The following is a 54,110-nucleotide window of genomic DNA, read 5'->3' on the forward strand; positions in this document are numbered from 1 at the left end:
GTGAAGGGTTCGGTGAACGGCTCTGTGAACGGTTCGGTGAACGGGTTGGCGCCCAGCGCCTCCGTGAACGGCTCCGTGAAGGGCTCGGTGAACGGCTCCGTGAACGGCTCCGTGAACGGCTCCGTGAACGGCTCCGTGAAGGGCTCCGTGAACGGGTTGGCGCCGAGTGCCTCGGTGAAGGGCTCCGTGAAGGGTTCGGTGAACGGCTCCGTGAACGGCTCCGTGAACGGCTCCGTGAAGGGCTCGGTGAACGGGTTGACGCCGAGTGCCTCGGTGAACGGTTCCGTGAAGGGCTCGGTGAACGGCTGGGCCGCTGCGCCGGCCGGTCGGGATGCCCCCTGCGCACCCCGACCAGCCGACTGAGCGGACCCTGCGCCGAGCCCCGTCGGCCGCCCGTTCGTCGCGCCCGGCTCGTGCCCGTCAGCACGGGCCGCGTTGCGCAGCCCGTCCCGCCAGGTGGGCGTCGCCGCGACGACCGCGACCCCGAGCGTGTCGAGCACGACGTCGATCGGGTTGGCGACGGAGAAGCTCCCGTCGTCCTCGCCGGCCCACAGCAGGCCGACGACGGCGCCGGTCGCGTCGACCACGACCGACCCGGAGTCCCCGCCTGCCGAGAAGCGCTCGTGGCCCTCGACGGGCTCGACCCGGATCTGGTCGCGCAGCGTCCGCAGCCCGACCCCGGGGCCGAAGTCCACGGCGGTCGTGTAGTCGGTCGACGCGACGGTGCCGACGGTGACGCCGGTCGTGCGGCCGGACTTGCGGACGGTGGACCCGACGACCGCGCGCTGCGTCCCGGTGACAGGCCCGATCCCCAGGATCCCGGGCAGCCACGGAGCGCCGGGCGCGAGCGCGACCACGGCGGCGTCGATCCGATCCGTCACCGCGCCGCGCACGAGCGCGCCGAACCGGTCGGAGCCGGGCTTGCCGCCGTCGGCGAGCGCGGGCTGGATCCAGCGGCTGCCGACGTCCTCGCGGCCGTCACCGGCGGCGACGTGCCAGTTGGTGAGGGCGAAGGCGCGCCCCGTGTGCCGCTCGCGCACGACGACGCCGAGCGTGCCGTTGACGCTGCGGAGCTGGGCCTGGCCGTCCACGGGGATGGTGACGGCGTCCGAGGGGCCGATGCTGAGCCCGCCGACCAGGGGCCGGAGCCGACCGGGCTGGACCGCGGTGCCGACCGCCGTGGCGAGGCTCAACGGCGAGACGCGGCCTGCGACGACGTCGGTCGGCACGCCGTCGATCGTCTCGGGGATGCGGTCGGCGTCGGTCAGCTCGTCGAGCGGACGCTTGCGCTCGACGTGCACGACGATCGCCTGCTGGCCGGTCGGGCGGCCGTGCGACCACTTCTCGGCGATGTCGACGCCGACGACGCCCGCGCGGGCCAGGAGCACGTCCTCGATGCCGCGCTTCGTCGGGCGGATACGGGCGCGCGCGTCGGCACCGGCCTGTGCTGTGCCGGGCGTCGCGGCGCCGGAGGCTGCGGTGTCAGGGGAGGACTCGGGCGCGGGGCCGGAGTCGGAGCGGGGGTCCTGCTCGGACATGGGGCTGACACTCCTCGTGGGTACGGGCGGTGGGCCGGGCGTCTCTCGGCTGGGCCGAGCCGCAGGTCAGGAGCAGGCGGCGGCGGCCCAGATACATCCGGCGACGACTGCTGCGACGAGAGCGTCGCCGTCAGTACCTTCGGGGCGCGCGCGCTGCGCCGTCGCCGACTCGGGTGTCCTTCGTTCGGGTGAACCTGGCGCGCGCGGACGGGTGGCGTATCTGGCGCCTCGCCACGTGCTCCTCGTCGTCGACCCGTGAGGTGCGTGCCGCAGATGCCTTGTCGGGTTTGTCCTGGCCGTCCTAGTGTCAGAAGGCGGTCGTCCGACGACCGGTCGAGTGAGGGGTCTGATGATGAGTGACGACCTGGTGGAGCCGGTGGACACCGCGCTCCGCGGCCAGGGGGAGGGGCTCGCCGACCAGGCGGCCCGTGCTGTGGTGGCGTACCGGGAGGGTGACCGTGCACCGATGGCGGCCCTCGTGCAGGTCATGACGCCCTTGCTCTGGCACACGGTGCGAGCGCAGGGCGCCGGGACCGAGCAGGCGCAGGACATCGTGCAGAACGTCTGGCTCGCGCTGGTGCGCGAGATCGACACGATCCGGGACCCGCGGGCGACGTTGCAGTGGACCCTGGTGACCGCGAAGCGGGCCGCGTGGCGGGCAGTGCGGCGCTCGCGCGAGGAGGCCGCGCGGACCGACTCCGACGAGGCCGCCACGACCTGGCTGACGGCTCCCGCCGACGAGCTCCCCGACGCACGCGCGCTGCGCGACGAGCGTGACCGTGTCCTGTGGGACCACGTGCGGGCTCTGCCCGAGCGGTGCCGCCGGCTCCTCGGGCTCGTCGCGATGGTCGACCGACCGGACTACACCGTGGTCTCGCAAGCCCTGGGCATGCCGGTCGGCAGCATCGGTCCCACCCGCGGACGGTGCCTCGCGAAGCTGCGCGTCTCCCTCTCCTCCGACCCTTCCTGGAGCATGTCATGACTGACGACGCGACCCTCGCGCTCGTCGCAGCCGCGGGCGTCGACGACCTGGACCTCGAGATCCTGGGCCGCCTCGCGGCCCTGGTCGACGCGGCCGACCCCGTGCCCGAGGGGCTCATCGACAGCATCGGCCTCGCGCTGACGATGGAGCTGCTCAACGCGGAGCTCGCCGAGCTGCACCTCGTCGGTGAGCCCGCACTCGCGGTGCGCGCCGACGAGACGAGCATCGAGGCGGGGACCATCACGTTCACGACCGACGTGCTCACGGTGATGATCTCGGTGCACCACGAGAACGACCGCGTGCGGGTCGACGGGTGGGCGGCGCCGGCGGGTGAGCTCGTCGTCGAGCTGCACCACGCGGGTCATGTCGAGACCACGACGTCCGACGAGGACGGCAGGTTCGCCTTCGTGGAGCTCGAGCGTGGTCCCGCGCGGCTCGTGCTGCGCCGGGCGTCGGACCCGACGATGCCTGTCGTGACACCACAGATCGAGCTCTAGCCGAGACCATGACCGAGAGCACCGGACCGGTCGACGCCGGGCCGTTGCCGGGTGACGATCCCCACCGCGCCGCCCTGGAGCGCGTCGCGGTCGACGTCGCGCTCGCGGAGGCGGACAACGCCGAGGGGCACCCCGGCATGGCCAGGCGCCGGCTGGTGGCGGCGCTCGCCCAGCTGGACCGCACGGGTGCGCCTGAGGGCGGCGAGCTGACCGACCCGCTGCGCGTGCGGGTGCGAGCGCGCGCGCTCATGGAGCTCGCGAAGTGCGAGTTCGAGACGCGCGGCGGGCCGCAGGCGGCGCTCGCCCAGCTCGACGGTCTCGTCGCGGCGGGTGCCGCGCACGCCTGGCCGGGGATCGTGCCGGCGGCGGCGGGGGTCCGCGGCCTGCTCGCGCTGCGTGCGGGCCGGCAGGAGGAGGCCCTGGTGGCGCTCGACGCCGCGGTCGAGCAGATCGAGGTCGCGGACCCGGTCGACGGCTGCCGGGCCCTGCTGAACCGCGGCACCCTGCACAGCGAGCGGCGCGACGTCGTGGCGGCCCGGGCGGACTACGAGGAGTGCGCTCGGCGTGCGCAGGCGGCCGGGTTCTCCCTGCTGGTGTTCAAGGCCGAGCACAACCTCGGCTACCTGCACTTCCACGAGGGGCGCCTGCCGGAGGCCCTCGCGTCGATGGAGGCCGCGGCGCGCAGCCTGCCCGGGCCCGTTCGGCCCACCGCGTTGCGGGACCGCAGCGAGGTGCTGCTCGAGGCGGGGCTCGTCGGCGTGGCGGACGAGATCCTCGCGCAGGCGGCGCAGATGTTCGCCGACGAGAGGCTGCCGCGCGAGGTGGCCGAGTGCGAGCTGGGCCGCGCGGAGTGCGCGCTCCTGCGGGGCGACCCGGTCGCGGCTCGGCACTGGGCGACGAGTGCGCGTCGGCGCTTCCAGCGTCGTGGCGACGAGGCGTGGGTGGTCCGCTCGGCGCTCCTGGCACTGCAGGCGGACGCCGCGGTCTTCGCGCAGCAGCCCGAGGGCAGGGCGTCGCGCTCGGGGTGGGCGGGGGTCGCTCGTCGGGCCGCGGAGGTCGAGGAGCTGTGCCGGACGACGGGACGCCCGACGTGGCAGCGCGCGGCCACGTACCTGCGGATCGAGGCGGACCTCGCGCGCGGCGCGGGTCCGGACCCGGCACGTGTGCTCGACGGGCTCGGTGCGGTCAGCACGGACGAGCCTCTGACGCTCCGGCTGCACGGGCGCCGGCTGCGCGCGCTCCTGGCGGCCGCGGCGGGGCAGCCCCAGCGCGCGTCCCACCACGTGCGGGCGGGCCAGCGCGACCTGGCGCTGCACCGCAGCCGGTTCGGGTCGCTCGACCTGCGGACGGCGGGCGCGGTGCACGGCACGGCGCTGTCGGTGCTCGACATGCGCCTCGCGCTCGCCACGGGGCGACCGGAACCGGTGCTGGAGTGCGTCGAGCGCGTGCGCGCGGTGATGGGAGGCGCGCCGCGCGTCAACCCGCCGACGGACCCGGACGCCGCTGAGCTGCTCGCGCAGCTGCGCAGGCTCGTCGAGGGCAGCCGACCGGTCACGGGGCGTCCCGCGGCGGACCCCGAGCGGATCCGGCTGTTCGCCGAGGCGCAGCGCCTCAAGCACGAGATCCTCGCGCGCTCGTGGCACGAGCCGGGAAGCGCGCGCGACGAGCGCGAGGGCCGGGCGCACGAGGTGCGCGCCGTGCTCGACAACCAGCCCCGCACCACTCTCCTGGACGTGATCGACCACCAGGGTCGCCTCCTGGCCGTGCGCATGGACAAGAGCGGCGCGCGCCTCACGGAGCTCGGCGAGGCGGCCGACGCGGCCGAGCTGGTGCGGCGCGTGCACGCGGACCTCGAGGTCGTCGCGAACCCCCTGGTGCCCGCGGAGCTGCGGGCGGTCGCGAACCGGTCGCTGCGCGCCGGGCTGGACCGGCTCGACGGCACGCTGGCCCCGGTGCTCGACGACGCCGACGAGCTCGTCGTCGTCGCGGGCGGGTGGCTGGGCGTGCTGCCGTGGTCGATGCTGCCGTCGCGGCGCGGGACCCCGACCGTCGTCGCGCCGTCCGTGCACCACTGGATGCGGTACTCGGGTGCCGGGCTGCCGGGCGCGCCGGTGACCGCCGCCGCGGGCCCGGGGCTGGTGCACGCCGCCGACGAGGCGAGGCGCGTCGCCGACCTGTGGCCGGGGGCGCGCGCCCTCGTCGACGACGACGCCTCGGTCGCGACCGTGGCCGAGGCGCTCTCGTCACCCGGGATCGTCCACCTCGCCGCCCACGGCCGGCACGAGCCCGACAACCCGCTGTTCTCGTCGCTGCGGCTCGCGGACGGCCCGCTGTTCGCCCACGAGCTCGACGCCGGCGGCGAGGTGCCCGACCTCGTGCTCCTGTCGTCGTGCGAGGTGGGCCGCGCGACGATCCGGCACGGGGGAGAGGCGCTCGGGCTCGCGAGCGTGCTGCTGCGCACGGGCGTGGGGTGCGTGGTCGCGGCGATCGCGCCGCTGCCGGACGAGACCGCGATGCGCGTCATGACGAGCGTGCACGAGAGGCTCGCGGCCGGGGTCCCGGTCGCGGAGGCTGTCGCGGCGGCGTGCGACGAGCACGAGCGCTCGCAGGGCGACCTGGTGCCGCTCGTGTGCCTGGGTGCCCCGGTCTGACCAGCGCGATTTGGTCGCTCGTCGGGCGTGACGTAGTCTCGTCGTGCCCAAGACCGCCGGTCGTCGGTCCGCTCGTCGGACCAACCGAAGTCCCGCAGCTCGCGGAGGCCAGCGCAGGTGAGAGTTCTACACGATGGTGCGGTTCGTCCGCGCCGGTCTGTCGAGCCCCGCGCCTGCGCGGGGCTCTTCGTCGTTCTGGGGGACGGGGACCGGCACCACCATCGGAAGGATTGCCATGGCGAGGCCGGACAAGGCAGCCGCCGTCGCGGAGATCGCGGACAAGTTCCGCGAGTCCAACGCGGCCGTGCTGACCGAGTACCGCGGGCTCACCGTGGCGCAGCTCAAGACGCTGCGTCGCGCGCTCGGCGGCAACGCAACCTACGCCGTGGTGAAGAACACGCTGACCGCGATCGCGGCCAAGGAAGCCGGCCTGACGGGCCTCGACGACGAGCTCGCGGGCCCGTCGGCGATCGCCTTCGTCACCGGCGACCCGGTCGAGGCCGCCAAGGGTCTGCGTGACTTCGCCAAGGCGAACCCTGCACTGGTCATCAAGGGGGGCGTCCTCGACGGCCGCGCCCTGACCGCTGCAGAGGTCACCAAGCTCGCGGACCTCGAGTCCCGTGAGGTCCTGCTGGCCAAGGCGGCCGGTGCGATGAAGGCCAAGCTCTACCAGGCTGCCTACGTCTTCACCGCGAACACCGCCCAGGCCGCTCGCGTCATCGATGCCCTGCGTCAGAAGCAGGAGTCGGAAGGTGCGGCTGCCTGATCCGGCTCACGCCTGATCTCGCACCGCGCATCACCCCACATCCCGCTTCGGACGCGTGCGCGTCCCGGAGCACCGAAGAAAGGAACGCCTCTCATGGCGAAGCTCACCACTGAGGAGCTCATCGAGCAGTTCAAGGGTCTGACCCTGATCGAGCTGTCCGAGTTCGTGAAGGCCTTCGAGGAGGTCTTCGAGGTCACCGCTGCTGCCCCCGTCGCCGTCGCCGCCGCGCCGGCCGCCGGTGGTGCTGGTGCCGACGCCGCCGCCGAGGAGGAGAAGGACTCGTTCGACGTCGTCCTGACCGCCGCCGGTGACAAGAAGATCCAGGTCATCAAGGAGGTGCGCGCGCTCACGTCGCTCGGCCTCAAGGAGGCCAAGGACCTCGTCGACGAGGCGCCGAAGCCGGTGCTCGAGGGCGTCAACAAGGAGACGGCTGAGAAGGCGAAGGCGCAGCTCGAGGGCGCCGGCGCTTCGGTCGAGCTCAAGTGATCTGACTCCGCGCGGGGCTCGTCCCCGTCGCGGAGACGCTCACGCACGAAGGCCCGCCACCCCGTCCGGGGCGGCGGGCCTTCGTCGTGCGTGCGGCGGCCGGCAACTTCCCGTCGGGGTGTGGTCTGTGCCACCATGGCCGCGGCGACAACGAGGTCGCCCGCCTGGCCGAAGGGCCGGGCGCGGACGCGGATCCGTCGGTCCGGCTGGAGCGAGCACCGGGTGGGTGCGCCGTCGAGGTGCACCACGGGGGTGCGGCGCTCGCCGACCGGGTGGACTTCCGTCAGGGGGCCGAGTATGCTAGCGCTTTGCGCTGGCCTGTGCCCGCGATCTCAGATATCCCGAGCCGGATCTTGACGTATGTGCGCGTCGAGATCCGCCGTCGAGGCTGGGGGTCGCGCCTTGCCAGGCGGCGCAGCGTGCCTCTCGACCGCAGGGAAGGACCCCTCTTGGCTGCCTCGCGCACCCCTTCTGCACCGTCCGCCGACGCCATCGCGAACCGCACCGCATCCCGCCGCATCTCCTTCGCCAAGATCCACGAGCCGCTCGAGGTCCCTGACCTGCTCGGCCTGCAGACCGAGAGCATGGACTGGCTGCTGGGCAACGAGCGGTGGCAGGCGCGCGTGGCCGCGGCTCTCGAGGACGGTCGCAACGACGTCCCGCAGACCGCCGGCCTCGAGGAGATCTTCGAGGAGATCTCCCCGATCGAGGACTTCGGCGGCACCATGTCGCTCTCCTTCCGCGAGCACCGCTTCGAGCCGGCGAAGTACACGGCCGAGGAGTGCAAGGAGAAGGACTTCACCTTCGCCGCCCCGCTGTTCGTGACGGCCGAGTTCGTCAACTACACGACCGGTGAGATCAAGAGCCAGACGGTCTTCATGGGCGACTTCCCGCTCATGACCGAGCGCGGCACGTTCATCATCAACGGCACCGAGCGCGTGGTCGTCTCGCAGCTCGTCCGTTCGCCCGGCGTGTACTTCGAGCGCACCGCCGACAAGACGTCCGACAAGGACGTCCTGACGGCCAAGGTCATCCCGAGCCGTGGCGCGTGGCTCGAGTTCGAGATCGACAAGCGCGACAACGTCGGCGTGCGCGTCGACCGCAAGCGCAAGCAGAACGCCACGGTGCTGCTCAAGGCGCTCGGCATGACCGAGGGCGAGATCCGTGAGGAGTTCGCGGCGTACCCGGCGGTCATCGACACGCTCGAGAAGGACCACGTCCAGACGCAGGACGAGGCGCTGCTGGACCTGTACCGCAAGATCCGCCCGGGCGAGCCGCCCACGGTCGAGGCCGGTCGCGCGCTCATCGAGAACTTCTACTTCAACCCGAAGCGCTACGACCTCGCGAAGGTCGGCCGCTACAAGGTCAACAAGAAGCTCGGCCAGGACGCGCCGCTGTCGGACTCGGTGCTCTCGCGCGAGGACGTCGTCGCGACGATCAAGTACCTCGCCGCGCTGCACATCGACCAGACCTCGCTGCCGGGCACGCGCAACGGTGAGTCGATCGAGATCCGCGTCGAGACGGACGACATCGACCACTTCGGCAACCGCCGCATCCGCGCGGTCGGCGAGCTCATCCAGAACCAGGTCCGCACGGGCCTGTCCCGGATGGAGCGCGTCGTGCGCGAGCGCATGACGACGCAGGACGTCGAGGCCATCACGCCGCAGACCTTGATCAACATCCGCCCGGTCGTGGCGTCGATCAAGGAGTTCTTCGGCACCTCGCAGCTCTCGCAGTTCATGGACCAGAACAACCCGCTCGCGGGGCTGACGCACAAGCGGCGTCTGTCGGCCCTCGGCCCGGGTGGTCTGTCCCGTGACCGCGCCGGCATGGAGGTCCGTGACGTCCACCCGTCGCACTACGGCCGCATGTGCCCGATCGAGACCCCTGAGGGTCCGAACATCGGTCTGATCGGCTCGCTCGCGTCGTTCGGTCGGATCAACCCGTTCGGCTTCGTCGAGACGCCGTACCGCCGGGTCGTCAAGGGTCGCGTCACGGACGAGGTGCACTACCTCACGGCCGACGACGAGGACCGTCACGTCATCGCCCAGGCGAACGCGCCCCTCAAGGAGAACGGCGAGTTCGAGGAGGACCGTGTCCTGGTCCGCACCAAGGGCGGGGAGATCGACTACATCCCCGGCGAGCTCATCGACTACATGGACGTCTCGCCGCGCCAGATGGTGTCGGTCGCGACGGCCCTGATCCCGTTCCTCGAGCACGACGACGCGAACCGCGCGCTCATGGGCGCCAACATGCAGCGCCAGGCCGTGCCGCTGGTCCGCTCCGAGGCGCCGCTGGTCGGCACCGGCATGGAGCGTCGTGCGGCCGTCGACGCCGGCGACGTGATCGTCGCGACGAAGCCCGGTGTCGTCACGGAGGTCTCGGCCGACCTCATCACGGTGGCGAACGACGACGCGACCTCCTCGACGTACCGCGTCGCGAAGTTCCGCCGCTCGAACCAGGGCACGTCCTACAACCAGCGCGTGCTGGTCGACGCCGGTCAGCGCGTCGAGGTGGGCTCGGTCCTCGCCGACGGCCCGGCCACGGACGAGGGCGAGCTCGCGCTCGGCCGCAACCTGCTGGTCGCGTTCATGTCGTGGGAGGGCCACAACTACGAGGACGCGATCATCCTGTCGCAGCGCCTCGTGCAGGACGACGTGCTGTCCTCGATCCACATCGAGGAGCACGAGGTCGACGCTCGTGACACCAAGCTCGGCCCCGAGGAGATCACGCGGGACATCCCGAACGTCTCCGAGGAGGTCCTCGCGGACCTCGACGAGCGCGGCATCATCCGCATCGGTGCCGAGGTCGCGGCCGGCGACGTGCTCGTCGGGAAGGTCACGCCCAAGGGCGAGACCGAGCTGACCCCGGAGGAGCGCCTGCTGCGTGCGATCTTCGGCGAGAAGGCGCGCGAGGTGCGCGACACCTCGCTCAAGGTCCCGCACGGCGAGTCCGGCACGGTCATCGAGGTGCGCACGTTCTCGCGCGAGGACGGCGACGAGCTGCCCGCGGGCGTCAACGAGCTGGTCCGCGTGTACATCGCGCAGCGCCGCAAGATCACGGACGGCGACAAGCTCGCCGGCCGTCACGGCAACAAGGGCGTCATCTCGAAGATCCTGCCGGTCGAGGACATGCCGTTCCTCGCCGACGGGACCGCCGTGGACGTCGTCCTCAACCCGCTCGGTGTGCCCGGCCGTATGAACGTCGGCCAGGTCCTCGAGACGCACCTGGGCTGGGTCGCCAAGCAGGGCTGGGACATCCAGCTCGCCGAGGGCGACGTGGCGTGGCGTGACGGTGTCCCGGCGATCGCCGCCTCGTCGCAGCCTGGCAACCCGGTCGCGACGCCCGTGTTCGACGGTGTCCCGGAGCAGACCCTGACGGGGCTGCTCGGCTCGACGCTGCCGAACCGTGACGGCGAGCGCATGGTCGGCTCGGACGGCAAGGCGCGTCTGTTCGACGGCCGCTCCGGCGAGCCGTTCCCGGACGCGGTGTCGGTCGGCTACATGTACATCCTGAAGCTGCACCACCTGGTGGACGACAAGATCCACGCGCGTTCGACCGGCCCGTACTCGATGATCACGCAGCAGCCGCTGGGTGGTAAGGCGCAGTTCGGCGGCCAGCGCTTCGGCGAGATGGAGGTGTGGGCCCTCGAGGCGTACGGCGCGGCCTACACGCTGCAGGAGCTCCTGACCATCAAGTCGGACGACGTCCCGGGCCGCGTGAAGGTGTACGAGGCCATCGTCAAGGGCGAGAACATCCCCGACTCGGGCATCCCGGAGTCGTTCAAGGTCCTGCTCAAGGAGATGCAGTCGCTCTGCCTGAACGTCGAGGTGCTGTCGTCCGACGGCGTCTCGATCGACATGAAGGAGAACGACGACGAGGTCTACCGCGCAGCGGAGGAGCTCGGCATCGACCTGTCGCGTCGCCCCAACGCCAGCAGCGTCGAAGAGATCTGACGTCGAGCCCCGGTCCGGCTACCCAGCAGGGATGCCGGACCGGGGGCCCGCACCCCTTTAGCAACATTTCCGTCCGCCGGACACCCGCGAGCACGCGGGCCGGCAAGCGAAGGAAGTAGGACCACCCTTGCTCGACGTCAACGTCTTCGACGAGCTGCGTATCGGCCTGGCCACGGCCGACGACATCCGTGCCTGGTCGCACGGCGAGGTCAAGAAGCCCGAGACCATCAACTACCGGACCCTGAAGCCGGAGAAGGATGGCCTGTTCTGCGAGAAGATCTTCGGTCCCACCCGGGACTGGGAGTGCAACTGCGGCAAGTACAAGCGCGTGCGCTTCAAGGGCATCATCTGCGAGCGCTGCGGCGTCGAGGTGACCCGTTCCAAGGTGCGCCGTGAGCGCATGGGCCACATCGAGCTGGCCGCCCCCGTCACGCACATCTGGTTCTTCAAGGGTGTGCCGTCGCGTCTGGGCTACCTGCTCGACCTCGCGCCGAAGGACCTCGAGAAGGTCATCTACTTCGCGGCCTACATGATCACGTGGGTCGACGTCGACGGTCGTCAGGAAGACCTCCCGAACCTCCAGAACGAGATCGACCTGGAGCGCAAGGAGATCACCGACCGCCGCGACAACGACATCAACAACCGCGCCGCGAAGCTCGAGGCCGACCTGGCCGAGCTCGAGGCCGAGGGCGCCAAGGCCGACGCGCGCCGCAAGGTCCGCGACTCGGCCGAGCGCGAGATGGCGCAGATCCGCAAGCGTGCCGACGCGGAGGTCGACCGTCTCGACCAGGTGTGGGACCGGTTCAAGAACCTCAAGGTCGCCGACCTCGAGGGCGACGAGCTGCTCTACCGCCAGCTGCAGGACCGCTACGGCAACTACTTCGAGGGCTCGATGGGCGCCGCGGCGATCCAGAAGCGCCTCGAGGCCTTCGACCTGGAGGCCGAGTCGGACAACCTGCGCGAGATCATCAAGACGGGCAAGGGCCAGCGCAAGACGCGTGCCCTCAAGCGTCTGAAGGTCGTCAACGCGTTCCTCACCACGACCAACTCGCCCACGGGCATGGTCCTCGACGCCGTCCCGGTCATCCCGCCGGACCTGCGCCCGATGGTCCAGCTCGACGGTGGCCGCTTCGCGACCTCCGACCTGAACGACCTGTACCGCCGCGTCATCAACCGGAACAACCGCCTCAAGCGGCTCCTGGACCTGGGCGCGCCGGAGATCATCGTCAACAACGAGAAGCGGATGCTCCAGGAGGCCGTGGACTCGCTGTTCGACAACGGCCGTCGTGGCCGCCCCGTCACGGGCCCCGGCAACCGTCCGCTGAAGTCGATCTCCGACATGCTCAAGGGCAAGCAGGGCCGGTTCCGCCAGAACCTGCTCGGCAAGCGCGTCGACTACTCGGGCCGTTCGGTCATCGTCGTCGGCCCGCAGCTCAAGCTGCACCAGTGCGGCCTGCCCAAGCAGATGGCGCTCGAGCTGTTCAAGCCGTTCGTCATGAAGCGTCTGGTGGACCTCAACCACGCGCAGAACATCAAGTCTGCCAAGCGCATGGTCGAGCGCGCGCGCCCGGTCGTGTGGGACGTGCTCGAGGAGGTCATCACCGAGCACCCGGTGCTGCTGAACCGTGCACCCACGCTGCACCGTCTGGGCATCCAGGCGTTCGAGCCGCAGCTCGTCGAGGGCAAGGCGATCCACCTGCACCCGCTCGTCTGCGCCGCGTTCAACGCGGACTTCGACGGTGACCAGATGGCCGTCCACCTGCCCCTGAGCGCCGAGGCGCAGGCCGAGGCCCGCATCCTCATGCTCTCGAGCAACAACATCCTCAAGCCGTCGGACGGCCGTCCGGTGACCATGCCCTCGCAGGACATGATCATCGGCCTGTTCCACCTGACGTCGGACAAGCCGGAGGCCACGGGCGCCGGCCGGGCGTTCAGCTCGGTCTCCGAGGCGATCATGGCGTTCGACCAGGGTTCGCTGGACCTGAACGCGGTCGTCAAGATCCGCTTCGACGACCTGGTGCTCGGCGAGGACGCGGCGCCCGAGGGCTGGGAGCCGGGCCAGACGCTGCTGTTCGAGACGACGCTCGGCCGTGCGCTCTTCAACGAGCTGCTGCCGGTCGACTACCCGTACGAGAACGGCGTCGTCGACAAGAAGCGTCTGTCGGTCATCGTCAACGACCTCGCCGAGCGCTACCCGAAGGTCGCCGTCGCGGCGTCCCTCGACGCGCTCAAGGAGGCCGGTTTCCGCTGGGCCACGCGCTCGGGCGTGACCATCGCCATCTCCGACGTCGCGACGCCGGCGGCGAAGGCCGCGATCCTCGAGGAGCACGAGGCGCGCGCCGCCAAGGTGCAGGGCCAGTACGAGAAGGGCCTCATCACCGACGACGAGCGTCGTCAGGAGCTCATCGAGATCTGGACGCAGGCCACCGACAAGGTCGCCAAGGCGATGCAGGAGAACTTCCCTGCGCGCAACACGGTGTACCGGATGGTCGGCTCGGGCGCGCGTGGTAACTGGATGCAGGTCCGTCAGATCGCCGGTATGCGCGGTCTCGTGGCGAACCCGAAGGGCGAGATCATCCCTCGTCCGATCAAGTCCAACTACCGCGAGGGCCTGTCCGTCCTCGAGTACTTCATCGCCACGCACGGTGCCCGCAAGGGTCTGGCGGACACCGCTCTGCGGACCGCCGACTCGGGTTACCTCACGCGTCGTCTGGTGGACGTCTCGCAGGACGTCATCGTCCGCGAGGACGACTGCGGCACCGAGCGCGGCCTGACGATGCCGATCGGCGTCCCGGGTGGCGACGGCGCGCTGCGTCGTCACGACAAGGTCGAGACCAGCGTCTACTCGCGCACGCTCGCGACGGACATCGAGGTCGACGGCGAGGTCATCGGTCACGCCGGTGACGACGTCGGCGACGTGCTGCTCGACCGTCTGCTCGAGTCGGGTGTCGACACGCTCAAGGTGCGTTCGGTGCTCACCTGCGAGTCGCGCGTCGGCACGTGCGCCAAGTGCTACGGCCGCTCGCTGGCCACCGGCAAGCTCGTCGACATCGGTGAGGCCGTCGGCATCATCGCGGCCCAGTCGATCGGTGAGCCCGGCACGCAGCTGACGATGCGTACCTTCCACACCGGTGGTGTCGCCTCCGCGGAGGACATCACGCAGGGTCTGCCGCGTGTCCAGGAGCTCTTCGAGGCCCGTACCCCCAAGGGTGAGGCGCCGATCGCGGAGTTCTCGGGTCGCGTGGTGATCGAGGAGGGTGACCGTTCGCGGCGCATCGTCCTGACCCCGGACGACGGCTCGGAGGAGATCGCCTACCCGATCACCAAGCGCTCCCGCCTGCTGGTCAACGACGGCGACCACGTCGTCGTCGGGACCCAGCTGGTCCAGGGTGCCGTGGACCCGAAGAAGGTCCTGCGCATCCTCGGCCCGCGCAAGACGCAGGAGCACCTGGTCGACGAGGTGCAGGAGGTCTACCGCTCGCAGGGCGTGGACATCCACGACAAGCACATCGAGGTCATCGTGCGGCAGATGCTGCGTCGCGTGACGGTGCTCGACTCGGGCTCGACCGACCTGCTGCCCGGCGAGCTCGCCGAGCGTGGCCGGTTCGAGGACGCCAACCGCCAGGCGGTTGCCGAGGGCGGTCAGCCGGCCTCGGGTCGTCCCGAGCTCATGGGCATCACGAAGGCGTCGCTCGCGACCGACTCGTGGCTGTCGGCGGCCTCCTTCCAGGAGACCACCCGCGTGCTCACCGAGGCCGCCATGTCGGGTCGTAGCGACCCGCTGCTCGGCCTCAAGGAGAACGTCATCCTCGGCAAGCTCATCCCCGCCGGCACGGGTCTGCCCCGCTACCGCGACATCGCGGTGGAGCCGACGGAGGAGGCGAAGGCCGAGCTGTACCCGACGTTCGGCTACGACGAGATCGACTTCCCGGCACTCGGCTTCGGCTCCGGCGAGGCGATCCCGCTCGAGGACATCGACTTCGGCGACCTGCGCTGACGTCGTACTCCTGATCCGACCCGAGGATCCGACCCGAGGGGGTCCACCGCACCGCGGTGGGCCCCCTCGGGCGTTGACGCACGAGCTCGAGGTCGCCCGCGCGACCCGGCACGGACCGTGGCTATGCTGCCCGACATGTCCGTCTACTCCGATCCCGACGAGGTCCTCGCGCGCGTGCGCGACGACATCGCGGCCGCGCAACGACGCGCGGTGGCGGCCGGCGAGGTCCGGGACCGGATCGACGCCATCCGGGGCCGTGCGTCCTCGCCACGAGGGGACGTGCTGGTCGAGGTCGACGTCTCGGGACGGCTCACCGACCTCGAGCTCGCAGACGAGGCGCTCGACCGCGGCGGGCGCGAGCTGTCGCGGCTCGTCGTCGAGCTCGTCGGGCGGGCCGGCGCGGAGGCGGGCGCGCGGGCCGTGGCGGCCATGGAGGAGGCGTTCGGCGCCGACGACGGCGCGAGCGCGCACCTGCGCGCCGAGGTCGCCCAGCGCTGGGGGGCGACCCCGTGAGCAGCGAGCTCGTGCTCGACACCGAAGTGCTGCGCCGGCACGCGGGGCGGGTGCGCAGCCTCGGGTCGGACGTCGGGGCGGCGCGTTCGGCCGTGGGCTCGGCCGACCTGCACGGCGGCGCGTTCGGCGTCCTGTGCTCGTTCCTGCCGAGCATCGTCTCGGGCGCCGCGCGCGCGTCGCAGGACGCGATCGTGGAGCTGGACGGCGCGGTGTCCGCGGCGTCCACGGGGCTGACGGGCATGGCCGCCTCCTTCGAGGCCTGCGACGAACGCGTGGCCCTCGCGCTGCGCGCCCTGACGCGAGCGCTGGACGGCGCATGACCGACGCGCTCGTCGTCCCGGGGCAGGACACGACGACCGCGGTCTCCGGCACAGGGGTGGTCGAGTCGGTCCACGACCTGGCGCAGGCGCTGCAGGGCGGGTCGTGGCTGGAGGTGGGGCTGGCGGGCGTCGGCGCGGCGCTCGACGTGGCGGCCACCGTGGTCGACCCGCTCGGCTCGCTGATCGCGGCCGGGTTGGGCTGGCTGATGGATCACCTCGAGCCGCTCAAGGGCTGGCTGGACGACCTCACGGGTGATGCGGGCGCGGTCGCCGGGTTCGCGGGGACGTGGGACAACGTGGCCGCGGCGATGGGCACCGCGGGCGAGGACCTGAGCCACATGGCGCGTGCCGATCTCGAGGCGATGCAGGGTGCGGCGGTGGTGGCGTACGCCAGGTACGCCGACGACCTGGCGGCGAAGATGCGCGCGTCGTCGGCGTCGTCGTCGGCGGTGGCCTCCGCGCTGCGGACGTGCGCGACGGTCGTGCAGGTGGTGCACGACCTGGTGCGCGACACGATCGCCCAGCTCGTCGGCTCGATCATCTCGTGGGCGGCCGAGGCCGTGTTCACGCTCGGGCTGGCGACCCCGTGGATCGTCGGCCAGGTCTCGACGCGCGTGTCGTCGCTCGCGACGCGGGTCGGCCGGTCGGTCGTCGACGTCGTGACCTCCGCGAAGTCCCTGAAGAACCTCGTCGAGGCGATGCGTGAGGCCCTCGCCCGCCTCGCCGCGAGCGTGCGCCGCTCGGCGGACGCGCCGCCCGCCCGGCCGGACGGGCCGGTCGTGCACACCGGCGGCGAGCACGGGCCGCGTCCGCGCCAGGACTGGCGCGCGGAGGAGTGGTCGGAGCGGGTCTACGACTCGCTCCGCGCGGACCCGGACCTCGCCGCGGACATGGCGCGGCACAACCCCGAGTTCTCGCAGGCCGACGTCGACCGCGCGATGGACCACGTGCTGCGCGACGAGCACCTGCTGGGCACTGACTACGATGACCCGTACACGGGGCGGTTCGACGCGAGCCCGGACATGGCGGAGGCCTTCGAGCGGCTGCGCTCGGGCACGGCGACCGAGCTCGACCGCATGCTCCTGCGCCACGAGATCGCCGAGGCGCGCTACATGGACGCGCATCCCGGTGCCTCGTACGCGCAGGCGCACCGGGCGGCGACCGAGGTGTCGGACTGGCGCTCGGCCCTCGACGCGAGCCGGAGGGGATGACGATGGCGGGCACGGCGTTCGGGCGCAAGGTCGCCGAGTCGGCGACGGAGGTGCGGTACGCCTTCGGGGAGACGCCGGTGGCCGACGAGGGTGTGCTGGTCATCCCGTTCGAGGACCTGGACGCGTGGTACGTCGAGGGCACGCAGGACCGTCCGATCTCCGCGCAGTGGGCGCTCGTGAAGGTGCTCCGGCTGCACCGACGCGAGGGAGCATGGCCGGAGAGAGCCGCGTTCTACTCGTGACCGCGGACGGCTCCGCGCACGGCTGACCAGCGCGGGTGGACCCCCGGTTGCGGCGCAGCGCGAGCACGGGCAGCGTCACAGTGCCGGTCCTTTGACGGTGTCCGGGCGAGGAAGGTAACGTTGGACACCGTGCCCGCGCCGTCGGGCCCTCGCGCGTGCACTCGCACGGGTGTCGTCCGCTTCGTACGGACCCGCCCCGCAGGTGCGCAGGGACACCAACCCCCGCCTCTCGTGCGGTCCCCGCCGCCCGGCTCCCGCTGGGCCTCGGAGCCGGAGGAGAACGGGGCGACACGCCCGAGCGCGTGGGTCGGTTCGGGACTCACGACCATGCGATAGCCGCGCGACGGGCGGCGACTCGCGCACTTGCCGGCCGTCCAGGGTGACGGGCACCGGTCGACCAGAGCTCATCTACCAGACGGAGACGTAGTGCCTACGATCCAGCAGCTGGTCCGCAAGGGCCGGCAGGCGAAGACGAACAAGTCGAAGACGCCTGCCCTCAAGGGCAGCCCGCAGCGTCGTGGCGTGTGCACGCGCGTGTACACCACGACCCCCAAGAAGCCGAACTCCGCTCTGCGCAAGGTCGCCCGTGTGCGCCTGTCGTCGGGCGTCGAGGTCACGGCCTACATCCCCGGCGTCGGCCACAACCTGCAGGAGCACTCGATCGTGCTCGTCCGCGGCGGTCGTGTGAAGGACCTGCCGGGTGTCCGCTACAAGATCGTGCGCGGCGCTCTCGACACGCAGGGCGTGAAGAACCGCAAGCAGGCGCGCAGCCGCTACGGCGCGAAGAAGGGCTGAACCGATGCCTCGTAAGGGTCCCGCCCCGAAGCGGCCGCTGATCGTCGACCCCGTCTACGGGTCGCCGGTCGTCACGCAGCTCATCAACAAGATCCTCCTCGACGGCAAGAAGACCGTCGCGGAGTCGATCGTCTACGGCGCGCTCGAGGGCGTGCGCGAGAAGACCCAGCAGGACCCGGTCGTCGTGCTCAAGCGCGCGCTCGACAACGTGCGTCCGTCGCTCGAGGTCAAGTCGCGTCGTGTCGGTGGTGCCACGTACCAGGTGCCGATCGAGGTGCGTCCCGTGCGCTCCACGACGCTCGCGCTGCGCTGGCTCACCGACTACTCGCGCGCTCGTCGCGAGAAGACGATGACCGAGCGCCTCATGAACGAGATCCTCGACGCGTCCAACGGCCTCGGTGCCGCTGTGAAGCGCCGGGAGGACATGCACAAGATGGCCGAGTCCAACCGGGCCTTCGCGCACTACCGCTGGTGATTCCAGCCGGTGCGGCCGGCACGCGTCAGCGTGTGCCGGCCGCACACCGAGCCAACCGACAAGGGGCAGACCAACGTGGCACTTGACGTGCTGACGGACCTCACGAAGGTCCGCAACATCGGCATCATGGCGCACATCGATGCCGGCAAGACGACGACCACCGAGCGGATCCTGTTCTACACCGGGGTCAACTACAAGATCGGTGAGACGCACGACGGTGCGTCGACGATGGACTGGATGGAGCAGGAGCAGGAGCGCGGCATCACGATCACGTCCGCCGCGACGACCTGCTACTGGAAGAACAACCAGATCAACATCATCGACACGCCTGGCCACGTGGACTTCACGGTCGAGGTGGAGCGCTCGCTGCGCGTCCTCGACGGTGCCGTCGCGGTGTTCGACGGCAAGGAGGGCGTGGAGCCCCAGTCGGAGACCGTCTGGCGCCAGGCCGACAAGTACGACGTCCCGCGCATCTGCTTCGTCAACAAGATGGACAAGCTGGGCGCGGACTTCTACTTCACCGTGAAGACCATCGTCGAGCGCCTCAAGGCCAAGCCGCTGGTCATCCAGCTGCCGATCGGCTCGGAGAGCGACTTCATCGGCGTCGTGGACCTGGTCGAGCAGCGTGCGCTCGTCTGGCGTGGCGAGACCGCGCTGGGCGAGAAGTACGAGGTCGAGGAGATCCCCGCCGACCTCGTCGAGAAGGCCGCGCAGTACCGCGCGGAGCTGCTCGAGGCCGTCGCCGAGACCGACGACGAGCTGCTCGAGAAGTTCCTCGGTGGCGAGGAGCTGACGGTCGCCGAGATCAAGGCCGGCATCCGCAAGCTCACGGTCGCCTCGGAGGCCTACCCGGTCCTGTGCGGCTCGGCGTTCAAGAACAAGGGCGTCCAGCCCATGCTCGACGCCGTCATCGACTACCTCCCGACCCCGCTCGACGTCCCTGCCGTGCAGGGCCACGACGCGAAGGACGCGGAGATCGTCGTCGAGCGTCACCCCGACGCGACCGAGCCGTTCTCGGCTCTCGCGTTCAAGGTGGCGTCGCACCCGTTCTTCGGGAAGCTGACGTACGTCCGGGTCTACTCCGGCTCCGTCGAGCAGGGCGCCCAGGTGCTCAACTCGACCAAGGGCAAGAAGGAGCGCATCGGGAAGCTCTTCCAGATGCACTCCAACAAGGAGAACCCGGTCCAGGAGGCCACGGCCGGCCACATCTACGCGTTCATCGGGCTCAAGGACGTCACCACCGGTGACACCCTGTGCGACCCGAGCTCGCCGGTGGTGCTCGAGTCCATGACCTTCCCGGAGCCCGTCATCGACGTGGCGATCGAGCCGAAGACCAAGGGCGACCAGGAGAAGCTCTCCATCGCGATCCAGAAGCTCGCCGAGGAGGACCCGACGTTCCGGGTCAAGCTCGACGAGGAGACCGGCCAGACCGTCATCGGCGGCATGGGCGAGCTCCACCTCGACATCCTCGTCGACCGCATGCGTCGCGAGTTCAAGGTCGAGGCGAACGTCGGCAAGCCGCAGGTCGCGTACCGCGAGACGATCCGTCGTGCGGTCGAGAAGATCGACTACACGCACAAGAAGCAGACCGGTGGCTCCGGCCAGTACGCGAAGGTGCAGATGACCTTCGAGCCGCTGGACCCGGCCGAGGGCGAGCTGTACGAGTTCGAGAACAAGGTCACCGGTGGCCGCGTCCCGCGCGAGTACATCCCGTCCGTCGACCAGGGCATCCAGAGCGCGATGCAGCTCGGCGTCCTCGCGGGCTTCCCGCTCGTGGGCGTCAAGGCGATCCTGCTCGACGGTGCGGCGCACGACGTCGACTCCTCGGAGATGGCGTTCAAGATCGCCGGTTCGATGATCCTCAAGGAAGCTGTCCGCAAGGCCGACCCGGCTCTGCTCGAGCCGATCATGGCCGTCGAGGTCCGCACCCCTGAGGACTACATGGGTGATGTCATCGGCGACCTGAACTCGCGCCGCGGCATGATCCAGTCCATGGAGGACGCCACGGGTGTGAAGGTCATTCGCGCCCAGGTGCCCCTCTCGGAGATGTTCGGGTACGTCGGTGACCTGCGGTCGAAGACCCAGGGTCGTGCGGTGTACTCGATGCAGTTCGACAGCTACGCCGAGGTGCCTCGGGCCGTGGCCGACGAGATCATCAAGAAGACCCGGGGCGAGTAGTCCCACAGGTCGAAACCTGTAGTTCCATCACACAAACCGACCCGTGGGGCCGCGCGCTCTGCAGGTACCTTCCGGTAGCTGCAGCCGGGCAGTCTCTACCAAGTCCTGAGGAGGACACCTAGTGGGCAAGGCGAAGTTCGAGCGGACGAAGCCGCACGTCAACATCGGGACCATCGGTCACGTCGACCACGGCAAGACGACGCTGACCGCCGCGATCTCGAAGGTGCTGCACGACAAGTACCCGGACCTGAACCCCTTCACGCCGTTCGACGAGATCGACAAGGCGCCTGAGGAGAAGCAGCGCGGTATCACGATCAACATCGCGCACGTCGAGTACCAGACCGAGAAGCGTCACTACGCGCACGTCGACGCCCCCGGTCACGCCGACTACATCAAGAACATGATCACGGGTGCGGCGCAGATGGACGGCGCCATCCTCGTGGTCGCGGCCACCGACGGCCCGATGGCCCAGACGCGTGAGCACGTCCTGCTCGCCCGTCAGGTCGGCGTCCCGTACCTGCTCGTGGCGCTCAACAAGTCCGACATGGTCGACGACGAGGAGATCCTCGAGCTCGTCGAGATGGAGGTCCGCGAGCTGCTGTCGTCGCAGGGCTTCGACGGCGACAACGCGCCGGTCGTGCGCGTCTCGGGCCTCAAGGCGCTCGAGGGCGACCCGCAGTGGGTCAAGTCGGTCGAGGACCTGCTGGACGCCGTCGACGAGAACGTGCCGGACCCGGTGCGTGACATCGACAAGCCGTTCCTCATGCCGATCGAGGACGTCTTCACGATCACCGGTCGTGGCACCGTCGTGACGGGCCGCGTCGAGCGCGGTCAGCTCAAGGTGAACGAGGAGGTGGAGATCGTCGGCATCAAGGAGAAGGCGATCAAGACCACCGTCACCGGTGTCGAGATGTTCCGCAAGCTGCTCGACTACGCCGAGGCCGGCGAGAACGTCGGTCTGCTCCTGCGCGGCACGCGCCGCGAGGAGGTCGAGCGTGGCCAGGTCGTCGTGAAGCCGGGTTCGATCACGCCGCACACCGAGTTCGAGGGCCAGGTCTACATCCTGGCCAAGGACGAGGGTGGGCGTCACAACCCCTTCTACACGAACTACCGTCCGCAGTTCTACTTCCGGACGACCGACGTCACCGGTGTCATCACGCTGCCCGAGGGCACCGAGATGGTCATGCCCGGCGACAACACGGAGATCTCCGTCACGCTGATCCAGCCCATCGCGATGGAGGAGGGCCTCGGCTTCGCCATCCGCGAGGGTGGCCGCACCGTCGGCTCGGGTCGCGTCGTCAAGATCATCAAGTGATCCTCGCCCTTCGGGGCTGATCGCTCGGCAGGGCCCGGGAGCTTCGGCTCCCGGGCCCTGCTGCCGTCTGCGGGCTCTGGCGGTGTCCGCCCGCGGCGGGTGGGGAGTGAAACGATTCGGACAGCGGCCCGGACGAGGGATCCTCTCGCCGGGCCTCGCGCGCGCGATTAGCGTCCTGCGCATGTCTGCTGAGCTTCCCGAGTCGCGTCCCACGGCCGACGGCCGCCGCACCGCGACCGCCGTCGACCCGGCTCCTTCGTCCCCGGCGTTCGACGCCGTCCTCGACCCCACCGGCTCGGGCGGCACCGCGGCCCCCGCACAGCCGGGCCGGGGCAAGGTGCTCGGCTGGGTGATCGGGATCGCCCTGGCGATCGTCGTCGGCGTGGGTGCGTACGCGGTGTTCGGTGGCAAGGGTGCCGCCGACGACGCCACGAACGACGACGGTGGGCCGGTGTCCGCCTCGATCGCCCGGGGGACCGCGGACACCGCGGCGCTGACCCTCGAGGGGTCGGTCGGCTCGGTGCTGCTGCGTGCCGACGCGGGCGCGGACGAGCTCGTCGGGATCGAGGCCACGGGCGCCGACGCCGCCGCTCAGCTCAGCGAGGGCGACCCGGCGGTCGCGACGCTGGCCGGCGACGCGTCGACGGTCCGAGTGGCCCCCGAGGTCGCGTGGACCGTGGCGCTGGGTGCAGAGACCGACACGGTCACCGCGAACCTGATGGGCGCCAAGGTCGCGGGCGTCGAGGTCACCGCGGGTGCTCGCTCGGTCGACCTGACGCTGCCGGTGCCGGACGCGCCGGTCACGGTCGACCTGAAGTCCGGCCTGGGGTCGTTCGTGCTGCACGTCCCTGCCGGGGTGGCGGTCCTCGTCGACGTCCAGACCGGCGCGGGTCAGGTGATGGTCGACGACCGCACCGAGAACGCGGTCGAGGCCGGGACGCAGATCCCCACCGAGGGCTTCTCGGCCGACGGGCCGCACTACGTCGTGAAGGTGAGCAGCGGCGTCGGGACGATCATGGTCCACCACGACGCTGCGTGACGGCCGCCCGGGAGCGGCAGCTGGCACGAGGACGGCCGCTCGGACGACGGTCGGCAGAACGGCGGCCGGCAGGACGTCCGGAGTGCTACCGTCGCCCGAGTTCGTCCGACTCGGCGAGGCGGGGGTGCGTGCGGTGAGCGAAGGGTTCTCGGCGACGGCCGGGACGCTCGACGAGGCGGGCAAGGAGCTGCTGCAGGTCGTCACGACCCTGCGGCCTGCTGACCCGGCGGCGTGGCCGGCCGGCGACGGCGTCTACGGCTTCGCGTCGTTGAGCGGCGCGATGGCCGAGGCGCAGACGGCGATGACCACCCGCGTGGGCGATCTCGCGAGCGTGACCGTCGGCTCGGCGATCCGGCTCCAGGACTGCGCGCAGGCGTACCGCGACGCCGAGGAGCGCGTGCGCGCCGCGCTCGAGAAGCTCGCGAGCCTGCTCGTCGGAGCCGTGCGGTGAGGGTGCTGCCGGGCGACGCGGGCGCCGTGAGTGCTGCGGCCACGCAGGTGAGCGGCGCGGCGACCGCGGTGGCCGAGGCCGGCGCTCTCGTGCACGGTCAGCGCGGGGCGCTCGACTGGACCGGTGCGGCCGCCGACGCGTGCGACGCCCGGCTGGGAGCCGTCGAGTCCGGCGCCGGGGCGGTCGAGTCGAGCCTCACCGCGATCGCGGGAGCGCTGACCGGCTTCGCTGCGGAGCTCGCGGCGGCCGAGGAGGACGCGAGGGCCGCCGACGACGACCGCAGGCGGGCGAGGGCCCGGGTCGCCGCCGACGCGCTCGACCTCCCCGCCTGGTACGACTACCTGCGGGCACGCGCGCGGGTGTGGAGCGCGACGGGTCGGGCGGAGGCTGCCGCGGGCCGCGCCGCGGACGCGGTGCGCGCCGCCCTGGGAACCGACAAGCCAGCGATCGACGCGCTGTCCGACGCCGCGCGCCGCGACACCCAGGTCCCGGACGACATGCTCGACAAGGGCTCGTGGGACCAGGCAGACGTGCGGCAGCAGGGGATCGGCTCGTGCTACCTGCTCTCGTCGCTCATGGGCTTCATGCGCACCGACGACGGTGACGCCCTGCTGCGGCGCAACGTGCGCTGGGACGCCCTCAAGCAGGGCTACTGGGTGACCCTCTACGTCGACGGCAAGCCGACCGAGGTGTTCGTCGACGGCGTCTACGACGGCGGCGTGCGCCAGCCCGCCGGCACGGTCGGGCTGGTGTCCGTCTACGAGGCGGCTCTCGGCATCCACCTCGGCTACGCCGACCTCGACGACGGCGGCTACCCCGAGGACGCGATGGAGATGATCACCGGTCGCGACGCGAGCTCGTACACCACCGACGACACGTGGTGGCCGTGGGACGACGAGTTCGGCGGTAACCGCGAGAGCATCGCCGAGCGGCTGGCCGACGGTGCGGCGGTGACGGCGGACACCGGGGGACGTCCCGATGTCGACGACGTCACGGTGCAGGTGCGGCGCGACGGCGAGCTGACCGACATCGAGGTCGACGTCGTGGGCGGGCACGCCTACATGGTCGAGCGGATCGACGACGACGGCGGGGTGTGGGTCCGCAACCCGTGGGGCCAGGGCAACGGTGCGGACGGCGGAGAGGTGTTCCGGATGGACGCGGACGAGTTCGCGCGGATCTTCGGGCGCGTGACGGTCTCGCAGGCACCGGCATGAGCGAGTCGTTCGAGCTGCGTGCCGGGACGCAGCGGGAGGTTGCCGAGGCGCTCGTCGGGGTCGTGGGGCTCGACGTCGTGGACGGCGCGATGCGCGCGCGCCTCGCGGTCGGGCTGCACGGCGCCCGCCACCGCGCCTGGGTGGATCGCGGGCAGGCGCTCTCGCTGCCGGGCTGGGGCACGCTGACGGTGCGGGACGTGAGCGCCGTCGGGGTCGGCCGCGCGGAGCTCGAGTTCGTGCCCGAGTCGGGGGAGCGGCGGTGAGCGACACCGCGACCGGGCGCCGGGTGCGTCCCGTGGTGCTCGCCGGCGTGGGCCTCGGGGTCGTCGCCGTGGCCGTCGCTGCCGTCCTGGCGTGGTCGGGGCGGGGGGACGAGGCGTGGTGCGAGCGCACGGCCGAGACTCCCGCCGGCGGGGTGGTCGAGAGCGCCGCGGGTGGTGCGCAGCTCGTCGTCGGCGACGTGGTGCTCGGGATCGGCGGGCTCTCGGACGACGGGTGCTCGGTGAAGGTGGCGGGTGAGCTCGGCTGGGTCGCGGTGGGGGAGCGGGTCGAGACCGACGGCGTCCCGGTGATGCTGCTGAGCGTCGAGCCGCGCGGGGCCGACGACGACGCCGTGGGTGGGCGCTTCGAGGCCACGTTCTGGATCGGGGCCGACGGCGCGTAGCGGTCGGACGGCGCGCGGAGCGTGAACGGCGCGCACCGGCGCAGGTCGAGCGCGTGCGGGGCCCGGGTGCCCGGTCGCTGCGCGGGATCCGCCGCGCGATGAGGTGCAGGTCACCGCCGGCCCGGGTTGGAGATGCAGGCGCTCGTCTGGCACACTGTTCAGGTTGCCCGCTACGGGTGTGCCTTCGTGCGCGCCAGGCTGGGCCGACAGACGTGGCGAACCGCGTCAGCCCCGGGGTCGACCCGGCGGTGGCGGTTCGACGACAACCACCGACCTCATACCGGGAACGGTATGCAGCGCCCAGGTGCGTCGCGAAGAGCGACACGCCCGAGCGCGGGGGTCGGACGGACCAGTTCGAAGAGAGAGAAGTAGACGACGCCATGGCGGGACAGAAGATCCGCATCCGGCTCAAGTCCTACGACCACGAAGTCATCGACAGCTCGGCGCGCAAGATCGTCGACACGGTGACTCGCGCTGGTGCGTCGGTCGTGGGCCCGGTGCCGTTGCCGACCGAGAAGAACGTGTTCTGCGTCATCCGGTCGCCCCACAAGTACAAGGACAGCCGCGAGCACTTCGAGATGCGCACGCACAAGCGGCTCATCGACATCATCGACCCCACGCCCAAGGCCGTCGACTCGCTCATGCGTCTCGACCTGCCTGCGGACGTGAACATCGAGATCAAGCTCTGATCGCTGGGAAGGAACTGATCCTCATGGTTACCCAGCAGAACGCGCGCCCCGTCACGGCCCTGCTCGGCCGCAAGCTCGGCATGACCCAGCTGTGGGACGAGGCCGGTCGCCTCGTGCCCGTCACGGTCGTCGAGGTCGGCACGAACGTCGTGACGCAGGTCCGCTCCGCTGAGGCTGACGGCTACGCAGCGGTCCAGCTGGCCTTCGGCCAGATCGACCCGCGCAAGGTCACGCAGCCGCTCAAGGGCCACTTCGAAAAGGCCGGGGTTACCCCGCGCCGGAACGTGGCCGAGATCCGCACGTCGAACGCGTCCGAGTACACGCTCGGCCAGGAGATCGACGCGACCGCCTTCGAGGCGGGTCAGCTCGTCGACGTGATCGGCACGACCAAGGGCAAGGGCACCGCCGGTGTGATGAAGCGTCACGGCTTCTCCGGCGTCGGCGCCTCGCACGGTGCCCACCGCAACCACCGCAAGCCGGGCTCGATCGGTGGCGCCTCGACGCCGTCGCGCGTGTTCAAGGGTCTGCGGATGGCCGGTCGGATGGGCGTCGCCCGTCAGACCACTCAGAACCTGACCGTGCACGCGGTCGACGCCGAGCGGGGCCTCCTGCTCGTCAAGGGTGCCGTCCCCGGCCCCAAGAACGGTGTCGTCGTCGTGCGATCCGCTGTGAAGGGTGCGTGACCTCGATGAGCGACACGCTGACCGTCGACGTCGTCGACCCGCAGGGCAAGAAGGCCGGCACGGCCGACCTGCCCGGTGAGGTCTTCGACGCCCAGACGAACGTCCCGCTGATCCACCAGGTCGTCGTCGCGCAGCTCGCCGCGGCCCGACAGGGCACGCACGACACGAAGTCGCGTGGTGAGGTCCGTGGTGGCGGTAGGAAGCCGTACAAGCAGAAGGGCACCGGCCGCGCCCGTCAGGGCTCGACCCGTGCGCCGCAGTTCGCCGGTGGTGGCGTCGTCCACGGCCCCACGCCGCGTGACTACTCGCAGCGGACCCCGAAGAAGATGAAGGCCGCGGCGCTCCGCGGTGCTCTCTCGGACCGCGCTCGCGCCGGCCGCGTGCACGTCGTCTCCGGGTTCGCCCCGGGTGAGGCCCCGTCGACCAAGGCCGCTCTCGCGGTGCTCGACAACCTCACGGTGCGTCGTCACGTGCTCGTCGTCGTCGAGCGTTCCGACGAGATCACGTGGAAGTCGCTGCGCAACGTCGAGCGCGTCCACCTGCTCGTCGCCGACCAGCTCAACACCTACGACGTCCTCGTCTCGGACGACGTCGTCTTCACGCAGGGTGCGCTCGACGCGTTCCTCGCGGGCCCCGTCAAGGGCGCGAAGGCGACGGCGACCTCGACCGAGGCCGAGGAGGAGTCCAAGTGACCAACGTCGGCAAGGACCCCCGCGACATCCTGATCGCGCCGGTCGTCTCCGAGAAGAGCTACGGCCTGCTCGACGAGGGCAAGTACACCTTCCTCGTCGACCCGCGGGCGAACAAGACCGAGATCAAGATCGCCGTCGAGCAGGTGTTCGGCGTGAAGGTCGACTCGGTCAACACCGCCAACCGTCAGGGCAAGGCCCGTCGGACCCGTTTCGGCATCGGCCGCCGCAAGGACACGAAGCGTGCGATCGTCACCCTCCGCGAGGGAACGATCGACATCTTCGGCGGTCCGGTCGGCTGAGCGAAGGACTGAGGACTCATGGGAATCCGTAAGTACAAGCCGACGACGCCGGGCCGCCGTGGCTCGAGCGTGGCCGACTTCGTCGAGATCACGCGCTCCACGCCGGAGAAGTCGCTGGTCCGCCCGCTGACCAAGTCGGGTGGCCGCAACAACACCGGTCGCGTGACCACGCGCCACCACGGTGGCGGTCACAAGCGCGCCTACCGCGTGATCGACTTCCGTCGTCACGACAAGGACGGCGTGCCGGCCAAGGTCGCGCACATCGAGTACGACCCCAACCGCACCGCGCGCATCGCGCTGCTGCACTACGCGGACGGCGAGAAGCGCTACATCATCGCGCCGAACAAGCTGTCGCAGGGTGACGTCGTCGAGGCCGGTGCGGGCGCCGACATCAAGCCCGGCAACAACCTGCCGCTGCGCAACATCCCGACCGGTACGGTCATCCACGCCATCGAGCTGCGGCCCGGCGGCGGAGCGAAGATCGCCCGCTCGGCCGGGACGTCGGTGCAGCTCGTCGCGAAGGACGGCCCGTACGCGCAGCTGCGCATGCCGTCCGGCGAGATCCGCAACGTCGACCTGCGCTGCCGCGCGACGATCGGCGAGGTCGGCAACGCCGAGCAGTCGAACATCAACTGGGGCAAGGCCGGCCGCATGCGCTGGAAGGGCAAGCGCCCGACCGTCCGTGGTGTCGCGATGAACCCGATCGACCACCCGCACGGTGGTGGTGAGGGCAAGACCTCCGGTGGCCGCCACCCGGTGAGCCCGTGGGGTCAGGCCGAGGGCCGTACCCGCCGTCCGAACAAGCCGAGCGACAAGCTCATCGTGCGCCGTCGGCGCACCGGCAAGAAGCGCTGATAGGAGCCCGAGAGAATGCCTCGCAGCCTCAAGAAGGGCCCGTTCGTCGACGGCCACCTGCAGAAGAAGGTCGACGTCCAGAACGAGGCCGGAACGAAGAACGTCATCAAGACGTGGTCGCGTCGTTCGGTCATCACGCCGGACTTCCTGGGCCACACGTTCGCCGTCCACGACGGTCGTAAGCACACCCCGGTGTTCGTGACGGAGTCGATGGTCGGGCACAAGCTCGGCGAGTTCGCCCCGACGCGGACGTTCCGCGGCCACGAGAAGGACGACCGGAAGGGCCGTCGCCGCTGACCCCCGGGTCAGCTGGTGACGCTCTGACGGCAGAGACAGGAGTAGACACGATGGAAGCCAAGGCGAAGGCGCGGTTCGTCCGCGTCACGCCCCAGAAGGCCCGACGCGTCGTCGACCTCATCCGTGGCAAGCAGGCCGGGGAGGCCGTGGCGGTGCTGAAGTTCGCGCCGCAGGCGGCCGCGGAGCCCGTCCTCAAGACGGTGCAGTCGGCGATCGCCAACGCGGTCGAGGGCGCCAAGCGCAACAGTGAGCGCCTCGACGAGGCCAACCTCTACATCTCGGAGGTCTTCGTCGACGAGGGCCCGACCCTGAAGCGGTTCCGGCCGCGCGCTCAGGGTCGCGCCAGCCAGATCCTCAAGCGCACGAGCCACATCACCGTGGTCGTCGCGGAGCGCGAGACGAAGGGACGGTCCTGACAGTGGGGCAGAAGGTCAACCCGCTCGGGTACCGCCTGGGCATCACCACCGACCACAGGTCGCGTTGGTTCGCGGACTCGACGAAGCCGGGTCAGCGCTACCGCGACTACGTTCGCGAGGACGTGCAGATCCGTAAGCTCATGAGCACGGGTCTCGAGCGCGCCGGCATCGCGAAGGTCGAGATCGAGCGCACGCGTGACCGCGTCCGCGTCGACATCCACACCGCCCGCCCGGGCATCGTCATCGGGCGTCGTGGCGCGGAGGCCGACCGCATCCGCGGCGAGCTCGAGAAGCTCACGGGCAAGCAGGTCCAGCTCAACATCCTCGAGGTCAAGAACGCCGAGCTCGAGGCTCAGCTGGTCGCCCAGGGCATCGCCGAGCAGCTCGCGAGCCGTGTGTCCTTCCGTCGCGCGATGCGCAAGGGCATCCAGTCCGCGCAGCGGGCCGGCGCCAAGGGCATCCGCGTGCAGGTCTCCGGCCGTCTCGGCGGCGCGGAGATGAGCCGTACGGAGTTCTACCGCGAGGGTCGTGTGCCGCTGCACACGCTCCGCGCGAACATCGACTACGGGTTCTTCGAGGCTCGCACCACCTTCGGCCGCATCGGCGTCAAGGTGTGGGTCTACAAGGGCGACATGACCGAGAAGGAGTACGCCCGCGAGCAGGCCAGCCAGGCCCCGCGGCCGTCCCGTGGCGGTCCGCGCGGCGAGCGCAGCGACCGTGGTGACCGTGGCCCGCGTGGCGGCGGTCGTCGTGAGCGCGAGGCGCAGGCTCCTGCCGCCGAGGCTCCGGTCGAGTCGAACCCCGAGGCGACCCCTGAGACCGGAACGGAGGCCTGAGCCGTGCTGATCCCGCGCAGGCTGAAGCACCGCAAGCAGCACCACCCGGGGCGCTCCGGCGCCGCGACCGGTGGTACCACGATCTCGTTCGGCGAGTACGGCATCCAGGCTCTTGAGCCCGCCTACGTCACGAACCGGCAGATCGAGGCTGCTCGTATCGCCATGACCCGCCACATCAAGCGTGGCGGCAAGGTCTGGATCAACATCTACCCGGACCGGCCGCTCACGAAGAAGCCTGCTGAGACCCGCATGGGTTCCGGTAAGGGTTCGCCCGAGTGGTGGATCGCCAACGTCAAGCCGGGCCGAGTTCTGTTCGAGCTCGCCGGCGTCCCGGAGCCCCTGGCGCGCGAGGCCATGCGCCGCGCGCAGCACAAGCTCCCGATGAAGACCCGTTTCGTGGTTCGCGAGGGTGGTAACTGATGGCTATCGGAACCAAGGACCTGGCTCCTACCGAGCTGGACGCCTTCGACGACGAGAAGCTGGTCGCCGAGCTGAAGAAGGCCAAGGAGGAGCTGTTCAACCTCCGCTTCCAGTCCGCGACCGGCCAGCTCGAGAGCCACGGGCGGCTCAAGGCCGTGCGCCGCGACATCGCCCGGATCTACACGATCCTGCGCGAGCGCGAGCTCGGTATCCGGACCGCGCCGAGCGCGAGCGAGTGAGGCTGACATGAACGAGAAGCACACCACCGCCACGGCGGAGCACCGCGCGTACCGCAAGACGCGCCGTGGCTACGTCGTGAGCGACAAGATGGACAAGACCGTCGTGGTCGAGGTCGAGGACCGGGTCAAGCACCCGCTCTACGGCAAGGTCCTGCGCCGCACCTCCAAGGTGAAGGCGCACGACGAGCAGAACACGGCCGGCATCGGCGACCTGGTCCTCATCATGGAGACCCGCCCGCTCAGCGCGTCCAAGCGCTGGCGCCTGGTGGAGATCCTGGAGAAGGCCAAGTAAGATCTCGCGGCTTCGGCTGCGTGAAACGGCTGCTCTCGAGCAACCATCCAGTTGCCCACGGGCGGCGGGGAAGTCCCACCGGGTCGTCCCCGCCGCGACGTGTGCATCACGGCAACTATCCGTTCGGCCAGGCTCGGCCCGCTCGGGACCGAGAACCCGCCAGACGACAGGAGTAGGTAGATGATCCAGCAGGAGACGCGGCTTCGCGTCGCCGACAACACGGGTGCGAAGGAGATTCTCTGCATCCGTGTGCTCGGCGGTTCCGGCCGCCGCTACGCCGGGATCGGCGACGTCATCGTCGCCACCGTCAAGGACGCCATTCCCGGCGGCAACGTCAAGAAGGGCGATGTCGTCAAGGCGGTCATCGTGCGCACCCGCAAGGAGCGCCGGCGCCCGGACGGCTCGTACATCAAGTTCGACGAGAACGCGGCCGTGATCCTCAAGAACGACGGTGAGCCTCGCGGCACGCGCATCTTCGGCCCGGTCGGGCGCGAGCTGCGTGACAAGAAGTTCATGAAGATCATCTCGCTGGCTCCGGAGGTGCTCTGACCATGGCGAAGATCAAGAAGGGCGACCTCGTGGTCGTCATCTCGGGCCGTGACAAGGGCAAGCAGGGCCGTGTCCTCGAGGTCCTCACGGAGACGCAGCGCGTCGTCGTCGAGGGCATCCAGCGCGTGCAGAAGCACGTGAAGGCCGGCCAGACGTCGCGTGGCACCCGCACGGGTGGCATCGAGACCGTCGAGGCGCCCATCCACATCAGCAACGTGATGCTCGTGGACCCGGAGACCAAGAAGGGCACCCGGGTCGGCTACCGCTCCGAGCAGGTCGAGCGCGACGGCCGCACCCGGACGGTCCGCGTCCGCGTTGCCAAGCGCTCCGGGAAGGACGTCTGAGATGACTGAGACGACGATCCAGGCTCCGGCGACGCCCCGCCTGAAGTCCAAGTACAACGACGAGATCAAGTCGGCTCTCTTCGAGCAGTTCTCGCACGAGAACATCAACCAGGTCGCGCGCCTCGTGAAGGTCGTCGTGAACATGGGTGTCGGAGAGGCCGCCAAGGACTCGAAGCTCATCGACGGTGCGATCCGCGACCTGACCCAGATCACGGGCCAGAAGCCGCAGGTCACGAAGGCTCGCAAGTCCATCGCGCAGTTCAAGCTGCGTGAGGGCATGCCGATCGGTGCGCACGTCACGCTGCGCGGCGACCGTGCGTGGGAGTTCCTCGACCGCCTGCTGTCGACCGCGCTGCCTCGCATCCGCGACTTCCGCGGCCTGTCGCCCAAGCAGTTCGACGGCCACGGCAACTACACGTTCGGCCTCGTGGAGCAGTCCGTGTTCCACGAGATCGACCAGGACAAGATCGACCGTGTCCGCGGTATGGACATCACGGTCGTGACCACGGCGGACACCGACGACGAGGGCCGCGCCTTGCTCAAGCTCCTCGGCTTCCCGTTCAAGGAGGACTGACCCATGGCGAAGACCGCTCTGATCAACAAGGCGAACGCCAAGCCCAAGTTCGCGGTGCGTGGCTACACGCGCTGCCAGCGCTGCGGCCGTCCGCACTCGGTGTACCGCAAGTTCGGCCTGTGCCGGATCTGCGTGCGGGAGATGGCCCACCGTGGCGAGCTCCCCGGCGTCACCAAGAGCAGCTGGTAATCCCCTCACGACTCGATCGTCGGTAGGTCCCGGGCCGCTTCGCGCGGCCCGGGATACCCCGGCGAGAAAGGGCTGAAGCCCCCATGACCATGACCGACCCGATCGCAGACTTCCTGACTCGTCTGCGGAACGCGAACTCGGCGCACCACGACACCGTGTCGATCCCGTTCTCGAAGCTCAAGTCGCACATCGCGGAGATCCTCCAGGCCGAGGGTTACATCCAGGGCTGGAAGGTCGAGGAGGCCCCTGTGGGCCAGAACCTCGTCGTCGAGCTCAAGTACGGCCCGAACCGCGAGCGTGCGCTCGCCGGCGTCAAGCGCGTGTCCAAGCCGGGCCTGCGCGTGTACGCCAAGTCGACCAACCTGCCCAAGGTGCTCGGCGGCCTCGGCGTGGCGATCCTGTCCACGTCCTCCGGCCTGCTCACCGACAAGCAGGCCGCCAAGAAGGGCGTGGGTGGGGAAGTCCTCGCCTACGTCTGGTGATCTGAGACCAGGAAAGGAGCCAAGCCATGTCTCGTATCGGCAGGATTCCCGTCCCGGTCCCGGCTGGGGTGGACGTCAACATCGACGGCGCCGTCGTCACCGTGAAGGGCCCGAAGGGCACCCTCACGCACACGGTCGCCTCGCCCATCGAGGTCAAGCAGGAGGACGGCACGCTCGTCGTGTCCCGTCCTGACGACGAGCGCTACTCGCGCTCGCTGCACGGCCTCACCCGCACGCTTCTGGCCAACCTGGTCACCGGTGTGACGGAGGGCTACATCAAGAAGCTCGAGATCGTGGGCACGGGTTACCGCGTCACGGCCAAGGGTTCGGACCTCGAGTTCGCCCTCGGCTTCAGCCACCCGGTCGTCGTCTCGCCGCCGGAGGGCATCTCCTTCGTGGTCGAGGCCCCGACGCGCTTCTCGGTGCAGGGCATCGACAAGCAGCAGGTCGGCGAGGTCGCCGCGAACATCCGCAAGATCCGCAAGCCGGAGCCGTACAAGGGCAAGGGTGTGCGTTACGCGGGCGAGAACGTGCGCCGCAAGGTCGGAAAGGCTGGGAAGTAAGCCATGGCGATCAGCATCAAGGGCAAGGGCAAGGCGATCTCGCGCAAGCGTCGTCACCTGCGCCTGCGCAAGAAGGTCGTCGGCACGGCGGCTCGTCCGCGCCTCGTCGTGACGCGCTCGGCGCGCCACATCACGGCCCAGGTCGTGGACGACGCGATCGGTCAGACCGTCGCGTACGCGTCCACGCTCGAGGCCGACCTGCGCGGCGCCGAGGGCGACAAGTCGGCGAAGGCGAAGAAGGTCGGCGAGCTCGTCGCCGAGCGCGCCAAGGCCAAGGGCATCGAGGCGGTCGTGTTCGACCGCGGCGGCAACAAGTACCACGGCCGCGTGGCCGCGGTGGCCGACGGCGCCCGCGAGGGCGGTCTGGCACTGTGACCACGACGATCCGGAAGAAGAGGACTCACTGATGGCTGCTCCTGCACGCAGCAACACCGGTGCTCAGGGCACCGGCGGCGAGCGCCGCGACGGCGGTCGCCGTGATGGCGGCGGTCGCCGTGGCGACGCCGCAGAGAAGAGCGCGTTCCTCGAGCGCGTCGTGACCATCAACCGCGTGGCCAAGGTCGTCAAGGGTGGCCGTCGGTTCAGCTTCACCGCGCTCGTCGTGGTGGGCGATGGTGACGGCACCGTGGGCGTCGGCTACGGCAAGGCCAAGGAGGTGCCCGCGGCGATCGCCAAGGGTGTCGAGGAGGCGAAGAAGAACTTCTTCCGCGTCCCCCGCATCCAGGGCACGATCCCGCACCCCATCACGGCCGAGGCCGCTGCCGGCATCGTCCACCTGCGCCCCGCCGCGCCCGGTACCGGTGTGATCGCCGGTGGCCCGGTGCGTGCGGTGCTCGAGTGCGCCGGCATCCACGACGTCCTGAGCAAGTCGCTCGGTTCGTCGAACGCGATCAACATCGTCCACGCGACGGTCGCGGCCCTGCGTGGTCTCGAGCAGCCTGAGGCCGTGGCCGCACGCCGTGGCCTGCCGCTCGAGCACGTCGTGCCGGCCCCGCTCCTGCGGGCGCAGGCCGCCGGCCAGGCTGCGAAGGCCGCCGAGAAGGTGGGTGCGTGATGGCCCGCCTCAAGGTGACGCAGAAGCGCTCCGGCATCGGTGGCAAGCAGAACCAGCGCGACACGCTCCGCACGCTTGGTCTCAAGCGCATCGGCGACGTCGTCGTCAAGGAGGATCGTCCCGAGATCCGCGGCATGGTGAAGACCGTGCAGCACCTCGTGGCGGTCGAGGAGGTCGAGTGACCATGGCTGACGAGAAGAACGACAAGGTGGCCGCTGAGGCCGAGGCTGCGCCCAAGGCCGCCGCCAAGAAGCCTCCGGCCAAGAAGGCGACGACCGCGGCTGCCGAGAAGGCTCCGGCCAAGAAGGCGCCCGCGAAGGCCGCTGCCAAGGACGAGGCGACCGAGGCCGCTCCGGCCAAGGCTGCTCCGGCCAAGGCCGCTGCCGCCAAGAAGGCTCCCGCCAAGACGCAGACCGCTGCCGCCAAGAAGGCGGCGGAGGCTGCGGCTCAGCCGGGTGCCGGTGGCACGCTCAAGGTCCACCACCTGCGTCCGGCCCCCGGCGCCAAGACCGCGAAGACCCGTGTCGGTCGTGGTGAGGCGTCGAAGGGCAAGACCGCGGGCCGCGGTACCAAGGGCACCAAGGCTCGCTACCAGGTTCCGGACCGCTTCGAGGGTGGGCAGATGCCGCTGCACATGCGGCTGCCCAAGCTCCGTGGCTTCAAGAACCCGTTCCGTGTCGAGTACCAGGTCGTCAACCTGGACAAGCTCTCGGCGCTGTACCCCGACGGTGGCGACGTGACGGTCGCCGACCTGGTCGCCAAGGGCGCGGTCCGCAAGGGCCAGCGCGTCAAGCTGCTCGGCGACGGTGACCTCACCGTCAAGGTCTCCGTGGCCGTGGACGCGTACTCCGCGTCGGCCAAGGAGAAGGTCGTCGCCGCGGGTGGCTCGATCACCGAGGGCTGACGTCCCCACGTCCGTCAGGACGCGCACGACACCTGAAGCGGGTGGTTCCGGCTGAGGCCGGGGCCACCCGCTTCGTCGTGCGCGGCGCGAGACGGCCGTCGCGGCCCTCCGTGGGCCCGTCGCATCGCGGCGTCGTGGGCGGGGTCGGCCCGGCGCGGACGTCGCGTGTGCGGCCGCTGACGGCTCCGTGACGCCCCGAAACGGTTCGCGCCCGCGCGCGGGCGGCGGGGTCGCGTCGTCGGCGGAGAGGGCGGCGGCGCGCGAGTCGACGGCGTCCGGCTGCGACGCGAGCTCGCTGCGCGACCGGTCCTGCCCCGCGCGCGCATCTCGCCGGACGCGATGAATCGCCGCTGACCTGCGGGGACGGTCGGACGCCGCGGCCTTGGCCGCGTGCGCAGTGCGCCGCTCGAGCCGTGACGAGCGGTGGAGCACCGGCTGCGGTGCGCCCGCTCGAGACGGCGGGCGCAGCTCGTCGGCGTCCTGCAGATGGGCACGGTGACGGTGACCGCCGCGGCAGGGGGCATACTGCTCCTGCTCGCCGCTCGTCGGCGTCGGTGAGCGCGCGGGTAGCAGGGACGCTCACCCGCGTTGACAGAGCCGGGTCGGGTTGCAGGTAGTCTTGCTGCGGCCTTGGCCAGGTCATGGCTGACGACGTGCCGCACGGGCGGCTACCCAGGAGGACAGGTGCTAGGCGCATTCGTGCGGGCGTTCCGGACGCCCGACCTGCGGCGGAAGCTGCTCTTCACCATCGGCATCATGGTGGTGTTCCGCATCGGATCCTTCCTGCCCACACCAGGGGTGTCCTACCCCAACGTGCAGCAGTGCATCGACGAGATGGGCACGGGCAACGACCTGCTCGGCCTCGTGAACCTCTTCAGCGGCGGCGCGCTGCTGCAGCTGTCGGTGTTCGCGCTCGGGATCATGCCGTACATCACGGCGAGCATCATCGTGCAGCTGCTGCGCGTGGTGATCCCCAAGTTCGAGGAGCTGCACAAGGAAGGTCAGTCGGGTACCGCGAAGCTCACGCAGTACACGCGCTACCTGACGATCGCCCTGGCGGTCCTGCAGTCGACGACGGTCATCACGATCGCGCGCAGCGGCCAGCTCTTCGGCGGCTGCACCGTCGACGTCATCCCGGACAGCTCGTGGATCACGCTCGTCATCATGGTCATCACGATGACCGCCGGTACGGGCCTGATCATGTGGCTCGGCGAGCTCATCACCGAGCGCGGTGTCGGCAACGGCATGTCGCTGCTCATCTTCACGTCGATCGCGGCCAGCTTCCCGCCGGCGCTGTGGTCGATCGCCGGTGGCAACAACGGCGCGACGAAGTTCCTCATCGTGTTCGCGATCATCATCCTGGTCATCGCGCTCGTCGTCTTCGTCGAGCAGAGCCAGCGGCGCATCCCGGTGCAGTACGCCAAGCGCATGGTCGGTCGCCGCATGTACGGCGGCTCGAGCACCTACATCCCGATCAAGATCAACATGGCGGGCGTCATCCCGATCATCTTCGCGTCGTCGCTCCTGGCGATCCCGGGGATCATTGCGCAGTTCGGCGACCAGACCTCGCCGTGGGTGCTGTGGGTCTCGCGCAACCTCGCGGTCGCGGACGCCCCGCTGCACCTCGCGCTCTACGTCTTCCTGATCATCTTCTTCTGCTACTTCTACACGGCGATCACGTTCAACCCGGACGAGGTCGCGGACAACATGAAGAAGTACGGCGGCTTCATCCCGGGCATCCGCGCGGGCCGTCCGACCGCCGACTACCTGAGCTATGTGATCTCGCGGATCACGGCTCCCGGCTCGCTGTACCTCGCGATCGTCGCGCTCATCCCGACGCTGGCGTTCGCCCTGCTCGACATCGGCCAGAACATCCCGTTCGGCGGGTCGTCGATCCTCATCGTGGTGGGCGTCGGTCTGGAGACCGTCAAGCAGATCGAGTCGCAGCTGCAGCAGCGTCACTACGAAGGGTTCCTCCGATGAGCACGCGTCTGGTCCTGCTGGGCCCCCCCGGAGCGGGCAAGGGCACGCAGGCGGCCCGCCTGGCCGAGCGTCTGGGCGTCCCGGCGATCTCGACCGGCGACATCTTCCGCGCGAACATCAAGGGCGGCACCGAGCTCGGCCGCAAGGCGCAGGAGTACTCCTCGCGCGGCGCGCTGGTGCCCGATGAGGTCACGAACGCCATGGTGCGCGACCGCCTCGCGCAGGCGGACACCGCCGAGGGCTTCCTGCTCGACGGGTACCCCCGCAACGTGGCGCAGGTGGCCGAGCTCGACACGATCCTGGCTGACGCCGGCGTGACGCTCGACCTCGCGGTCGAGATCACGGCGGACCCGGAGGTCGTCGTCGAGCGGCTGCTGAAGCGTGCCGAGATCGAGGGCCGCGAGGACGACACGGCCGACGTGATCCGTCACCGGCTCGACGTCTACGCCGAGCAGACCGCGCCGATCTCGGACGTCTACGCCCAGCGCGAGCTGCTTGCGCAGGTCGACGGCATCGGCGAGGTCGACGAGGTCACCGAGCGTCTGCTGTCGGCGATCGGCTCCGCCGTCCGCTGAGCGGTCGGTCGGGACGAGTGGGCGCCGTGTTCGGCCGCGAGAAGATCGAGTACAAGACCCCGGACCAGGTGCGCACGATGCGCCGGGCCGGGCTGGTGGTCGCCGACGCGCTGGACGCCGCCCGTGCGGCCGCGGTGCCGGGGGCGACGACCGCGGACGTCGACGCCGCGGCGGCTCGGGTCATCACCGCGAGCGGCGCGAAGCCGTCCTTCCTCGGGTACCACGGGTACCCGGCCACCGTGTGCGTCTCGGTGAACGACGAGGTCGTGCACGGGATCCCGGGGGAGCGGGTGCTCGTCGCGGGTGATGTGGTCTCGATCGACTGCGGCGCGATCGTCGACGGCTGGCACGGCGACAGCGCAGTGTCCTTCGTCCTCGGTGAGGGCGACCCGGGCGACGTCGAGCTCGTCGCGACCGGCGAGGCGGCCCTGTGGGCCGGCATCGCTGCGCTGGCAGGGGCCGACCGCCTCGGGGTCGTGGGCGATGCGGTCGAGGACGTCGTCGACGACGCGCACACCGCGGGCCGCAACGGCGGCGTGCGGTTCGGCGTGGTCGAGGACTACGTGGGGCACGGCATCGGCTCCGCGATGCACCAGCCGCCGGACGTGCTGAACTACCGCACCCGTGACCGCGGCGCCAAGGTGCGCCCCGGCCTGTGCGTGGCCGTCGAGCCGATGATCGTGCGCGGCGACCAGGCGACCCGTGTCCTGGCCGACGACTGGACCGTCGTGACCGAGGACGGGTCGCGTGCGTCCCACTGGGAGCACACCGTCGCGATCCTGGAGACCGGGATCTGGGTGCTCACGGCCCGCGACGGTGGCGCGGCGGGACTCGCCCCCCACGGCGTGGTGCCCACACCGCTCGCCTGAGCCTCGCCAGGGAGTCGGATGTCACGTGCGCGAGAGGGTGGAGCGGTTTCGTCGAACGGGTGCCATGGCGTAAAGTGTCCCGTTGGGTGTGTGCGCTCCGTAGGTTGCGCGTGACCGGGAAACCGGCCGAGCGGCTTGGAGCAGCACCCGCTCCCTTCCACGATCTCGACGACGGCCCGGCTCCTTGCCTGTCCGCGTGGATGTCGTGGTGCTCGACACGACCGACAGTTAGCGGAGGATATGGCGAAGAAGGACGGCGTCATCGAGATCGAGGGCAGCGTCGTCGAGGCGCTCCCGAATGCGATGTTCCGCGTGGAGCTCACCAACGGCCACAAGGTGCTCGCGCACATCTCGGGCAAGATGCGACAGCACTACATCCGGATCCTCCCTGAGGACCGGGTGGTCGTCGAGCTGAGCCCGTACGACCTGTCCCGCGGTCGCATCGTCTACCGCTACAAGTAATCACCACGAGAACGCCGTCGGCCCCGTGAGGGCGCGCGGCGGCGGAGGAATCACGCGATGAAGGTCAAGCCCAGCGTCAAGAAGATCTGCGACAAGTGCAAGGTGATCCGCCGGCACGGTCGCGTTCAGGTGATCTGCGAGAACCTGCGTCACAAGCAGCGCCAGGGCTGATGCCCCGGCGGCATCTCGCCGCACCACGCCCCGAGCGCTCGGGGCACGCACGACGGACCGTCAGGTCCGGCAAGCGCATCGTCGCTCCGGCGGCCGCACCCGAGGTCTGACCCACGGGACGGGCGCCGGCGAACCCTCGGCTCGGAGGCCGGGGCCCGCAGGCACGTGGGAAGACGGTGCGGAAGACCTCCGAGCAGTTACAGGAGCCACCAGGCACATGGCACGTCTCATCGGAGTGGACCTCCCCCGCGAGAAGCGGCTGGAGATCGCGCTCACCTACATCTACGGGGTCGGCCGCACGCGCGCCAAGGCCACCCTCGCGGCCACCGGCATCTCCGGCGACCTGCGGGTCAAGGACCTCGGCGACAACGAGCTCGTCGCCCTGCGCGACTACCTCGAGGGCAACTACAAGCTCGAGGGTGACCTGCGACGTGAGGTCGCCGCGGACATCCGCCGCAAGGTCGAGATCGGCTGCTACGAGGGCCTGCGTCACCGCCGCGGCCTTCCGGTGCGCGGTCAGCGCACGAAGACCAACGCGCGTACCCGCAAGGGCCCGAAGCGCACCGTCGCCGGCAAGAAGAAGGCCGGGCGCAAGTAACGCCCCCGCTGCCGGCAGCCCGATCCGTAGAGAGAAGAAGAGCAGATGCCTCCCAAGTCCCGTACCGCCGTGCGCAAGCCGCGCCGCAAGGAGAAGAAGAACGTCTCCCACGGCCAGGCGCACATCAAGAGCACGTTCAACAACACGATCATCTCGATCACCGACCCCTCGGGCGCCGTGATCTCGTCGGCGTCGTCCGGCCAGGTCGGCTTCAAGGGCTCGCGCAAGTCGACGCCGTTCGCGGCGCAGCTCGCCGCCGAGGCCGCCGCGCGTCGTGCGCAGGAGCACGGCATGCGCAAGGTCGACGTCTTCGTCAAGGGCCCGGGCTCGGGTCGTGAGACGGCGATCCGTTCGCTGCAGGCCGCTGGTCTCGAGGTCGGTTCGATCCAGGACGTGACGCCGCAGGCGCACAACGGCTGCCGTCCGCCGAAGCGCCGCCGCGTCTGATCGACACCCGTACCGGGCCGAGCCCCTGCCCGGCCCGGTACGGGTGCACGCGGCTCACAGACTCATCCCCTGGCATGCGGACCGAGGCATGACCGGGAACGCAACACCTGCGTGGCGTCATATGGCGGACGTCCGCTGAGAGGAAACACACCGTGCTGATCGCACAGCGCCCCACCCTGACCGAAGAGGTCATCTCGGAGGTCCGTTCGCGGTTCTCCATCGAGCCGCTCGAGCCCGGCTTCGGCTACACGCTCGGCAACTCGCTCCGCCGGACGCTGCTGTCCTCCATCCCCGGTGCCGCCGTCACGTCGATCCGCATCGACGGCGTCCTGCACGAGTTCTCGACCGTGCCGGGTGTCAAGGAGGACGTCACCGAGATCATCCTCAACATCAAGAACCTCGTCGTCTCCTCGGAGAACGACGAGCCCGTCGTGATGTACCTGCGCAAGCAGGGCCCCGGCGACGTCACCGCGGCGGACATCGTCCCGCCGGCGGGGGTCGAGGTGCACAACCCCGAGCTCCACCTGGCCACGCTGAACGACAAGGGCAAGCTCGAGATCGAGCTCACCGTCGAGCGTGGCCGTGGCTACGTGTCGGCCGCGCAGAACAAGTCGTACGACACCGAGATCGGCCGCATCCCGGTCGACTCGATCTACTCGCCCGTGCTCAAGGTGACCTACAAGGTCGAGGCGACGCGTGTCGAGCAGCGCACCGACTTCGACAAGCTCATCGTGGACGTCGAGACGAAGGCGGCGATCAGCCCGCGCGACGCGCTCGCGTCGGCCGGCAAGACGCTCGTCGAGCTGTTCGGTCTGGCTCGCGAGCTCAACGTCGAGGCGGAGGGCATCGAGATCGGCCCGTCGCCGACGGACGCGGCCCTGGCCGCGGACCTGGCGCTGCCGATCGAGGACCTGCAGCTGACGATCCGCTCGTACAACTGCCTCAAGCGCGAGGGCATCCACACGGTCGGCGAGCTCGTCGCCCGGTCGGAGGCCGACCTCCTGGACATCCGCAACTTCGGCGCCAAGTCGATCACGGAGGTCAAGGAGAAGCTCGCCGAGCTCGGCCTGACCCTCAAGGACAGCCCGCTCGACTTCGACCCGTCCGCGTCGGCGTACTACGGCGACGACGAGGGCGACTTCGTCGAGGACGAGCAGTACTGACATCAGCACCGGTCCAGTACTGACCCGGTACTGACGAAGAACTTCAAGGAGAACTGACCATGCCCACGCCCACCAAGGGTCCCAGGCTCGGTGGCGGTCCCGCGCACGAGCGGCTGATCCTCGCGAACCTCGCGACCCAGCTGTTCGAGCACGGCCGCATCACGACGACCGAGGCGAAGGCCAAGCGCCTGCGTCCGCTCGCCGAGCGCCTCATCACGTTCGCCAAGCGCGGCGACCTGCACGCCCGCCGTCGCGTCCTGACCGTCGTCAAGGACAAGAGCGTCGTGCACGTGCTCTTCACCGAGATCGCCCCGGCCCTGGCCGAGCGCAACGGTGGCTACACGCGCATCACGAAGATCGGTCCGCGCAAGGGCGACAACGCGCCCCTCGCCGTGATCGAGATCGTGCGCGAGCCGCTCTCGCCGAAGCAGGCCGTCGTCAAGGAGGCCACGAAGGCCGCCGAGAAGGCCGCCAAGCCGAAGGCCGACAAGCCGAAGGCCGCCAAGGTCGAGGACGCGCCGGTCGAGGACGTCGTCGCCGACGCTCCCGTCGAGGACGCGCCCGCCGACGAGGCGAAGGCCGACGACAAGGCCTGACGCTCGCCGTCGCCGCACGAAGGCCCGGACACCCCGCGGTGTCCGGGCCTTCGTCGTCCCGCGTCCGGGCCCCGCGAGCGACCGGCCAGGTGGGCGCGGTTCAGGTCGGCTCGGATCAAGGGGGGGTTCGCCGGTCAGGTGAACAGGCAGAAGGGGTGCCCCGACGGGTCCAGCAGGACACGGACGTCCTGCTGGGGCTGTGCGGCGGCCAGGACCGCCCCGCAGCGGATCGCCCAGGCGGTCGCAGCCGCGAGATCCTCGACCAGGACGTCCAGGTGCTGGGTGGCGTTCTGGCCATCGGGGCTCGCGGGCCACGTGGGGCGGCGGAACTGGCGCTCGTGCTCGAAGTTGAGCGTGAGTCCCGGTCTGCCGGGGTCGCCCGTGGCGACCTGGGCCCAGCCCGCGTCGTCGCCGTGCGGTGGGTCCTGGGCCGTCACGCGGCCGCCCAGAAGGCGTGCGTAGAAGTCGGCGAGCAGCGCGGGGTCGTCCGTGCCGATCGTGACCGAGGTGGCGTGCAGCGAGGGACGGTCCATCCCGTCACGCTAGGCCCGGCCCGGCCGGCGCGCTCCGTCACGGAGTCGCCGGCCGGGCTCACCTGGTCGTACCGGTGCTCAGCTGCGGCGGCGACGGGCCGTCAGCGCCGTCGCACCGAGCGCGAGGCTCAGCAGCGCGAGCGCCACCAGCGGTCCGGCGGTGGCACCGGTCGTCGCGAGCTCGTCGTCCTGGTCGTCCCGGCCGCCCGAGGTGGGCGTCGGCCGCGGCGTCGCCGAGGGGTCCGGCGAGGCCGAGGGGTCCGGTGTCGGCACCGCTGCTCGGACCTCGACGGCGACCCGGGCGCGCTCGCCCGAGGCCGTCATGACGACGACGTGGTGGGTGCCCGCGGGGGTCGAGGCAGGCACCGTCACGTCGACGACGAGCGCGCCGTCGGCATCCGCACGCACCTCGGCGAGCAGCACCGGCGTCGAGTGCAGCTCGATGCGTGCCTGCTCGTGGGGCTCGAGCCCGGACACCCGGACCTCAAGAGCGCCGCCGGGGGCGATGCGCGGCGTGGAGACCTCGACCTCGGGGACCGGCGCCGGGGCCACGACGAGCGTCGTGGTCGCCGTGGCGTCGTCGCCGACACCGTTCGTGGCCCGGAACGTCACCGTGGAGGTCCCCGCGGTCGTGGGCGTGCCCGTGAGACGGCCACCCGACGAGGTCGGCACGAACGTGACGCCCGCCGGCAGGCCGCTGGCCGTGACGGTCGGGGCCGGGTACCCGAGCGAGGCGACCGTGGCGGTGAGCGGCTCTCCCACGACGACGTCGACCTGGCCGGGTGCCGTGATCGACGGCGGCGCCTGGACGACGACCGTCCACGGCACGGTGAGCGCGGTACCCACCGCGTTGTCGAGCGTGACCTGCACGTCGTGCGTGCCGAGCGCGGACGTGGTGCCGGTCAGTCGCAGCTCGCCGCCGCTCACGGAGACGGACAGGCCGGCGGGCAGGCCGGTCGCGGTCGCGGTGGGCTCGGGGTGCCCGAGCACCGGGGTGAGGGCGACGTCGACCGCGGTGGCGGTGCGCACGACGGTGGTCCCGCCGCTCAGCGTCGTCGTCGGGGGAGCGGGGACCGTGAGGGTCACCGTGGCCGTCGCGGTGCCGCGCACGTTCGTCGCCGTGACGACGACCTCGTGCTCGCCCTGGTCCGCCTCCGACGGCGTGCCCGAGAACGACGCGGATGCGGCGTCGAACGTCAGCCACGCCGGCAGCGGCGACGTGGTGAGCGTCGGCGCGGGGTGGCCGGTCGGCTCGAGCGTGAGCGTCGAGGCCGTGCCTGCCGGGAACCTCGCGGCGACGTCGTCGCCCGCCGAGGGTGCCGACTCGACGTCGAGCACGATGCTGGTGCTCGACTCGTCGCCGACCCCGTTGCCCGCCGTGACGACGGCCGTGAACCGACCGTCTCGCGTCGGCGTCCCTGCGAGGCGAGCGCCGTCGCCGTCCTCGACGAGCGTGACCCCCGCGGGCAGACCCGTGACCGTGAGCGCGGGGGCGGGGTAGCCCGTGACGGTGAGCGGGATCAGCGTCATCGGCGCACCGAGCACGAGCGTGGCGGACGCCGCCGCCGAGACGCCCGCGGGCTCCTGCACGACGACGGTCCAGCCGGCGTCCGTCGTGCCGGTGGCGCTCGTCAGCGTGACCTCGACGTCGAACGCGCCGGCCTGGGTCGGGGTGCCGACGAGCCGCACGGTGGCGCCCGTCTGCTCGATCGCGAGGCCGGCGGGAAGCCCGTCCGCGTCCGCCACGGGCGTCGGGTGCCCGGCGAGCGTGAAGGCCGCACGGTCGACCGCGGTCCCGAGCCGCAGGGTCGTGGCGGACGGCGGGGACGCGAAGGTCGGGACCGATGTGACCTCGATGGTCACCGGCACCGGCGTCGGGTCCGTGTCGACGCCGTTGGAGGCCGACAGCGTCACGGTGTAGGTGCCCGGAGACGTCGGGGTGCCCGAGACGATCCCGCCGGACAGCGTGAGCCCTGCGGGCAGCGCGGTCGTCGAGAGCGTGGGCGCCGGATAGCCGCCGAGGGCGATCGGCAGCACGGCAGCGGTGTCCACCGGGAGCGTGACGGTGGGCGGTGCGCTGAGCGTGGCGGGCACCTGGACGACGACGGTGAACGACAGGGTCGCTGCCGTCCCCACCCCGTTGGTCGCGGTCACGGTGACGTCGTGGCGCCCACCGGTGGCGTTCGTCGTGCCGGACAGCAGCACACGACCGCCCGAGACGACCACGCCGAGCCCGCTCGGCAGGCCCGTCGCGCTCACGGTCGGGGCGGGGTAGCCGGTGACGAGCCCGACGTCGACCGTGCCCACCGCGGTGCCGCGCCGGACGGGGACGTCGGTGACGCTCGCGGTGAGGGCCGCCGGGGCGGTCACGACGACGGTCACGTTCGCGGTCGCCGTGCCCGCCGCGTTCGTCGCCGTGACGGCGAACGGGCCGAACGAGCCCGAGACGGCCGCACCCGGGGCCGCGGTGAACGTGCCCGTCGCGGCGGTGAACGTCAGCCAGCCGGGGAGCGCCGAGCCGAGCGCGAGCGTCGGACGCTCGTGCCCGCTCCATGCCAGCGCCAGGGAGTCGGTCGTCCCGGCCCGCAGCGTGAGCTCGGGCGACGCGTCGGCGAAGGACGGGCCCTGCAGCACGTCGATCGTGAGGTCCCGCGCGACGGCCCCGCCGACACCGTTGTCCGCGGTCACCCGGACGACCACGGCGCCGCTCGCGGTGGTGGCGGTGGGGGTCCCGACGACCTTCACCTGGCCGGGCGTGCTCGTGTCGAGCGAGAGGCCCGGCGGCAGCGATCCTCCGCCGAGGACGGTGGTGGTGAGCGTCGGGCTCGGGTAGCCGGTCGCGACCAACGTCGCGCCGGTGAGTGCGGAGCCCAGAGTCGTCGACACCGCCGCCGGCCCGGTCACCTGCGGGGCGGCCTGCACGGTCCATGCCCAGGTGGTGGTGGCGGTCGCGAAGCCGTTGTCCGCCGTGATCGTCGCGGTGCCGGTGGCCTGGGCGGCGCTCGTCGGGCGTGCCGGCGTCCCGGTGATCGCTGCGGTCGAGCCGGTCAGGACCGCCGACAGGCCCGCGGGCAGGCCGGTGGCCGTCACCTCGTAGGGGTCGCCCGTCAGCGGCACGGGCAGCGACGTCGCCGAACCCGCCGTCACGAGGGTCGTCGTGGGGGCGGTCACCGTGGGCCGCGGGCCGACGACCAGGTCCAGGGTCCCCGTCCCCGTGCCCCACGCGTTGGTCGCGGTGACCGTCACGGTGCTCGCGCCCTGCAGGGTGGGCGTGCCGGTGATGGCGCCGTCGGAGTAGCTCAGCCCGGCGGGCAGTCCGGTGACGTCGACCTGCGGTGCCGGGTATCCGGTCGTTGTGATCGGGATCGAGACCGGCTCGCCCAGGATGACGTCGTGCCGCTCGTTCGCGGCCGTGACCACGGTCGGCTGCTGGCCCACCACGACCGACCTGCTGAACGAGGCCGTGCGGTACTCGTTCCCCACGGTCGTCGTGACTGCGAACGTGCCCGTGGCGGTGGGCGTGCCGGTCAGCTGGACGTCCGAGCCGACCAACGCCAGGCCCGTGCCGGCGGGCAGCCCGGTGGTCGGGCCGAGGATCGTCGACCCGGGGGTCGAGGTCACGGTCCCGAGGGTCGTGGGACCGGCGACGCCGACGGTCGCGTCCAGGGCCGAGTAGGTCACCGAGACGGGCGACGGGACGACGACGGGGATGGTCGCGTCCGCCGTCAGCGCGTTGGCCACGTCGGCGTGCAGCGTGACCGAGGTGTCCGCGTAGGAGGTCCCGGGGTTGCCGGTGAGCGTGACGGTCGTCGTCGTACCCGACTTGCTGGTCGAGACGTTCATCCAGGACGGCTTCCCGGAGGTCATCGTGACGTCGGGCGCGGGGTTGCCGGTGACGGCCACGGTCCGCGTCGTGGTGGTCGACGGGGGGAAGACGAGCGGGCTCGTGCTGGCGAACGCGGGTGCCACGTACGTGGGCTCGCCGACGTTCGCCCCGATGCCCTCGAATGTCACCGAGACGTTCTGGTTGGTCGTCGTCGCCGAGACGAACAGGGTGACCTTCTTGACCCGGCTGCGGTCGAAGCCCGACGGGAACGTGAAGACCGCGACGTCGCCCACGTAGGCGGGCGTGTAGCGGATGGTGAGCCAGTCGCCCGCCGCGCCGCCGTTGCGCGTGAGCCCGCCGACGCTCGCGACCTTGCCGTTGACGTCCTCGGCGCTGACGCCGAACGTCACCGCCGACGGCTGGTTCGGCGTCACGTCGCGGTACTTGAGCTGCAGGCGGTCGGCACCTGCCTGCTCGAGGTTCACCACCGAGTCCGCGGTCCAGGTGACCTGTGCGTTCGCGTAGTTGCAGCCGAGCGCGTCCGGGACGCGCGCGTCGACCTTCATCGTCCCGGTGCCCATGGTCAGGGAGTTGTTCCCCGACGGGCTGCACGTGTTGTTCCCTGCGACCAGGGTCCGCGTGCCCATCGCGTTGCCGGCGAAGTCGTCGACGCTGAAGCCGACGTCCTCCGCGGTGGCGGGTGCGGCGAGTCCCGCGACGAGCGTCACGAGGGCGAGCGTGGCGGTGGCGAACGCCGCGGTGGCACGGCGAAGGGGGGCAGGGATGCGCATGGGTTCCTCGCGGACGGGTGTGCTCCGGCGGCGGCGGCCACCGAGCGTCGCCACGACGCTACGGACCAAGGTCCCGAGGGGAAACGCCGCGGATCGCCCATGTCGTAATCGCGGGGGTTGCTCCTGGGCCGAACGGGTGACCGAGCGCCCCGCAGGTCGCGGTACGGTCCGACGATGGGGGTCGTCCTGGTGCACGGGGTCCGCACGTCGCGCACGATGTGGCGCCCGCAGGTCGAGGCGCTCGCGCGGGCGGGCCTCGCGACCGTCGCGGTGGACCTGCCGGGTCACGGCACGCGCGCGGACGAGCAGTTCACGCTGGACGAGGCGGTCGCGACGGTCGCGCGCGCGGTCGACGCGCTGGGCGGACGGGCGCTCGTCGCCGGGCTCTCCCTCGGCGGATACGTCTCGATCGCGCACGCCGCGCGCCACCCCGAGCAGGTCGCCGGGCTCGTCGCGGCGGGGTGCTGCACGCGTCCCCGGCGCGTGCTGGTCGCAGGGTGGGCGACGGTCGCCCGGGGCATCGGCCGGCTGCCCGACGCGGGCGCGGGCCTGAACGAGCGGTTCGCGCGCACCTTCGTGGGCGAGCAGGCGACCTCCGACCTGGGCGCGGGTGGGTTCGCGCTCGAGGTCATGGGCGACGTGCTGCGTGAGGTCGGTGCGTTCGACCCGGTGGCCGCGCTCGCCCACGTCCGGGCGCCCGTGTGGCTCGTCAACGGGCGCTGGGACCACTTCCGGGGCGACGAGCAGCAGTTCCTCGCGGCATGCCGCGACGGTCGGCTGGTCGTCGTGCCGGGGGCGACGCACCTGGTCAGCGTGGTCGCGCCGGTCCGGTTCACGCGCGTGCTGCTCGAGGCGTCCGCCGAGGTGAGCGTCAGTCCGTGAGCTTGGCGTCGTGCATCGCGCTCGCGAACGCCCCGTCGACGTGCACCTGGAGCTGGTCGCCCTCGTAGCGCGTGATCTGCTGGAGCGCACCGCTCTCGGCCCGGTAGTACACGTGCGGGCTCAGCGGTCCTGGCATGTCCTGGCCCGCGCGCGCGACGCGTGACATGAGGTGCAGCGCGTGCACCACGGTCGCGTCGTGCAGCACGTGCACCAGGAGGCTCGAGCGCGTCGGCAGGGCGACGAGCGTGCCGAACGGTCGGTCGGTCAGGCCGACCGACGCGAGCAGCTCGTCGTGCAGCAGGAGGCGCGAGGCGCCGAAGTGGTCCTCGCTCTCGAACACGTGGACCTCGTGCTCGACGCGCTGGTGCGCGGGAGCGGGCAGGCGGCGCAGCCCGGCGAGCGCGGCGTCGCCGAGCGCGGCCCACCCGCCGAGGCGGGTGGTGAGCAGGATGTCGACGGTGTCCGGGGTGTCGATCGCGGCGCGCACGCACAGCCCCGCTCCCAACGACGGTCCGGCGTCGGGGTCGACGACGGGGAGCTCGGACTCGGCCACGATGCGCGCCACCAGCCGACGCCCGAGCTCGTCGGCCGGGGCCACAGGCGCCGCGTCATCGAGGACCGACGGGTCGTCGGCGCGCTGCGCGCTCGCGCGCGGGGACTGCTCGGGCTCGTCGGGTCGACGCGTGAACCAGGCCATGGCGAGGACCGTAACGTGTGCCCGGCTCAGCCCCGGCGTCGGCGTGCCGCCCGGCGCGCGCGCCGGCTGCGGTCGACGAGCCCCAGCCCGGCGAGCGTGTCCGCGAACCGTCCCTCGATGCGTACCTGCACCTCGTCGTCCGCGTGCTCGGTGATGCGCTGCAACCCGCCGTCGACGTGGCGGAAGTACACGTCCGCGCTGATGGCCCCGGCCTCCGAGGACCGCATCCGGGCGACCGTGGCCATGAGGTGCGCGGCGCGCAGGACCTGCTCGTCGCGCACGACGTGCACGAGCAGGGCCCGGGGGTCCGGCAGCGCCACGAGCGTGCCGTGCGTCAGGTCGTCCACGCCGACACCCGCCAGGACGTCCTCGAGCACCAGGATCAGGCTCGCGGTGCGGTCGTCGCCCGAGAACGCGTGCATCGCGTGGCTGGCGACCTGGTGCTCGCGCGCCGGCAGGGCACGCAGCGCGGCGAGATCGTCGTCGGTGGGGACGTGCGCGCCGGCCGGTTCGACGAGCGCGGGCACGCCGTCGCGCAGCACGACGACCACCTCGGTGGGCTCGGGTGCGACGTCGTCGGCGACCGCGGCTTCGTCGTCCGCGGGCGCGGGGGGATCAGTCGCCATGACGTCCGACCCTACCCACCCGTGGGCCTGACGATCAGCCCGCGGTGAGGGTCCAGGCGCGCACGCCGCCGACGATCCCGGCCTGGTTCGGCACCACGACGACCTCGTCGCCGAGCCGGTCCAGCACGTTCGGCGTGACGTGCCGCGCGTTGCCGCCACCGAGGTACACCCGGTCCCAGTGGAAGACGGGCCGGAACCCCTCGACGACGCGCTGCACGCGCCGCGCCCACAGCGCGTTGCCGAGGCGTCGGCGCTCGGGCTGGCCGATGTACTCGTCGTACGTGACACCGCGCCGCACGGGTGCGTGGGACAGCTCCAGGTGCGGGGCGAGGCGCCCGCCGTCGAAGAGTGCGGACCCCAGGCCGGTGCCGAGGGTCAGCACGAGCTCCAGCCCGGTCCCGGAGACCACACCGGCGCCGTGCACCTCCGCGTCGTTCAGCACGATCGTCGGCAGGCCGAGCCGCGACTCGAGCGCCGCCCGTACGTCGCACCCGGACCACGCGACGACGAGCGCGGGGTCGACGCTCGAGCGCGGGCCGCTGCGGGTCACGTAGTGCGGCGTCGCGACGACCACGCCGTGCCGGATCATGCCCGGCATGCCGACGGTCACCCGGTCGGCCGGCGGGAGGTCCGCGGCGATCGCCGCGATCGTCTCCACGAGACGCTGCGGGGGCAGGGGGTAGGGCGTGGGCACCCGCAGCGCGGGCGCGTGCAGCGTGCCGGCGGCGTCGAGCACCGACGCCTTGATGCCGCCGCCACCGCAGTCGACGGCGAGCGTGTACGGGTCCTGACCGGGCACGGGCCCACGCTAGTGCGCGCGGGCGCCCGGTACCGTGGCGGGCGTGACCGTCCGCCTGCGCCTCGACCTCGCGTACGACGGCACCGACTTCGCCGGGTGGGCGCGCCAGCCCGCGCTGCGCACGGTGCAGGGGGCCCTCGAGGACGCGCTCGCGACGATCCTGCGCACCGGACCGCGCGGCCTGGCGGCGCCGCGCCTCGTCGTCGCCGGCCGCACCGACGCGGGGGTGCACGCCCGGGGGCAGGTCGCGCACGTCGACGTCGACGACGACGCGCTCGCGGCCGCTCGAGGGCGCAGCGAGCGCGACCCGCTCGACGCGCTGACCACCCGGCTCGCGGGCGTGCTGCCCGCCGACCTCGTCGTGCACCGTGCGAGCCTCGCCCCGGTCGGCTTCGACGCGCGCTTCTCGGCGCTGCGCCGCCGCTACGCCTACCGGGTGTGCGACACGGCCGCCGCGCGCGACCCGCTGACCCGCTCGCACGTCCTGTGGCACGCACGCGTGCTCGACGTCGACGCGATGCAGGAGGCCGCGGACGCGCTCGTCGGGCTGCACGACTTCGCGGCGTACTGCAAGCCGCGTCCGGACGCCACGACGATCCGCACGCTCGAGCGCTTCGCGTGGTCCCGTCCGGCCGACGGGCCGGACGCCGGGCTCGTCGTCGCGACCGTGCAGGCCGACGCGTTCTGCCACTCGATGGTCCGCTCGCTGGTCGGTGCGAGCCTCGCCGTGGGCGAGGGCCGCAGGCCGGTGACCTGGCCGGGCGACCTGCTCGCGGCGCGTCGTCGCGACGCGGCCGCGCACGTCGTGGCGGCGCACGGGCTCACGCTCGAGCACGTCGAGTACCCGCCCGACGACGCGCTCGCCGCACGCGCCGACCGCACGCGCGCCCGGCGCGGCGAGCACGAGGTGACGCGCGCCGACGGGTGCTGCTGAGAGGCTCTCGCGCGTCCGGGAGACGATGGACGACGACGAACGGACGACGAAGTGAAGGGCGAAGGCATGGTGACGCAGACGCAGGCCGCCGTCGCGGACGTGCTCGCCGAGCTCGCCGCGCTCGAGGACCCGAAGATCCGCGCGGTCAACGAGCGCCACGGCGACGACCACGGCGTGAACCTCACCCGGCTGCGCGCCGTGGCGAAGCGGCTGAAGACCGACCAGGACCTCGCGGGCCGCCTGTGGACGACCGGTGACACCGCCGCGCGCCTCGTCGCGATCCTCATCAGCCGACCGAGGGCGTACCGCGCCGACGAGCTCGACGCCATGCTCCGCGACGCGCGCGTGCCCAAGGTGCACGGGTGGCTGCTGAGCTACGTCGTGCGCAAGAGCCCGCACGTCGAGGAGCTGCGCGTGCTGTGGTTCGCCGACCCCGACCCGGTCGTGGCGAGCGCGGGGTGGGCCCTGACGAGCGACCGCGTCGCCCGGGCCCCGGACGGACTCGACCTGACCGGGCTGCTCGACCGCATCGAGGCCGACATGCGTGACGCGCCCGAGCGTCTGCAGTGGGCGATGAACGAGTGCCTCGCGACGATCGGCATCCACCACCCGGAGCTGCGCGCCCGGGCGATCGACATCGGTGAGCGTCTCGAGGTGCTCAAGGACTACCCGACCCCTGCGGGGTGCACGTCGCCGTTCGCGCCGGTCTGGATCGGCGAGATGGTGCGCCGCCAGGCGCTGGCACCGGCCCCCTCCGCACGTTCCTGACGCGCGTGCCGCGCGCCCGGCCGGGTGGTGCGGGAGGCTGATCCCGAGCGAAGGAGGCCGTGCCATGACCGTCGCCCCGCCCGAGGTCGGCGCCGCGCTGCTCGCGCACGCCGAGCCGCCCGAGGAGGTCCTCGCCGCGCTCGCCTCGACGTCCGACGGGCTGGCCGACGACGAGGCGAGGCGCCGGCTCGCGCAGGTCGGGCCCAACCGGCTCCCCGAGGCGCCGCGCCCGAACGTGGTGCTGCGGTTCCTCGGTCACTTCGACGACGTCCTCATCTACATCCTGCTCGCGGCCGCGGTGCTCAAGGCGATCCTCGGCGACTGGGTCGACTTCACGGTCATCCTCGTCGTCGCGGTCGCGAACGCGGTCGTGGGGTTCGTCCAGGAGGGGCGCGCGGACAAGGCGCTCGCGGGCATCGCGACGATGCTCTCGCTCGAGGCCGATGCGCGGCGTGACGGCGAGTGGCGCTCGGTGCCCGCGGACGACCTCGTGCCGGGGGACGTCGTGCGCGTCCGCTCGGGCGACCGGGTGCCGGCGGACGTCCGGCTCCTCGACTCGACCACGTTGCAGGTCGAGGAGGCCGCGCTCACGGGGGAGTCCGTCCCCGCGGTCAAGGAGGTCGCGGCGGTGGGCGCCGACGCGGGTGTGGGTGACCGCAGCTCGATGCTGTTCTCCGGCACGATCGTCACCGCGGGGCGAGGGACCGGTGTCGTGGTCGCGACGGGCCCGGCCACGCAGATCGGGCGGATCCAGGAGCTCGTCGCCGGGGTGGACCACCTCGACACCCCGCTGACCCGCCAGCTCGCGCGGCTCGGCAAGCAGCTCAGCCTGCTGATCCTGCTGATGGCCGGCGCGATGCTCGTCATCGGGCGCGTGATCCACAGCTTCGCGCTCGACGAGCTGGTCTCCGCGGCGATCGGGTTCGCGGTCGCGGCGGTTCCCGAGGGCCTGCCCGCGCTCGTCACCGTGACCCTCGCCCTCGGCGTGCAGCAGATGGCCCGCCGGAACGCGATCACGCGCAAGCTCACGGCGGTCGAGGGGTTGGGCTCGGTCACGACGATCTGCTCGGACAAGACCGGGACGCTGACCCGCAACGAGATGACCGCGCGGACCGTGGTCACCGCGCACGGTCGCTACGACGTCGACGGCCTCGGCTACGAGCCCGTCGGCGCCGTGCGGGTGCAGGGCTCTGCTCAGAGGCAGGACGCCGTGCCCGGGGACGGCGCTCCGGGCGACTCGACGGACGCGCCGCTCGACCTCGCGCGTCACGGCGACCTGGCCGACCTCGTCGTCGCCGGACAGCTGTGCAACGACGCGCGCGTCGTCCGGACCGACGGCCGGTGGGGGATCGTCGGCCAGCCGACCGAGGCCGCGATCGTCGTGCTCGCGCTCAAGGTGGGGCTCACGGCCGACGCGACGCGGCTCGCAGTCGTGCCGTTCGAGTCCTCGACCAAGTTCTCCGCGACGCTCGACGAGCTCGCCGACGGCACCCGGTTCGTGCACGTGCTCGGCGCGCCCGACCGGCTCCTCGAGCGGTGCGCGACGCAGCGCACGCAGGCCGGTCCGGCGCCGCTGGACGCCGCGCGCTGGCACGCAGCGATCGACGAGCTCGGCGCGCAGGGGCTGCGGGTCCTCGCGGCGGCCCGCCGCCCGGCGCCCGGCGAGGACGCGCTCGCGGCCGACGACGTGGGCAGCCGCCTCGAGTTCCTCGGGCTCGTCGGG

At 71.4% G+C, this 54,110-nt stretch carries 60 protein-coding genes; 54 read left to right on the forward strand and 6 right to left on the reverse strand.

Annotated features, from left to right (window positions below):
• On the reverse strand, positions 1-1,538 hold a 1,538-nt coding region (locus CWIS_RS06775; protein ID WP_231583708.1), incomplete at its 3' end, for a peptidase S32.
• A 352-nt stretch (positions 1,539-1,890) separates the two neighbouring features.
• Between CWIS_RS06775 and CWIS_RS06780 the strand changes: the two genes are divergently transcribed.
• The 50 genes from CWIS_RS06780 (at position 1,891) to rplQ (ending at position 42,531) form a co-directional block, all read left to right on the forward strand.
• Positions 1,891-2,520, forward strand: coding sequence for an RNA polymerase sigma factor (locus tag CWIS_RS06780; protein WP_229747360.1), 630 nt, complete (start codon positions 1,891-1,893; stop codon positions 2,518-2,520).
• A complete protein-coding gene (locus CWIS_RS06785) occupies positions 2,517-3,017 on the forward strand; it encodes a hypothetical protein (protein WP_048342511.1) in 501 nt (166 codons plus the stop codon). The genes CWIS_RS06780 and CWIS_RS06785 overlap by 4 nt, the downstream gene beginning before the upstream one ends.
• An 8-nt stretch (positions 3,018-3,025) precedes the next feature.
• Positions 3,026-5,668, forward strand: a complete 2,643-nt coding sequence (locus tag CWIS_RS06790) for a CHAT domain-containing protein (protein WP_048342512.1) — start codon at positions 3,026-3,028, stop codon at positions 5,666-5,668.
• A gap of 235 nt (positions 5,669-5,903) precedes the next feature.
• A complete protein-coding gene (gene rplJ / locus CWIS_RS06795; RefSeq protein WP_048342513.1) occupies positions 5,904-6,434 on the forward strand; it encodes a 50S ribosomal protein L10 in 531 nt (176 codons plus the stop codon).
• A 93-nt stretch (positions 6,435-6,527) separates the two neighbouring features.
• The gene (rplL, locus tag CWIS_RS06800; RefSeq protein ID WP_048342514.1) at positions 6,528-6,920 is read left to right on the forward strand and encodes a 50S ribosomal protein L7/L12; all 393 of its coding nucleotides are present in this window, start codon (positions 6,528-6,530) and stop codon (positions 6,918-6,920) included.
• Positions 6,921-7,369: 449 nt separating this feature from the next.
• Positions 7,370-10,876, forward strand: coding sequence for a DNA-directed RNA polymerase subunit beta (gene rpoB, locus CWIS_RS06805; protein WP_048342515.1), 3,507 nt, complete (start codon positions 7,370-7,372; stop codon positions 10,874-10,876).
• Between the two features lie 127 nt (positions 10,877-11,003).
• Positions 11,004-14,873, forward strand: coding sequence for a DNA-directed RNA polymerase subunit beta' (locus tag CWIS_RS06810; RefSeq protein ID WP_048342516.1), 3,870 nt, complete (start codon positions 11,004-11,006; stop codon positions 14,871-14,873).
• Between the two features lie 135 nt (positions 14,874-15,008).
• Positions 15,009-15,386 (forward strand): YbaB/EbfC family nucleoid-associated protein, encoded by a 378-nt coding sequence (locus CWIS_RS06815; RefSeq protein ID WP_170210892.1) that lies wholly within the window; start codon positions 15,009-15,011, stop codon positions 15,384-15,386.
• Positions 15,383-15,706: a type VII secretion target gene (locus CWIS_RS06820; RefSeq protein ID WP_048342517.1), complete on the forward strand. Its 324-nt coding sequence runs from the start codon at positions 15,383-15,385 to the stop codon at positions 15,704-15,706. Before CWIS_RS06815 ends, CWIS_RS06820 begins: the two co-directional genes overlap by 4 nt.
• On the forward strand, positions 15,703-16,917 hold the full coding sequence (locus CWIS_RS17530; RefSeq protein WP_053071599.1) for a hypothetical protein: 1,215 nt from the start codon (positions 15,703-15,705) through the stop codon (positions 16,915-16,917). The genes CWIS_RS06820 and CWIS_RS17530 overlap by 4 nt, the downstream gene beginning before the upstream one ends.
• 2 nt (positions 16,918-16,919) lie before the next feature.
• Positions 16,920-17,159, forward strand: a complete 240-nt coding sequence (locus CWIS_RS06830) for a hypothetical protein (RefSeq protein ID WP_048342518.1) — start codon at positions 16,920-16,922, stop codon at positions 17,157-17,159.
• Positions 17,160-17,585: 426 nt separating this feature from the next.
• Positions 17,586-17,954: a 30S ribosomal protein S12 gene (gene rpsL, locus CWIS_RS06835; RefSeq protein ID WP_013882841.1), complete on the forward strand. Its 369-nt coding sequence runs from the start codon at positions 17,586-17,588 to the stop codon at positions 17,952-17,954.
• Positions 17,955-17,958: 4 nt separating this feature from the next.
• Complete coding sequence (gene rpsG, locus CWIS_RS06840) at positions 17,959-18,429, forward strand: 30S ribosomal protein S7 (protein WP_048342519.1); 471 nt, start codon at positions 17,959-17,961, stop codon at positions 18,427-18,429.
• Between the two features lie 75 nt (positions 18,430-18,504).
• A complete protein-coding gene (fusA, locus tag CWIS_RS06845; RefSeq protein WP_048342520.1) occupies positions 18,505-20,607 on the forward strand; it encodes an elongation factor G in 2,103 nt (700 codons plus the stop codon).
• A gap of 121 nt (positions 20,608-20,728) precedes the next feature.
• The gene (gene tuf, locus CWIS_RS06850) at positions 20,729-21,922 is read left to right on the forward strand and encodes an elongation factor Tu (protein WP_048342521.1); all 1,194 of its coding nucleotides are present in this window, start codon (positions 20,729-20,731) and stop codon (positions 21,920-21,922) included.
• A gap of 181 nt (positions 21,923-22,103) precedes the next feature.
• A complete protein-coding gene (locus CWIS_RS06855; RefSeq protein ID WP_048342522.1) occupies positions 22,104-22,961 on the forward strand; it encodes a hypothetical protein in 858 nt (285 codons plus the stop codon).
• A gap of 133 nt (positions 22,962-23,094) precedes the next feature.
• Positions 23,095-23,412 (forward strand): hypothetical protein, encoded by a 318-nt coding sequence (locus tag CWIS_RS06860; protein WP_141369172.1) that lies wholly within the window; start codon positions 23,095-23,097, stop codon positions 23,410-23,412.
• Positions 23,409-24,626 carry a hypothetical protein gene (locus CWIS_RS06865; protein WP_156186583.1) on the forward strand — a complete coding sequence of 406 codons (1,218 nt, stop codon included), beginning with the start codon at positions 23,409-23,411 and terminating at the stop codon, positions 24,624-24,626. The genes CWIS_RS06860 and CWIS_RS06865 overlap by 4 nt, the downstream gene beginning before the upstream one ends.
• Positions 24,623-24,889: a hypothetical protein gene (locus CWIS_RS06870; protein WP_048342525.1), complete on the forward strand. Its 267-nt coding sequence runs from the start codon at positions 24,623-24,625 to the stop codon at positions 24,887-24,889. Before CWIS_RS06865 ends, CWIS_RS06870 begins: the two co-directional genes overlap by 4 nt.
• Positions 24,886-25,290 (forward strand): hypothetical protein, encoded by a 405-nt coding sequence (locus CWIS_RS06875; RefSeq protein ID WP_048342526.1) that lies wholly within the window; start codon positions 24,886-24,888, stop codon positions 25,288-25,290. The genes CWIS_RS06870 and CWIS_RS06875 overlap by 4 nt, the downstream gene beginning before the upstream one ends.
• Positions 25,291-25,670: 380 nt before the next feature.
• Positions 25,671-25,979 carry a 30S ribosomal protein S10 gene (gene rpsJ, locus CWIS_RS06880; RefSeq protein ID WP_013117879.1) on the forward strand — a complete coding sequence of 103 codons (309 nt, stop codon included), beginning with the start codon at positions 25,671-25,673 and terminating at the stop codon, positions 25,977-25,979.
• A 23-nt stretch (positions 25,980-26,002) separates the two neighbouring features.
• Positions 26,003-26,662 (forward strand): 50S ribosomal protein L3, encoded by a 660-nt coding sequence (rplC, locus tag CWIS_RS06885; RefSeq protein ID WP_048342527.1) that lies wholly within the window; start codon positions 26,003-26,005, stop codon positions 26,660-26,662.
• A 5-nt stretch (positions 26,663-26,667) separates the two neighbouring features.
• A complete protein-coding gene (gene rplD / locus CWIS_RS06890) occupies positions 26,668-27,354 on the forward strand; it encodes a 50S ribosomal protein L4 (protein ID WP_048342560.1) in 687 nt (228 codons plus the stop codon).
• Positions 27,351-27,653: a 50S ribosomal protein L23 gene (gene rplW, locus CWIS_RS06895; RefSeq protein WP_048342528.1), complete on the forward strand. Its 303-nt coding sequence runs from the start codon at positions 27,351-27,353 to the stop codon at positions 27,651-27,653. Before rplD ends, rplW begins: the two co-directional genes overlap by 4 nt.
• 18 nt (positions 27,654-27,671) lie before the next feature.
• Positions 27,672-28,508 carry a 50S ribosomal protein L2 gene (gene rplB, locus CWIS_RS06900; protein WP_013882859.1) on the forward strand — a complete coding sequence of 279 codons (837 nt, stop codon included), beginning with the start codon at positions 27,672-27,674 and terminating at the stop codon, positions 28,506-28,508.
• Positions 28,509-28,523: 15 nt separating this feature from the next.
• Positions 28,524-28,805 (forward strand): 30S ribosomal protein S19, encoded by a 282-nt coding sequence (gene rpsS / locus CWIS_RS06905; protein ID WP_048342529.1) that lies wholly within the window; start codon positions 28,524-28,526, stop codon positions 28,803-28,805.
• Between the two features lie 50 nt (positions 28,806-28,855).
• A complete protein-coding gene (rplV, locus tag CWIS_RS06910) occupies positions 28,856-29,221 on the forward strand; it encodes a 50S ribosomal protein L22 (protein WP_048342530.1) in 366 nt (121 codons plus the stop codon).
• A gap of 2 nt (positions 29,222-29,223) precedes the next feature.
• A complete protein-coding gene (gene rpsC, locus CWIS_RS06915) occupies positions 29,224-30,057 on the forward strand; it encodes a 30S ribosomal protein S3 (RefSeq protein ID WP_048342531.1) in 834 nt (277 codons plus the stop codon).
• A 3-nt stretch (positions 30,058-30,060) separates the two neighbouring features.
• A complete protein-coding gene (gene rplP / locus CWIS_RS06920; protein ID WP_048342532.1) occupies positions 30,061-30,477 on the forward strand; it encodes a 50S ribosomal protein L16 in 417 nt (138 codons plus the stop codon).
• A complete protein-coding gene (gene rpmC / locus CWIS_RS06925; RefSeq protein WP_048342533.1) occupies positions 30,477-30,716 on the forward strand; it encodes a 50S ribosomal protein L29 in 240 nt (79 codons plus the stop codon). Before rplP ends, rpmC begins: the two co-directional genes overlap by 1 nt.
• A 7-nt stretch (positions 30,717-30,723) precedes the next feature.
• Entirely contained in the window at positions 30,724-31,008 is a 285-nt protein-coding gene (rpsQ, locus tag CWIS_RS06930) for a 30S ribosomal protein S17 (RefSeq protein WP_048342534.1), read from the forward strand.
• A gap of 180 nt (positions 31,009-31,188) precedes the next feature.
• Entirely contained in the window at positions 31,189-31,557 is a 369-nt protein-coding gene (gene rplN / locus CWIS_RS06935) for a 50S ribosomal protein L14 (RefSeq protein WP_048342535.1), read from the forward strand.
• A 2-nt stretch (positions 31,558-31,559) separates the two neighbouring features.
• On the forward strand, positions 31,560-31,901 hold the full coding sequence (gene rplX / locus CWIS_RS06940) for a 50S ribosomal protein L24 (RefSeq protein WP_048342536.1): 342 nt from the start codon (positions 31,560-31,562) through the stop codon (positions 31,899-31,901).
• 1 nt (position 31,902) lies between these two features.
• Positions 31,903-32,475 (forward strand): 50S ribosomal protein L5, encoded by a 573-nt coding sequence (rplE, locus tag CWIS_RS06945; protein ID WP_048342537.1) that lies wholly within the window; start codon positions 31,903-31,905, stop codon positions 32,473-32,475.
• Between the two features lie 3 nt (positions 32,476-32,478).
• Positions 32,479-32,664 carry a type Z 30S ribosomal protein S14 gene (locus CWIS_RS06950; protein WP_048342538.1) on the forward strand — a complete coding sequence of 62 codons (186 nt, stop codon included), beginning with the start codon at positions 32,479-32,481 and terminating at the stop codon, positions 32,662-32,664.
• A gap of 83 nt (positions 32,665-32,747) precedes the next feature.
• Entirely contained in the window at positions 32,748-33,146 is a 399-nt protein-coding gene (rpsH, locus tag CWIS_RS06955) for a 30S ribosomal protein S8 (RefSeq protein ID WP_048342539.1), read from the forward strand.
• A 26-nt stretch (positions 33,147-33,172) separates the two neighbouring features.
• Positions 33,173-33,709 (forward strand): 50S ribosomal protein L6, encoded by a 537-nt coding sequence (gene rplF / locus CWIS_RS06960; protein WP_048342540.1) that lies wholly within the window; start codon positions 33,173-33,175, stop codon positions 33,707-33,709.
• Between the two features lie 3 nt (positions 33,710-33,712).
• Positions 33,713-34,084, forward strand: a complete 372-nt coding sequence (gene rplR, locus CWIS_RS06965) for a 50S ribosomal protein L18 (RefSeq protein ID WP_048342541.1) — start codon at positions 33,713-33,715, stop codon at positions 34,082-34,084.
• 31 nt (positions 34,085-34,115) lie between these two features.
• The gene (gene rpsE, locus CWIS_RS06970) at positions 34,116-34,763 is read left to right on the forward strand and encodes a 30S ribosomal protein S5 (protein ID WP_048342542.1); all 648 of its coding nucleotides are present in this window, start codon (positions 34,116-34,118) and stop codon (positions 34,761-34,763) included.
• Complete coding sequence (rpmD, locus tag CWIS_RS06975) at positions 34,763-34,945, forward strand: 50S ribosomal protein L30 (RefSeq protein WP_048342543.1); 183 nt, start codon at positions 34,763-34,765, stop codon at positions 34,943-34,945. The genes rpsE and rpmD overlap by 1 nt, the downstream gene beginning before the upstream one ends.
• 2 nt (positions 34,946-34,947) lie before the next feature.
• Positions 34,948-35,667 (forward strand): 50S ribosomal protein L15, encoded by a 720-nt coding sequence (gene rplO, locus CWIS_RS17995; RefSeq protein ID WP_082156278.1) that lies wholly within the window; start codon positions 34,948-34,950, stop codon positions 35,665-35,667.
• A gap of 684 nt (positions 35,668-36,351) precedes the next feature.
• Positions 36,352-37,650: a preprotein translocase subunit SecY gene (secY, locus tag CWIS_RS06990; RefSeq protein WP_048342544.1), complete on the forward strand. Its 1,299-nt coding sequence runs from the start codon at positions 36,352-36,354 to the stop codon at positions 37,648-37,650.
• Complete coding sequence (locus tag CWIS_RS06995) at positions 37,647-38,225, forward strand: adenylate kinase (protein WP_048342545.1); 579 nt, start codon at positions 37,647-37,649, stop codon at positions 38,223-38,225. Before secY ends, CWIS_RS06995 begins: the two co-directional genes overlap by 4 nt.
• Positions 38,226-38,251: 26 nt before the next feature.
• Positions 38,252-39,094 carry a type I methionyl aminopeptidase gene (gene map, locus CWIS_RS07000; RefSeq protein ID WP_048342563.1) on the forward strand — a complete coding sequence of 281 codons (843 nt, stop codon included), beginning with the start codon at positions 38,252-38,254 and terminating at the stop codon, positions 39,092-39,094.
• A gap of 240 nt (positions 39,095-39,334) precedes the next feature.
• A complete protein-coding gene (gene infA / locus CWIS_RS07005) occupies positions 39,335-39,556 on the forward strand; it encodes a translation initiation factor IF-1 (RefSeq protein ID WP_013770189.1) in 222 nt (73 codons plus the stop codon).
• Between the two features lie 57 nt (positions 39,557-39,613).
• A complete protein-coding gene (rpmJ, locus tag CWIS_RS07010) occupies positions 39,614-39,727 on the forward strand; it encodes a 50S ribosomal protein L36 (RefSeq protein WP_013117849.1) in 114 nt (37 codons plus the stop codon).
• 217 nt (positions 39,728-39,944) lie between these two features.
• Positions 39,945-40,325, forward strand: coding sequence for a 30S ribosomal protein S13 (gene rpsM / locus CWIS_RS07015; RefSeq protein WP_048342546.1), 381 nt, complete (start codon positions 39,945-39,947; stop codon positions 40,323-40,325).
• Positions 40,326-40,370: 45 nt separating this feature from the next.
• Complete coding sequence (rpsK, locus tag CWIS_RS07020) at positions 40,371-40,772, forward strand: 30S ribosomal protein S11 (protein ID WP_019136350.1); 402 nt, start codon at positions 40,371-40,373, stop codon at positions 40,770-40,772.
• A 152-nt stretch (positions 40,773-40,924) separates the two neighbouring features.
• Complete coding sequence (locus tag CWIS_RS07025) at positions 40,925-41,935, forward strand: DNA-directed RNA polymerase subunit alpha (RefSeq protein WP_048342547.1); 1,011 nt, start codon at positions 40,925-40,927, stop codon at positions 41,933-41,935.
• Between the two features lie 59 nt (positions 41,936-41,994).
• On the forward strand, positions 41,995-42,531 hold the full coding sequence (gene rplQ / locus CWIS_RS07030; protein ID WP_048342548.1) for a 50S ribosomal protein L17: 537 nt from the start codon (positions 41,995-41,997) through the stop codon (positions 42,529-42,531).
• A 134-nt stretch (positions 42,532-42,665) separates the two neighbouring features.
• Here the strand turns inward: rplQ and CWIS_RS07035 are convergent, their stop codons facing one another.
• Together CWIS_RS07035 and CWIS_RS07040 are read right to left on the reverse strand one after the other, a co-directional pair.
• Positions 42,666-43,064 carry a VOC family protein gene (locus CWIS_RS07035; protein WP_048342549.1) on the reverse strand — a complete coding sequence of 133 codons (399 nt, stop codon included), beginning with the start codon at positions 43,062-43,064 and terminating at the stop codon, positions 42,666-42,668.
• Positions 43,065-43,142: 78 nt separating this feature from the next.
• Complete coding sequence (locus tag CWIS_RS07040) at positions 43,143-47,681, reverse strand: S-layer family protein (protein ID WP_048342550.1); 4,539 nt, start codon at positions 47,679-47,681, stop codon at positions 43,143-43,145.
• Positions 47,682-47,855: 174 nt separating this feature from the next.
• Here CWIS_RS07040 and CWIS_RS07045 point away from each other — a divergent pair, with 174 nt between their 5' ends.
• Positions 47,856-48,563 carry an alpha/beta fold hydrolase gene (locus CWIS_RS07045; protein WP_048342551.1) on the forward strand — a complete coding sequence of 236 codons (708 nt, stop codon included), beginning with the start codon at positions 47,856-47,858 and terminating at the stop codon, positions 48,561-48,563.
• Here CWIS_RS07045 and CWIS_RS07050 read toward each other — a convergent pair.
• Genes CWIS_RS07050 through CWIS_RS07060 form a run of 3 tightly spaced genes read right to left on the reverse strand, consistent with a single transcriptional unit; the run spans position 48,553 to position 50,685 of the window.
• Positions 48,553-49,260 (reverse strand): hypothetical protein, encoded by a 708-nt coding sequence (locus CWIS_RS07050; RefSeq protein ID WP_048342552.1) that lies wholly within the window; start codon positions 49,258-49,260, stop codon positions 48,553-48,555. The two genes, CWIS_RS07045 and CWIS_RS07050, sit on opposite strands and share 11 nt — an antisense overlap.
• A 26-nt stretch (positions 49,261-49,286) precedes the next feature.
• On the reverse strand, positions 49,287-49,886 hold the full coding sequence (locus tag CWIS_RS07055; protein WP_048342553.1) for a hypothetical protein: 600 nt from the start codon (positions 49,884-49,886) through the stop codon (positions 49,287-49,289).
• 34 nt (positions 49,887-49,920) lie between these two features.
• On the reverse strand, positions 49,921-50,685 hold the full coding sequence (locus CWIS_RS07060; protein WP_048342554.1) for an ROK family protein: 765 nt from the start codon (positions 50,683-50,685) through the stop codon (positions 49,921-49,923).
• A gap of 43 nt (positions 50,686-50,728) precedes the next feature.
• Between CWIS_RS07060 and truA the strand changes: the two genes are divergently transcribed.
• The 3 genes from truA to CWIS_RS19300 form a co-directional block, all read left to right on the forward strand.
• Positions 50,729-51,619 (forward strand): tRNA pseudouridine(38-40) synthase TruA, encoded by an 891-nt coding sequence (gene truA, locus CWIS_RS07065; RefSeq protein WP_231583711.1) that lies wholly within the window; start codon positions 50,729-50,731, stop codon positions 51,617-51,619.
• A gap of 66 nt (positions 51,620-51,685) precedes the next feature.
• Entirely contained in the window at positions 51,686-52,387 is a 702-nt protein-coding gene (locus CWIS_RS07070; RefSeq protein ID WP_048342556.1) for a DNA alkylation repair protein, read from the forward strand.
• Positions 52,388-52,451: 64 nt separating this feature from the next.
• Positions 52,452-54,110, forward strand: a 1,659-nt coding sequence (locus tag CWIS_RS19300; RefSeq protein ID WP_048342565.1) for an HAD-IC family P-type ATPase, incomplete at its 3' end; no start/stop codon positions are given.

Origin of the sequence: Cellulomonas sp. A375-1, from assembly GCF_001040865.1 — a bacterium.
GTDB classification, from domain to species: domain Bacteria; phylum Actinomycetota; class Actinomycetes; order Actinomycetales; family Cellulomonadaceae; genus Cellulomonas; species Cellulomonas gelida.

Bases quoted from the DNA above. Each gene is read 5' to 3' on its own strand.
- CWIS_RS06780 (WP_229747360.1), top strand. From the start codon at position 1,891: ATGAGTGACGACCTGGTGGAGCCGGTGGACACCGCGCTCCGCGGCCAG.
- CWIS_RS06785 (WP_048342511.1), top strand. From the start codon at position 2,517: ATGACTGACGACGCGACCCTCGCGCTCGTCGCAGCCGCGGGCGTCGAC.
- CWIS_RS06790 (WP_048342512.1), top strand. From the start codon at position 3,026: ATGACCGAGAGCACCGGACCGGTCGACGCCGGGCCGTTGCCGGGTGAC.
- rplJ (WP_048342513.1), top strand. From the start codon at position 5,904: ATGGCGAGGCCGGACAAGGCAGCCGCCGTCGCGGAGATCGCGGACAAG.
- rplL (WP_048342514.1), top strand. From the start codon at position 6,528: ATGGCGAAGCTCACCACTGAGGAGCTCATCGAGCAGTTCAAGGGTCTG.
- CWIS_RS06815 (WP_170210892.1), top strand. From the start codon at position 15,009: ATGTCCGTCTACTCCGATCCCGACGAGGTCCTCGCGCGCGTGCGCGAC.
- CWIS_RS17530 (WP_053071599.1), top strand. From the start codon at position 15,703: ATGACCGACGCGCTCGTCGTCCCGGGGCAGGACACGACGACCGCGGTC.
- CWIS_RS06830 (WP_048342518.1), top strand. From the start codon at position 16,920: ATGGCGGGCACGGCGTTCGGGCGCAAGGTCGCCGAGTCGGCGACGGAG.
- rpsG (WP_048342519.1), top strand. From the start codon at position 17,959: ATGCCTCGTAAGGGTCCCGCCCCGAAGCGGCCGCTGATCGTCGACCCC.
- CWIS_RS06855 (WP_048342522.1), top strand. From the start codon at position 22,104: ATGTCTGCTGAGCTTCCCGAGTCGCGTCCCACGGCCGACGGCCGCCGC.
- CWIS_RS06870 (WP_048342525.1), top strand. From the start codon at position 24,623: ATGAGCGAGTCGTTCGAGCTGCGTGCCGGGACGCAGCGGGAGGTTGCC.
- rpsJ (WP_013117879.1), top strand. From the start codon at position 25,671: ATGGCGGGACAGAAGATCCGCATCCGGCTCAAGTCCTACGACCACGAA.
- rplC (WP_048342527.1), top strand. From the start codon at position 26,003: ATGGTTACCCAGCAGAACGCGCGCCCCGTCACGGCCCTGCTCGGCCGC.
- rplD (WP_048342560.1), top strand. From the start codon at position 26,668: ATGAGCGACACGCTGACCGTCGACGTCGTCGACCCGCAGGGCAAGAAG.
- rplB (WP_013882859.1), top strand. From the start codon at position 27,672: ATGGGAATCCGTAAGTACAAGCCGACGACGCCGGGCCGCCGTGGCTCG.
- rpsS (WP_048342529.1), top strand. From the start codon at position 28,524: ATGCCTCGCAGCCTCAAGAAGGGCCCGTTCGTCGACGGCCACCTGCAG.
- rplV (WP_048342530.1), top strand. From the start codon at position 28,856: ATGGAAGCCAAGGCGAAGGCGCGGTTCGTCCGCGTCACGCCCCAGAAG.
- rpmC (WP_048342533.1), top strand. From the start codon at position 30,477: ATGGCTATCGGAACCAAGGACCTGGCTCCTACCGAGCTGGACGCCTTC.
- rpsQ (WP_048342534.1), top strand. From the start codon at position 30,724: ATGAACGAGAAGCACACCACCGCCACGGCGGAGCACCGCGCGTACCGC.
- rplN (WP_048342535.1), top strand. From the start codon at position 31,189: ATGATCCAGCAGGAGACGCGGCTTCGCGTCGCCGACAACACGGGTGCG.
- rplX (WP_048342536.1), top strand. From the start codon at position 31,560: ATGGCGAAGATCAAGAAGGGCGACCTCGTGGTCGTCATCTCGGGCCGT.
- rplE (WP_048342537.1), top strand. From the start codon at position 31,903: ATGACTGAGACGACGATCCAGGCTCCGGCGACGCCCCGCCTGAAGTCC.
- CWIS_RS06950 (WP_048342538.1), top strand. From the start codon at position 32,479: ATGGCGAAGACCGCTCTGATCAACAAGGCGAACGCCAAGCCCAAGTTC.
- rpsH (WP_048342539.1), top strand. From the start codon at position 32,748: ATGACCATGACCGACCCGATCGCAGACTTCCTGACTCGTCTGCGGAAC.
- rplF (WP_048342540.1), top strand. From the start codon at position 33,173: ATGTCTCGTATCGGCAGGATTCCCGTCCCGGTCCCGGCTGGGGTGGAC.
- rplR (WP_048342541.1), top strand. From the start codon at position 33,713: ATGGCGATCAGCATCAAGGGCAAGGGCAAGGCGATCTCGCGCAAGCGT.
- rpsE (WP_048342542.1), top strand. From the start codon at position 34,116: ATGGCTGCTCCTGCACGCAGCAACACCGGTGCTCAGGGCACCGGCGGC.
- rpmD (WP_048342543.1), top strand. From the start codon at position 34,763: ATGGCCCGCCTCAAGGTGACGCAGAAGCGCTCCGGCATCGGTGGCAAG.
- rplO (WP_082156278.1), top strand. From the start codon at position 34,948: ATGGCTGACGAGAAGAACGACAAGGTGGCCGCTGAGGCCGAGGCTGCG.
- CWIS_RS06995 (WP_048342545.1), top strand. From the start codon at position 37,647: ATGAGCACGCGTCTGGTCCTGCTGGGCCCCCCCGGAGCGGGCAAGGGC.
- infA (WP_013770189.1), top strand. From the start codon at position 39,335: ATGGCGAAGAAGGACGGCGTCATCGAGATCGAGGGCAGCGTCGTCGAG.
- rpmJ (WP_013117849.1), top strand. From the start codon at position 39,614: ATGAAGGTCAAGCCCAGCGTCAAGAAGATCTGCGACAAGTGCAAGGTG.
- rpsM (WP_048342546.1), top strand. From the start codon at position 39,945: ATGGCACGTCTCATCGGAGTGGACCTCCCCCGCGAGAAGCGGCTGGAG.
- rpsK (WP_019136350.1), top strand. From the start codon at position 40,371: ATGCCTCCCAAGTCCCGTACCGCCGTGCGCAAGCCGCGCCGCAAGGAG.
- rplQ (WP_048342548.1), top strand. From the start codon at position 41,995: ATGCCCACGCCCACCAAGGGTCCCAGGCTCGGTGGCGGTCCCGCGCAC.
- CWIS_RS07035 (WP_048342549.1), bottom strand. From the start codon at position 43,064: ATGGACCGTCCCTCGCTGCACGCCACCTCGGTCACGATCGGCACGGAC.
- CWIS_RS07040 (WP_048342550.1), bottom strand. From the start codon at position 47,681: ATGCGCATCCCTGCCCCCCTTCGCCGTGCCACCGCGGCGTTCGCCACC.
- CWIS_RS07045 (WP_048342551.1), top strand. From the start codon at position 47,856: ATGGGGGTCGTCCTGGTGCACGGGGTCCGCACGTCGCGCACGATGTGG.
- CWIS_RS07050 (WP_048342552.1), bottom strand. From the start codon at position 49,260: ATGGCCTGGTTCACGCGTCGACCCGACGAGCCCGAGCAGTCCCCGCGC.
- CWIS_RS07055 (WP_048342553.1), bottom strand. From the start codon at position 49,886: ATGGCGACTGATCCCCCCGCGCCCGCGGACGACGAAGCCGCGGTCGCC.
- CWIS_RS07070 (WP_048342556.1), top strand. From the start codon at position 51,686: ATGGTGACGCAGACGCAGGCCGCCGTCGCGGACGTGCTCGCCGAGCTC.